Annotated in this window: 55 protein-coding genes (1 of these 55 cut by a window edge); 23 read left to right on the top strand and 32 right to left on the bottom strand. The window is 62.9% G+C overall.

All coding sequences use genetic code 11. The annotated features are described in order from the left end of the window. Together B5G12_RS09240 and B5G12_RS09235 are read left to right on the top strand one after the other, a co-directional pair. Positions 1 to 808, top strand: partial view of a DUF368 domain-containing protein gene (locus B5G12_RS09240; RefSeq protein WP_087324703.1) — the 3' portion only. Its footprint begins 44 nt before the window's first position; only the last 808 of its 852 coding nucleotides appear in the window; its start codon lies off the left edge, out of view; its stop codon occupies positions 806 to 808. Between the two features lie 342 nt (positions 809 to 1,150). Then, the gene (locus B5G12_RS09235) at positions 1,151 to 3,106 is read left to right on the top strand and encodes a CE1 family esterase (RefSeq protein ID WP_242955995.1); all 1,956 of its coding nucleotides are present in this window, start codon (positions 1,151 to 1,153) and stop codon (positions 3,104 to 3,106) included. 100 nt (positions 3,107 to 3,206) lie between these two features. On the opposite strand, the gene B5G12_RS09230 is transcribed toward B5G12_RS09235, so the two are convergent. Both B5G12_RS09230 and mnmM read right to left on the bottom strand, forming a co-directional pair. After that, positions 3,207 to 4,817 (bottom strand): peptide chain release factor 3, encoded by a 1,611-nt coding sequence (locus tag B5G12_RS09230; protein ID WP_087233649.1) that lies wholly within the window; start codon positions 4,815 to 4,817, stop codon positions 3,207 to 3,209. Between the two features lie 166 nt (positions 4,818 to 4,983). Further along, entirely contained in the window at positions 4,984 to 5,850 is an 867-nt protein-coding gene (gene mnmM / locus B5G12_RS15095; RefSeq protein ID WP_087324702.1) for a tRNA 5-(aminomethyl)-2-thiouridylate-methyltransferase MnmM, read from the bottom strand. A gap of 177 nt (positions 5,851 to 6,027) precedes the next feature. Here mnmM and B5G12_RS09220 point away from each other — a divergent pair, with 177 nt between their 5' ends. Together B5G12_RS09220 and B5G12_RS09215 are read left to right on the top strand one after the other, a co-directional pair. Continuing rightward, positions 6,028 to 7,374 carry a S1C family serine protease gene (locus B5G12_RS09220; RefSeq protein ID WP_087324701.1) on the top strand — a complete coding sequence of 449 codons (1,347 nt, stop codon included), beginning with the start codon at positions 6,028 to 6,030 and terminating at the stop codon, positions 7,372 to 7,374. 335 nt (positions 7,375 to 7,709) lie between these two features. After that, on the top strand, positions 7,710 to 8,384 hold the full coding sequence (locus tag B5G12_RS09215) for a hypothetical protein (protein WP_087324700.1): 675 nt from the start codon (positions 7,710 to 7,712) through the stop codon (positions 8,382 to 8,384). A 296-nt stretch (positions 8,385 to 8,680) separates the two neighbouring features. On the opposite strand, the gene B5G12_RS09210 is transcribed toward B5G12_RS09215, so the two are convergent. The 7 genes from B5G12_RS09210 to gpr form a co-directional block, all read right to left on the bottom strand. Further along, positions 8,681 to 9,022, bottom strand: a complete 342-nt coding sequence (locus tag B5G12_RS09210; protein ID WP_087232594.1) for a helix-turn-helix transcriptional regulator — start codon at positions 9,020 to 9,022, stop codon at positions 8,681 to 8,683. Positions 9,023 to 9,152: 130 nt separating this feature from the next. After that, positions 9,153 to 10,469, bottom strand: coding sequence for a murein hydrolase activator EnvC family protein (locus B5G12_RS09205; RefSeq protein ID WP_242955993.1), 1,317 nt, complete (start codon positions 10,467 to 10,469; stop codon positions 9,153 to 9,155). A 136-nt stretch (positions 10,470 to 10,605) separates the two neighbouring features. Next, the gene (locus tag B5G12_RS14960; RefSeq protein WP_242955992.1) at positions 10,606 to 10,956 is read right to left on the bottom strand and encodes a hypothetical protein; all 351 of its coding nucleotides are present in this window, start codon (positions 10,954 to 10,956) and stop codon (positions 10,606 to 10,608) included. A gap of 105 nt (positions 10,957 to 11,061) precedes the next feature. Next, on the bottom strand, positions 11,062 to 12,114 hold the full coding sequence (locus B5G12_RS09195) for an A/G-specific adenine glycosylase (RefSeq protein ID WP_087324699.1): 1,053 nt from the start codon (positions 12,112 to 12,114) through the stop codon (positions 11,062 to 11,064). Between the two features lie 90 nt (positions 12,115 to 12,204). Beyond that, on the bottom strand, positions 12,205 to 13,593 hold the full coding sequence (gene asnS / locus B5G12_RS09190) for an asparagine--tRNA ligase (RefSeq protein WP_087324698.1): 1,389 nt from the start codon (positions 13,591 to 13,593) through the stop codon (positions 12,205 to 12,207). 347 nt (positions 13,594 to 13,940) lie between these two features. Beyond that, positions 13,941 to 15,062, bottom strand: coding sequence for a stage II sporulation protein P (locus B5G12_RS09185; RefSeq protein WP_087324697.1), 1,122 nt, complete (start codon positions 15,060 to 15,062; stop codon positions 13,941 to 13,943). 57 nt (positions 15,063 to 15,119) lie between these two features. Then, a complete protein-coding gene (gene gpr, locus B5G12_RS09180; protein ID WP_087324696.1) occupies positions 15,120 to 15,914 on the bottom strand; it encodes a GPR endopeptidase in 795 nt (264 codons plus the stop codon). 156 nt (positions 15,915 to 16,070) lie between these two features. On the opposite strand from gpr, the gene rpsT reads away from it, so the two are divergent. Further along, on the top strand, positions 16,071 to 16,331 hold the full coding sequence (gene rpsT, locus B5G12_RS09175; RefSeq protein WP_087232478.1) for a 30S ribosomal protein S20: 261 nt from the start codon (positions 16,071 to 16,073) through the stop codon (positions 16,329 to 16,331). 5 nt (positions 16,332 to 16,336) lie between these two features. On the opposite strand, the gene B5G12_RS09170 is transcribed toward rpsT, so the two are convergent. From B5G12_RS09170 to B5G12_RS09155, 4 genes are all read right to left on the bottom strand, one after another. Beyond that, positions 16,337 to 16,642 carry a hypothetical protein gene (locus tag B5G12_RS09170; protein ID WP_087324695.1) on the bottom strand — a complete coding sequence of 102 codons (306 nt, stop codon included), beginning with the start codon at positions 16,640 to 16,642 and terminating at the stop codon, positions 16,337 to 16,339. A 65-nt stretch (positions 16,643 to 16,707) separates the two neighbouring features. Continuing rightward, a complete protein-coding gene (gene spoVAE / locus B5G12_RS09165) occupies positions 16,708 to 17,064 on the bottom strand; it encodes a stage V sporulation protein AE (RefSeq protein WP_087324694.1) in 357 nt (118 codons plus the stop codon). Between the two features lie 3 nt (positions 17,065 to 17,067). Continuing rightward, positions 17,068 to 18,084 carry a beta-ketoacyl-[acyl-carrier-protein] synthase family protein gene (locus tag B5G12_RS09160; RefSeq protein ID WP_087324693.1) on the bottom strand — a complete coding sequence of 339 codons (1,017 nt, stop codon included), beginning with the start codon at positions 18,082 to 18,084 and terminating at the stop codon, positions 17,068 to 17,070. Between the two features lie 96 nt (positions 18,085 to 18,180). Next, positions 18,181 to 18,636: a SpoVA/SpoVAEb family sporulation membrane protein gene (locus tag B5G12_RS09155; RefSeq protein WP_087324692.1), complete on the bottom strand. Its 456-nt coding sequence runs from the start codon at positions 18,634 to 18,636 to the stop codon at positions 18,181 to 18,183. Positions 18,637 to 18,747: 111 nt separating this feature from the next. On the opposite strand from B5G12_RS09155, the gene B5G12_RS09150 reads away from it, so the two are divergent. The 8 genes from B5G12_RS09150 to B5G12_RS09115 all read left to right on the top strand — a co-directional run bounded on the left by B5G12_RS09150 (position 18,748) and on the right by B5G12_RS09115 (position 25,380). Beyond that, positions 18,748 to 19,680: a M15 family metallopeptidase gene (locus B5G12_RS09150; RefSeq protein WP_242955991.1), complete on the top strand. Its 933-nt coding sequence runs from the start codon at positions 18,748 to 18,750 to the stop codon at positions 19,678 to 19,680. Positions 19,681 to 19,946: 266 nt separating this feature from the next. After that, a complete protein-coding gene (locus B5G12_RS09145; RefSeq protein WP_087324691.1) occupies positions 19,947 to 20,519 on the top strand; it encodes a DUF4358 domain-containing protein in 573 nt (190 codons plus the stop codon). 74 nt (positions 20,520 to 20,593) lie between these two features. Then, positions 20,594 to 22,012 (top strand): MBOAT family O-acyltransferase, encoded by a 1,419-nt coding sequence (locus B5G12_RS09140; protein WP_087232497.1) that lies wholly within the window; start codon positions 20,594 to 20,596, stop codon positions 22,010 to 22,012. 12 nt (positions 22,013 to 22,024) lie between these two features. After that, complete coding sequence (locus tag B5G12_RS09135) at positions 22,025 to 23,209, top strand: DHHW family protein (protein ID WP_087324690.1); 1,185 nt, start codon at positions 22,025 to 22,027, stop codon at positions 23,207 to 23,209. 193 nt (positions 23,210 to 23,402) lie between these two features. Next, a complete protein-coding gene (locus B5G12_RS09130) occupies positions 23,403 to 23,795 on the top strand; it encodes a hypothetical protein (protein WP_087324689.1) in 393 nt (130 codons plus the stop codon). Between the two features lie 106 nt (positions 23,796 to 23,901). Then, the gene (locus B5G12_RS09125) at positions 23,902 to 24,288 is read left to right on the top strand and encodes a hypothetical protein (RefSeq protein WP_144064126.1); all 387 of its coding nucleotides are present in this window, start codon (positions 23,902 to 23,904) and stop codon (positions 24,286 to 24,288) included. Between the two features lie 157 nt (positions 24,289 to 24,445). Beyond that, complete coding sequence (locus B5G12_RS09120) at positions 24,446 to 24,772, top strand: hypothetical protein (RefSeq protein ID WP_087324687.1); 327 nt, start codon at positions 24,446 to 24,448, stop codon at positions 24,770 to 24,772. 176 nt (positions 24,773 to 24,948) lie between these two features. Continuing rightward, positions 24,949 to 25,380: a hypothetical protein gene (locus tag B5G12_RS09115; protein ID WP_087324686.1), complete on the top strand. Its 432-nt coding sequence runs from the start codon at positions 24,949 to 24,951 to the stop codon at positions 25,378 to 25,380. A 93-nt stretch (positions 25,381 to 25,473) separates the two neighbouring features. On the opposite strand, the gene dnaJ is transcribed toward B5G12_RS09115, so the two are convergent. From dnaJ to trxA, 6 genes are all read right to left on the bottom strand, one after another. After that, positions 25,474 to 26,643, bottom strand: coding sequence for a molecular chaperone DnaJ (dnaJ, locus tag B5G12_RS09110; RefSeq protein WP_087324685.1), 1,170 nt, complete (start codon positions 26,641 to 26,643; stop codon positions 25,474 to 25,476). Positions 26,644 to 26,816: 173 nt separating this feature from the next. Next, a complete protein-coding gene (gene dnaK / locus B5G12_RS09105) occupies positions 26,817 to 28,649 on the bottom strand; it encodes a molecular chaperone DnaK (RefSeq protein WP_087324684.1) in 1,833 nt (610 codons plus the stop codon). 98 nt (positions 28,650 to 28,747) lie between these two features. After that, the gene (locus B5G12_RS09100) at positions 28,748 to 29,398 is read right to left on the bottom strand and encodes a nucleotide exchange factor GrpE (RefSeq protein WP_087324683.1); all 651 of its coding nucleotides are present in this window, start codon (positions 29,396 to 29,398) and stop codon (positions 28,748 to 28,750) included. 12 nt (positions 29,399 to 29,410) lie between these two features. Next, positions 29,411 to 30,466 carry a heat-inducible transcriptional repressor HrcA gene (gene hrcA / locus B5G12_RS09095; protein WP_242955990.1) on the bottom strand — a complete coding sequence of 352 codons (1,056 nt, stop codon included), beginning with the start codon at positions 30,464 to 30,466 and terminating at the stop codon, positions 29,411 to 29,413. Between the two features lie 211 nt (positions 30,467 to 30,677). Continuing rightward, positions 30,678 to 31,220 carry a stage V sporulation T C-terminal domain-containing protein gene (locus B5G12_RS09090; protein ID WP_087232522.1) on the bottom strand — a complete coding sequence of 181 codons (543 nt, stop codon included), beginning with the start codon at positions 31,218 to 31,220 and terminating at the stop codon, positions 30,678 to 30,680. 148 nt (positions 31,221 to 31,368) lie between these two features. Beyond that, positions 31,369 to 31,680, bottom strand: coding sequence for a thioredoxin (gene trxA, locus B5G12_RS09085; protein WP_087232525.1), 312 nt, complete (start codon positions 31,678 to 31,680; stop codon positions 31,369 to 31,371). A 428-nt stretch (positions 31,681 to 32,108) separates the two neighbouring features. Between trxA and B5G12_RS09080 the strand changes: the two genes are divergently transcribed. From B5G12_RS09080 to B5G12_RS09055, 6 genes are all read left to right on the top strand, one after another. Next, positions 32,109 to 32,843 carry a UTRA domain-containing protein gene (locus B5G12_RS09080; RefSeq protein WP_087324682.1) on the top strand — a complete coding sequence of 245 codons (735 nt, stop codon included), beginning with the start codon at positions 32,109 to 32,111 and terminating at the stop codon, positions 32,841 to 32,843. A gap of 157 nt (positions 32,844 to 33,000) precedes the next feature. Further along, positions 33,001 to 33,522 (top strand): nitroreductase family protein, encoded by a 522-nt coding sequence (locus B5G12_RS09075; protein WP_087324681.1) that lies wholly within the window; start codon positions 33,001 to 33,003, stop codon positions 33,520 to 33,522. Further along, positions 33,522 to 34,202 carry a pentapeptide repeat-containing protein gene (locus B5G12_RS09070; protein ID WP_158099707.1) on the top strand — a complete coding sequence of 227 codons (681 nt, stop codon included), beginning with the start codon at positions 33,522 to 33,524 and terminating at the stop codon, positions 34,200 to 34,202. Before B5G12_RS09075 ends, B5G12_RS09070 begins: the two co-directional genes overlap by 1 nt. A gap of 28 nt (positions 34,203 to 34,230) precedes the next feature. Next, on the top strand, positions 34,231 to 34,722 hold the full coding sequence (locus tag B5G12_RS09065) for a GNAT family N-acetyltransferase (protein WP_087324679.1): 492 nt from the start codon (positions 34,231 to 34,233) through the stop codon (positions 34,720 to 34,722). A 111-nt stretch (positions 34,723 to 34,833) separates the two neighbouring features. After that, entirely contained in the window at positions 34,834 to 35,139 is a 306-nt protein-coding gene (locus B5G12_RS09060; protein ID WP_087232537.1) for a YerC/YecD family TrpR-related protein, read from the top strand. 19 nt (positions 35,140 to 35,158) lie between these two features. Then, complete coding sequence (locus B5G12_RS09055) at positions 35,159 to 35,734, top strand: DJ-1 family glyoxalase III (RefSeq protein ID WP_087324678.1); 576 nt, start codon at positions 35,159 to 35,161, stop codon at positions 35,732 to 35,734. Between the two features lie 292 nt (positions 35,735 to 36,026). Here B5G12_RS09055 and B5G12_RS09050 read toward each other — a convergent pair whose 3' ends face one another. The 6 genes from B5G12_RS09050 to B5G12_RS09025 all read right to left on the bottom strand — a co-directional run bounded on the left by B5G12_RS09050 (position 36,027) and on the right by B5G12_RS09025 (position 41,658). Further along, complete coding sequence (locus tag B5G12_RS09050; RefSeq protein ID WP_087324677.1) at positions 36,027 to 36,971, bottom strand: transketolase family protein; 945 nt, start codon at positions 36,969 to 36,971, stop codon at positions 36,027 to 36,029. A 3-nt stretch (positions 36,972 to 36,974) separates the two neighbouring features. Then, positions 36,975 to 37,829, bottom strand: coding sequence for a transketolase (locus B5G12_RS09045; RefSeq protein ID WP_087232546.1), 855 nt, complete (start codon positions 37,827 to 37,829; stop codon positions 36,975 to 36,977). A gap of 248 nt (positions 37,830 to 38,077) precedes the next feature. Then, positions 38,078 to 39,178: a dipeptide epimerase gene (locus B5G12_RS09040; RefSeq protein WP_087324676.1), complete on the bottom strand. Its 1,101-nt coding sequence runs from the start codon at positions 39,176 to 39,178 to the stop codon at positions 38,078 to 38,080. 76 nt (positions 39,179 to 39,254) lie between these two features. Next, positions 39,255 to 39,758 carry an N-acetyltransferase gene (locus tag B5G12_RS09035; RefSeq protein ID WP_087232552.1) on the bottom strand — a complete coding sequence of 168 codons (504 nt, stop codon included), beginning with the start codon at positions 39,756 to 39,758 and terminating at the stop codon, positions 39,255 to 39,257. A 227-nt stretch (positions 39,759 to 39,985) separates the two neighbouring features. Further along, a complete protein-coding gene (locus B5G12_RS09030) occupies positions 39,986 to 40,906 on the bottom strand; it encodes a SufB/SufD family protein (protein WP_087232555.1) in 921 nt (306 codons plus the stop codon). After that, entirely contained in the window at positions 40,906 to 41,658 is a 753-nt protein-coding gene (locus B5G12_RS09025; protein WP_087232558.1) for an ABC transporter ATP-binding protein, read from the bottom strand. The genes B5G12_RS09030 and B5G12_RS09025 overlap by 1 nt, the downstream gene beginning before the upstream one ends. A gap of 611 nt (positions 41,659 to 42,269) precedes the next feature. Here B5G12_RS09025 and B5G12_RS09020 point away from each other — a divergent pair. Together B5G12_RS09020 and B5G12_RS09015 are read left to right on the top strand one after the other, a co-directional pair. After that, positions 42,270 to 42,908, top strand: a complete 639-nt coding sequence (locus B5G12_RS09020) for a rhomboid family intramembrane serine protease (RefSeq protein WP_087232561.1) — start codon at positions 42,270 to 42,272, stop codon at positions 42,906 to 42,908. A gap of 13 nt (positions 42,909 to 42,921) precedes the next feature. Continuing rightward, positions 42,922 to 43,878, top strand: a complete 957-nt coding sequence (locus B5G12_RS09015) for a DNA polymerase III subunit delta' (protein WP_087324675.1) — start codon at positions 42,922 to 42,924, stop codon at positions 43,876 to 43,878. Positions 43,879 to 44,108: 230 nt separating this feature from the next. Here B5G12_RS09015 and B5G12_RS09010 read toward each other — a convergent pair whose 3' ends face one another. Then, positions 44,109 to 44,645, bottom strand: a complete 537-nt coding sequence (locus tag B5G12_RS09010) for a gamma carbonic anhydrase family protein (RefSeq protein WP_087324674.1) — start codon at positions 44,643 to 44,645, stop codon at positions 44,109 to 44,111. 113 nt (positions 44,646 to 44,758) lie between these two features. Between B5G12_RS09010 and B5G12_RS09005 the strand changes: the two genes are divergently transcribed. Then, positions 44,759 to 46,054: a D-alanyl-D-alanine carboxypeptidase family protein gene (locus tag B5G12_RS09005; protein WP_087232570.1), complete on the top strand. Its 1,296-nt coding sequence runs from the start codon at positions 44,759 to 44,761 to the stop codon at positions 46,052 to 46,054. A 114-nt stretch (positions 46,055 to 46,168) separates the two neighbouring features. On the opposite strand, the gene B5G12_RS09000 is transcribed toward B5G12_RS09005, so the two are convergent. From B5G12_RS09000 to B5G12_RS08975, 6 genes are all read right to left on the bottom strand, one after another. Then, positions 46,169 to 46,933, bottom strand: coding sequence for a biotin--[acetyl-CoA-carboxylase] ligase (locus tag B5G12_RS09000; protein ID WP_087324673.1), 765 nt, complete (start codon positions 46,931 to 46,933; stop codon positions 46,169 to 46,171). Continuing rightward, positions 46,930 to 47,418 (bottom strand): metallophosphoesterase family protein, encoded by a 489-nt coding sequence (locus tag B5G12_RS08995; RefSeq protein ID WP_087232576.1) that lies wholly within the window; start codon positions 47,416 to 47,418, stop codon positions 46,930 to 46,932. The genes B5G12_RS09000 and B5G12_RS08995 overlap by 4 nt, the downstream gene beginning before the upstream one ends. Positions 47,419 to 47,433: 15 nt before the next feature. Then, positions 47,434 to 48,291, bottom strand: a complete 858-nt coding sequence (gene rsmI / locus B5G12_RS08990) for a 16S rRNA (cytidine(1402)-2'-O)-methyltransferase (protein ID WP_087324672.1) — start codon at positions 48,289 to 48,291, stop codon at positions 47,434 to 47,436. Positions 48,292 to 48,304: 13 nt separating this feature from the next. After that, a complete protein-coding gene (locus tag B5G12_RS08985; RefSeq protein WP_087324671.1) occupies positions 48,305 to 49,000 on the bottom strand; it encodes a tRNA1(Val) (adenine(37)-N6)-methyltransferase in 696 nt (231 codons plus the stop codon). Positions 49,001 to 49,150: 150 nt separating this feature from the next. Further along, positions 49,151 to 49,321 (bottom strand): 4Fe-4S ferredoxin, encoded by a 171-nt coding sequence (gene fdxA, locus B5G12_RS08980; RefSeq protein WP_087232585.1) that lies wholly within the window; start codon positions 49,319 to 49,321, stop codon positions 49,151 to 49,153. Positions 49,322 to 49,631: 310 nt separating this feature from the next. Then, a complete protein-coding gene (locus tag B5G12_RS08975; RefSeq protein ID WP_087232588.1) occupies positions 49,632 to 50,543 on the bottom strand; it encodes a PSP1 domain-containing protein in 912 nt (303 codons plus the stop codon). 593 nt (positions 50,544 to 51,136) lie between these two features. Between B5G12_RS08975 and B5G12_RS08970 the strand changes: the two genes are divergently transcribed. Further along, entirely contained in the window at positions 51,137 to 55,105 is a 3,969-nt protein-coding gene (locus B5G12_RS08970; protein WP_087324670.1) for an efflux RND transporter permease subunit, read from the top strand. Positions 55,106 to 55,309: the final 204 nt, after the last annotated feature.

Below are 55,309 nucleotides of genomic sequence, written 5' to 3'. Positions count from 1 at the left end.
TGTCGGCTGGGCCCTGCATGTGCTGCAGGGCGCGCTGATCGGGCTGGGCGCGGTGCTGCCCGGGATCTCGGGCGGCGTGTTATGCGTGGTGTTTGGCATCTATAAACCGGTGATGGAGCTGCTGTCCAATCCCCTGCGGAACTGGCGCACCCACCTGCCCCGGCTGCTGCCGGTCATTTTGGGGGCGGCCATCGGCTTTTTGGGTGTGGCCAACCTGCTGGCCTTTTTCCTCGAGGCTTACCCGGACCAGTCGGTCTGCCTGTTTGTGGGCCTGATCGGCGGGATGCTGCCCTCTCTGTTCCGGGAAGCGGGCGAACAGGGCCGCACCAAGGGCTCCTATGTGGCCATGGCGGCGGCTTTTGCCCTGGTGCTGGGGCTGCTGACCGGGCTGGACGCCCTCTCGGTGACCATTGCACCCAGCTTTGGCTGGTATCTGTTCTGCGGCTTCTGCGTGGCCCTCAGCATCATCGCTCCGGGCATGAGCTTTTCCACCCTGCTGATGCCCCTGGGCCTCTACACCCCCTTTGTGGAGGGCCTGGGCCATCTGGATCTGTCGGTGCTGCTTCCCGGCGGCCTGGGCGGCCTTGTGACCATCATCTGCCTGGCCAAGGCGGTGGACACCCTGTTCACCCGGTTCTATTCCTGCGCCTTCCATGCCATCATCGGCATCGTGATCGCGGCCACTTTGGTCATCATCCCCTTTGGCAGCTTTGCCACAGCTCTGGTGCCCAATCTCGTCTGCATGGCCGCCGGCGTGGTCATCGCTCTGGCGCTGGACCAGTTCAACAGCCGCTTTGAAAAAGAATAAGCCAAGGCTTTTAAGATGCGCCAAAAGGCCCCCGCTTTCCTGCCGGAAAAGCGGGGGCCTTGTTGTTTGTCTTCTTGGTCCGGGAACTGGATGACCCGTTCCAACTGCATTTTATCGGTCTGCCAGAAATGATAAAAGAACGGGCGGAATGTTGCACAAAAATTGGAATTCTAGTATATTTGTTTGGACGAAAATGTGGTTATTCTGTTTACAAATTTTGAAAAATGTGGTAATAAAATAGCATATTCGTTTTAAATTTTGGGAAAGCAGACAAGATGAGGCGATTTCTGCCCCACTGCTTGTCCCGGAAAACTGTCAGATCGAAGGAGGTCAGAAACAAGGATGAGACGTACATGGAAAAAAGCTGTCTCTATCGCTCTGGCAGCGGGGCTGATGGCCAGTACAGTGGTTTCAGCCTATGCTGTCACAGCAGAAGAGAATGCCCAAGCTACCCTCAGCGCATCCGACTGGTATGCGCCCATTGCCCGTTGGGCGGCATCCGCAGGATTGATCGGCGGCCAAACGAGCGAATATGACGCTGCCGACCCTTATGTGAATGTCAACGTAGGTTTGTTCCACAATGTGCCCATTACAGTGGACGAGAATACATCGGGTATAGCCACCTATTACCTGCCCGACGGTATGGACCCTTGGGCTCCGGCTGTGATTGTTATGACCCCGGACCACACCACAGCAAAAGCGTTCTCCCATTCAGTTACTGGTCTGCAATGGCGTGCGGTAGCGGACCGTAATAAGATCGGCCTGGTGTTTATCGAGCCGGAAAATGGCGGTACCTGGAACCTGACCCTCAGCCCTGATGGCCGGGATGACGCCGCATTGTTGAACCAGCTGTATCAGACCATGCGCAGCAAGAGCCTGACCCTGCCCGCGGCTTTCTCGATGGATAAATCCCACACCGCTCTGGTGGGTTATGAGGAGGGCGGCGCAGCTGCTCTGTTGTTCGGCGGCCGCTGGGCCAGCGATTTTAGCTCGATCTGTGCAGTGGATGCGACCGGCGTGCCCGCGGCATCCTTGGAAACTCTGGGAGAGGCGTATGTCCTGCCTTTCCCGGGCGACTCCACAGAAGGCGTGACCGAGGAGGCCATTGCGGCCAAGACGGTGGATACCCCGGTCTGGTTTATCCACTCGGATACCGGGGAGAGCAACCAGGCTGTTTTGGATTATTACCTGCGCGCCAATCAGGCGGTCCCTGCCGAGGGCAACGAGGTGGCGGAAGCGGTTTATACCACCGGCCGGGAAGGCTCTGCTTCTGAGGTGTGGATCAGCGAACAGCGGCAGTCCCCTTCTGCCATCTGGGATCAGTTCTCTGGTCAGTACAAACGGTTTATGGCCATGCAGCTGCCCGGACGGGTGGCCAAGGCTCAGGATTACAGCCAGCCTGGCTTCTCGATCCATCAGGAGAATATCAATGGTGAAGTCCGCCGTTGGATGACGTATGTACCTTCCAGCTATACAGGAGAAACTGCAGTGCCTCTGGTGCTGGTGATGCACGGTTATACTGCTTCCATGTATGCCATTGCGGAGGAATCCCGCTGGTATGATGTGGCAGAGGAAAATGGGTTTATTGTGGTCTTTGCACAAGGACTGGTTCGTCCAGCAGACGCCATGGGGAATATCCCGACAGCTATGTGGCTGGCTGGACAGTTCAGTGCCCTGGCGGGTGAAGATACTGACCCTGATGCTGACCTCGACTTCATTGATACCCTGCTGGATCGGATGGAGAATGATTACAACATCGACGCCAGCCGGATCTATGCGACCGGACACTCCAATGGCAGTCTGATGACCTGGGCTTTGGGTTCCCGCTTTGCCAGTCGCTTTGCGGCGATCGCACCGGTAGGCTATATGAGCGCCCCTATGGAAGCGATGGACTCCAATGTGCTGTTGCCCACCTGGTCTTTCCTGGGAGAATATGACAGCGCCGGCGACCCCGAACTGGTAGCGGGCGGCGCTACGGTTACTTCTCTCCAGGCATGGAACCAACAAAACCGGACCAACGAGGCAGCAGTGGCAGACAGCACCGCCTATGATGGCGCTTTTGTCACTAAGACATTTGCCAATGATGCCGGTGTGCCTCTGGTTAAATTCACAGAGGTCAAGGATACGCCTCACGTTTATCTCCAAGAGGAGAGCGTTTCGATTTGGAATGAGTTCTTCTCCAAATACAGCCGCAGTGCAGATGGCACTTTGTACTATCAGCCAGATGATTCCAGTGCTCCTGTGGCTGTGACTCCCGGCCAATATACCGCGTCCGGCAGCTGGTACAAGGCGCAGTAACGAAAACCTCTCAAATACCTCCCGCACATACCCAAAGCAAGGCCCCCGCTTTCCTGCCGGAAAAGCGGGGGCCTTGTTGTTTGCGTTTGGCAAAGGGGGATCAGAACTCCAGGTTGCCGAATTCGCTCAATTTCAGATCGGGGTTGTGGTCGGTGGCCCAGCGCACGGCCCACTCGGAGGTGAACAGCAGCAGCCGGTTGCCCCGCATATCCTCCACCGCTTTGGTGTCGCTGGTCAGGTCCAGCCCGCGCAGGGTGTAGCTGTCGGGGTCGTTCTGGATCCAGCGGATCTGCTCGAAGGGCAGGTGCTGCATCCGGATCTCCACGTTGTACTCGGTGTTCAGGCGGTACTCCAGCACTTCCAGCTGCAGCACGCCCACGACGCCCACCACCACTTCTTCCATGCCGCCGCCCACTTCGCGGAAGATCTGGATGGCGCCCTCCTGGGCGATCTGCTCCATCCCCTTCACGAACTGCTTGCGTTTCATGGTGTCCTTCTGCTCGATGCGGGCGAAGTGCTCGGGGGCAAAGGTGGGGATGCCCGCGAACTGCACCTTCTTTTTGCCGGTGCACAAGGTGTCGCCGATGGAGAAGATGCCCGGGTCGAACAGGCCGATGATGTCCCCGGCGTAGGCCTCGTCCACGATGGCCCGGTCCTGGGCCATCAGCTGGGTGCCGGTGGCCAGCTTGATGTTCTTGCCCTCCTGGACGTGGAAGGCCTCCATCCCCCGCTCGAACTTGCCCGAGCAGATCCGCATAAAGGCGATGCGGTCCCGGTGGGCCTTGTTCATGTTGGCCTGGATCTTGAAGATGAAGCCCGAGAACTCCTCCCGGCAGGGGTCCACCGGCTGGCCGGTCAGGCTGTCCAGACGGGCCAGCGGGGTGGGAGTCAGGCGGAGGAACTCCTGCAGGAAGGGTTCGACGCCGAAGTTGGTGAGGGCCGAGCCAAAGAACACCGGGCTCAGCTCCCCTTTCAGCACCCGTTCCAGGTCGAATTCCTCGGCGGCGCCGTCCAGCAGCTCGATCTCGTCCACCAGCTGCCGGTGCAGGTAGGGGGTCAGACGCTCGTCCAGGCCGGGGTCGCCCAGCTCCAGGGCGATCTCGTCCACCTTGCGCACGCCGTTGGCGCGGCCGTCTCCTTCAAAGGCCAGGACCCTGCGGCTCATCCGGTCGAACACGCCCTTGAAGTCCTTGCCGCAGCCGATGGGCCAGTTCATGGGATAGGTCTTGATGCCCAGGATCTCCTCGATGTTCTCCATCAGCTCAAAGGGGTCCCGGGCCTCCCGGTCCATCTTGTTGATGAAAGTGAAGATCGGGATATGCCGCAGGGTGCACACCTTGAACAGCTTGATGGTCTGGGCCTCCACGCCCTTGGCGGCGTCGATCACCATGACGGCCGAGTCGGCGGCCATCAGGGTGCGGTAGGTGTCCTCCGAAAAGTCCTGGTGGCCGGGGGTGTCCAGGATGTTGACGCACTTGCCTGCATAGTCGAACTGCAGCACCGAGGAGGTCACCGAGATGCCGCGCTGCTTTTCAATGTCCATCCAGTCCGAGACGGCATGGCGGGCGCTCTGCTTGCCCTTGACCGAGCCGGCCTGGTTGATGGCTCCCCCGTACAGCAGCAGTTTTTCGGTGAGGGTGGTTTTGCCCGCGTCGGGGTGGCTGATGATGGCGAACGTGCGGCGGCGTTCGATTTCTTCACGATTTGTCATAGTACCTCTGTCTTTCTATCGGGAAAGGAATGATGCATACGATGGCTTCCGTTCTGCTTTACATGGGTCTGGTCTCCTGACGGTTCCTTCTGATCTATCCATGACACACATATTCTATATTACGCCAAAACGGCCCGGCGCGCAAGAGGAAAAGCGCAGTTTTGGGCTATTTTTTCAGCACAAAGCAGGGCAGGGGCGCACTGGCGGCCCAGTTGGCAAAGCTGCAGGTCAATACCGTGTACCGCTCCAGGGGCAGCGTGTGCAGCCAGGAGAGGACCGCCTGCTTTTCGGTGTCCCCGATCACCGCGCCGCTGTACAGCACCGCGGAGAGGACGCCGCCGGGGCGCAGCGCCTGGAGGGCCGCCTCCAGCGCGGGGATGCTGGTGCCGGCGCTGCTGTGGACGGCGTGGTCGGCGCCGGGCAGCCACCCGAAATTGAACATCACCACGTCGGCGGAACCGGGCTGGAGGTAGTGCAGAAGGTTTGCGTGGCTGTCCAGCACCAGCCGGCAGCGCCGGGCCGGGATCCCCTCCCGTTCCAGGCGGGCGGCGGTGGCCTTCAGGGCCGCGGGCTGGATATCGAAGGCAAGCACCTGCCCTTCCTCTCCGGCCAGGCGGCACAAAAAGGCGGTATCCCCGCCGTTGCCGCAGGTGGCGTCCACCAGCAGCCGGGGGCTTTGCAGGCGGGCGGCCAGGAACTCCTGGGCCAGCCGGACGGCGGTCAGGTCGGGTTTGCGCCGGCGCACCAGCCGTCCCGCCTCGGGCCGAAAGCCGAACTTGGCCCAGAAGGCCTCCTCCCCCGCCTCCTGCGGCAGCGGCGCGGCAAAACAGCTGGCGGTGTCTGCGGCGTAGCCGCCCAGGCGGTGCAGCACCTGCCGCAGCAGGTAGGAGCCATAGCCCCGGCGGCGCCAGGCCGGATCGATCCACAGGAGCGAAAGGCAGGTGCAGTCCCCTTCCTGCCGGAAGGCGCAGCGGCCCGTCAGGGTCTTTTCCTTGTAGAGGGCAAAGCCCTCCTCTGTCTGAACAAGCTTCATAAAAACGTTCCTTTTTGCCTCTTTGATTCTGCACCGGCGCCAAACGACCGGATTTCACATTTTCTTCACGGCGGCATGAAGCGGTTTTCACAATTTCAGGTTAAACTATAATCAGCCGAAGGGGAAAGGTCAAGACCCCACCCCCTTCCGTCCCCCATGAAAGGAAATGATACGAGTATGGATAATGAGAATAAATGGGAATACGATTATTCCTCCCTCTACAACTCTTCCGGCAGTGGCAATGGCGGCAGCGGCTATGCAAACGTAGGCAGCAGCGGGAGCAACACCGCCAACCAATATGAAGCCGGAGGCGGCGCACAGCCGCCCCGTTCCCCTGAGATGCATCCGGTACAGGACCCCGGCGAGATGCCCAAGAAGCGCCGCCGCCGCGTCCGGGCCGGTTCGATCCTGCGCAGCGTGCTGGCCCTGGTGCTGGCAGCGGCCGTCGGGTTTGCCGGCGGTTATGTGGGCAGTATGGTGGGTGACCACAACAAACTGGTCATCCAGGCATCCGACCGCACCGAGCAGCTTACCAACGCTCTGGCGTCTTCCACCTCCACCGGCGGCGACGATCTGACCACCGCACAGGTAGCGGCCCTGGTCACCCCCAGCGTGGTGCCCATCACCACCGAGGCGGTGGTCTACTCCAACTGGTCCTGGTTTGGCCAGCGCCAGATCGAGTCGGGCGCCGGCAGCGGCGTCATCATCAGCGATGACGGCTACATTCTCACCTGTGCCCACGTTGTGGACGGGGCCTCCAACATCATCGTCACGGTGGGCGACACCGATTACACCGCCACCGTGGTCGGTTCCGACACCGCCAGCGACGTGGCCGTGCTCAAGATCGACGCCACCGGCCTGACCCCCGCCGTTGTGGGCGACAGCAACGCCCTGGCCGTGGGCGAAGAAGTGGTGGCCGTGGGCAACCCCCTGGGCAACCTCAGCGGCACTGTCACCAACGGTATCGTCAGCGCCCTGAACCGGGATGTCTCGATCGAGAACAACAACGGTTCCATCCTCAATTTGTCCCTGATCCAGACCAGCGCCAGCATCAGCCCGGGCAACTCGGGCGGCGGCCTGTTCAATATGGCCGGTGAGCTGATCGGCATCGTCAACGCCAAGTCGGACGCCTCGGGCGCCGAGGGCCTCGGCTTTGCCATCCCCATCAATGACGCCATCGATGTGGCGCAGGATCTGCTGGAGAACGGCTATGTCAGCGGACGGCCCTATCTGGGCATCACCTATGTGGCCGTCACCGACGAGGCCACGGCCCAACAGCTGGGCGTATCCACCTATGGCATCTACATCGTAGAGGTCAGCGCCGGGTCCGGAGCTGCTGCTGCCGGACTGGAGCCGGGTGACCGAATCGTCAGCATCGACGGCGCGGAGATCGCCTCCCGCGATGACGTGAGCGCGGTCATCGACCAGCACGCCGCAGGAGACACCATCTCCATCACCATTGCCAGAGACGGCCAGATGATGACCGTCGAGGCCACCCTGGGCGAACAGGTGCCCAACAACTAATTTTGCGAACCTACCAAAACAGGTTTACAGGTCCAATTTCCGGAATACAGAACTCCCTTCTGATTTTCCTCCTTACAAAAGGCTCCTCCGTCCCTAGACCCGGCGGGGGAGTTTTTTGCGCCCGAAAGCGCCCTTGTGAAAGCGGGGCGCTTTTTCTTTTGCTTCCAAAGTTAGAATATACAAACTAAAGAAAATAAAGAAAAATGGGCAAAAATGAAAATTGGGTCTTGACACCGGGGGGGGTATGTTATGATAGGCACACAAAGGAAAGGACCTTCCTTTGAACCTGTTTTGGGTCTCTATCTTTTATACACCATAAGGAGGAAAAATTCATTATGAAACTCAAGAAGATTGCTTCTCTGGCGCTGGCCGGCATCATGGCCGTCAGCATGCTGACCGCTTGTGGCGATGGCGCAGGCTCCGATGGTACCACCAATGATAGCTCTTCCGAAGTTGTTACCAGTGGCACTTCCAGCACCTTCTATAATGAACTGACTAAGGCTGCCCGCAATGCCATCAAGAGTGCAGCTGATGACGCTGATCTGGATGCAGCTCTGGCACAGGCTGTTAAGGATTATGTATCTGAGTCTGAGATGCAGCAGATTGCAAATCAGATTATTAGTGGCAACAAATACGTTGCTGTGAATGAATATGTAAGTGTGGGTGGTGCCAATACTGTGGCTGTGAAAGTTGCAGATAAGGTTGATGCAGATCTGGAGATTGTAAATACTCTTGGCAGCGCTTCTGGCAATTTGAATGACAAGAATATGACTGCTATTGATGTATATCGCTCTTACTTCGGTGTGAGCGATCAGCTGATTCTGGACGATGCAGCCAGTGACCTTTCTAGCTATATTGCAGCGCTTCCTACCGTGTCGACTGATGGCAAATATGAGTACAGCTATGTTGTTTCTACTAGCATTGCAAGCAAGACCTTTGAAGTTGCGGGTACTTCTGTGACTGTGAAGTATCTGGCTGTTCAGGTTGATCGTACCGCTACCAAGGTCTAAAATATTAATTTACTTATAACACCCCCGGGGCACCATACCGGGAGATGATATAAGGGGCGCGCAGGTGCCAGAGACCACCTGCGCGCTCGGGTAAAACACCCATCCGATGTGGCGGCAAAGAGGAATAGAACCATATTCCTTCTGTTGTTGATCGCACCAAAACAAAAGAACTTTTGCGTCACGAAAGATAGGGTCCCTCTGCGGGGGTCGGCCATACGGCCGGCCCCCGCATTGTTGTTTGCAGGCTCGAAACCCAAAAAGCCCCGGCCTTCCCGGGGGAAAGCAGGGGCCGGTCCTTAGATCACATTTTGGAGGAGTTCTTCCAGGGGCACGCCGTAGAGCTTGGCCAGCAGCACCAGGTTGGACATGCTGGGGTCCGAGTCGCCGGTCTCCCATTTGCTGACGGCCTGACGGGACACCCCCAGGCTCTCGGCCACAAATTCCTGGGTCATGCGGCAGCGGGTGCGGTGGTCTTTCAGGGTCTCGGCCAGGGTCTTGCGGACGGCGGCGGTCTCCTTTTTGACCTCCTGGGCTTTGGTGTGGGTCTTGATGTAGATCCACAGCGCCCGGATGCACAGGACCAGCAGGATGAGCGGCAGCACCACGGCGACAGCCAGGATGAGGAAGGATAAAAACATTCCGACAATTTCGATCGCAGCAAGTTTCATGACGATCAGCTCCTTTCATTTGGTGGTTCCAGCATAGCAGAAAAGGCCGGTTGCATCCACCAACTATTCCGCAACAGGGGGTTGCAAAGGAGTTGCAGGGTCAGAATTCCCGCCAGAACAGCCCTCCGCTGGTCTGGAACAGGGGCCAGGGGCTGATGCTCTTGCTGCCGATCTTGAAATCCATGGTCAGCTCCTCCCCTGCCTGGCCGATGGCGTCTCCCCGCGCCACCGACTGGCCCTTTTCCACATGGAGGTCCGCCAGGCCGTAGAGATAGCTGCGCAGCCCGCAGCCGTGGTCGATGACGATGGTGTTGCCGGTCAAAGCCAGGTTCTGGGCCACCACCACGACGCCGTCGGCGGGAGCCCGTACCGGGTCCCCGGGGATGGTGTACAGGAGGGTGGAGTTGGACTGGGTGGTCCGCGCGCCGTCCATCACCCGGGTCTGGCCGTAGTCCAGCAGGACGGTATACAGCTCGACCGGGCACAGGAAGGCCCCATGCCACAGCTTGTCCCGGGCCTGAGCCTCGTACTGGGCCCAGATGACGTTGCGGAACTCCTCATTGGCGGCGGCAGACGCGGGCGGGTCGGGCTGGGCCTCCGCCTCCCCGAAATCCCTGGCGCTGACCCCGAGGGCGATGGTCAATGTCTCGCCGTTCACCGTGACGGCAATGTCGTGGCTGCCCGCCGAGGCGTTGTAAGCTGCGGGTATGTAGCAGCGCCATCCCGCCGGGCTGCGGACGCACTGGACCGACCCCAGGTCGGTCTCCACCGTGGGGGTGCCGCTGCCCACCATCCCGCTGATCTCCAGAGCGGCTACCCCGCCCTGCTCGATGCGCTGGGCCGACAGTTCCAGCTCCGCCGACGCCTGGATGGTGAACCGGAAGGAATACTGGTAATACCCCGCCGCCCTGGCCGGCCGTTCCAGCCCGCTGTTGCGCAGGATGGCCCCGTCGGCAGGCTGGCCGAAATCCACATCGGTCATCCCGACCGGCAGCCGCCAGACCGTCAGCTGGGCCTTGTATTCCCCGTTGGCCGGATAGAGGAAGCCCGCATACTCCTCCACCGTGCCGTCAAAATAGGCGGCGTCCCCCAGGCCGTCGGCGGTGATGCGCAGGGTGGCATGGGTGGCCCATTCGGGCAGGGTGACTTCGGGATGGGCCTCGTACAGCACGCCCAGCTTCTGCACCGACAGGGTGGAAGGAGCGTAGAAGGCCTTGTCCAGCATCCCGCCGATCAGGGGCACCCGCCAGCAGCTGCCGTTTACCGCAAGGGCAGCCGAGCCGAATTGGGCGCCGGGGTCCGGGCGGCTGCCGTCGGTGGTGAAAGAGTAGCTGGCTGCCATCACCGCACCCAACAGCACAGCCACCCCCAGCGCCACACCCACCAGCCACAACAGGATGTGTTTGATGATCCGCATGGTGTGATTCCTCCTTGTCTGCAAAAAACAAAGGCGCACCGGCGGCAGGCACAAAGGCCCCCGCGGTGCGCCCTGGATCCATTTTTACCGGGCCGTGCCCCGGGACAAACCCCGGACTCCGGCCGCCGGCGCAGGGTTACTCCTCTGCCGCATCCTCGCCGGCAGCCTCGGCGTCGCCGGCATCCCCTTCGTCTTCGGTGTCGGCGGGGACAGCCTCGTCCTCCCCAAAGAGCAGACGCTCGTATTCGTCCAGCTCTTTTTCACGGCGGCGCAGGTAAACAGCCACAGCGGCCAGGGCACCGGCCACGGCGGCCAGAGCGGCGATCACGGCGATCAGACAGGATTTCTTCATAGGTCGAGCACTCTCCTTTTCACGCGCAAGGCGCTTTTTCATCTCGTTGTACCGGCAGGCAAGGTGCAGCGCGATCTTCAGCATCCCGATCATAGCTGAGAAGATATGGACAGAAGTTTGAAAGACGAGAGACATGGCCAACACCCTCCTACCCGCGGGGGCGCGGCACCGCTGCCCCCGGAATATCTCTATTATACCCGCTGGCGGACAAAATTACAACCGGAATCCACAAAATTTCCCTCACCCGAGCAGGAATTTTCGGTACGCTTTGAAGGCGCCGGGCAGGGCGTAGCCGGTTTGCAGCTGTTCGGGACCGGCCCAGACGCAGCCTTCGGGGGGCTGCTGCGGCGGCGCAGAGAGCTGCCAGCCGGTCATCTGCCACTCCACATGGCTGAAAATGTGCCGCGAGGCGGGCAGGGGCTGCGCGCTGTCCGGGTCGGTCTGCACGCCCATAGCGGCCAGGGCCGCGGCTGCGCCGGGGGCGTCCAGGCGCTCCCCTTCAAAGGCCGGAGGCTGCCACAGCCCGGCCAGCAGGCCGCCGGCGGGGCGCTTTTGGAGCAGCCATTCTCCTGTATCCTGCCGGCGCACCAGCGCCACCGTCACCGGGACCACCCGGCGGGGTTTGGGCTGGGGCTTGCAGGGCAGGCTCCGGGCGGTGCCGGCCCGACGGCCCTGACACAGGCCGGCCAGAGGGCAGCTGCCGCACAGGGGCGCGCCGCCGGGCAGGCAGACCAGGGCGCCCAGCTCCATCAGGGCCTGGTTGTAGTCCCCGGGGGCGTCGGGAGGCTGGTGGTCCATCACGCGCCGGGTGAAGGTCTTTTTGACGGCGGGGTCGGTGATGGGAGAAGGATCGTTGTACAGCCGGGCGAACACCCGCAGCACGTTGCCGTCCACGGCGGGGACCGCCAGCCCGAAGCCGATGGAGGCGATGGCCCCGGCGGTGTAGGGCCCTACCCCCGGCAGGGCCAGCAGCTTGTCGTAGTCGGCCGGCAGCTGCCCGCCGTACTCCCGGCAGACCACCTGGGCGGCCTGCTGCATGCTGTGCACCCGGCGGTAATAGCCCAGGCCCTCCCACAGCTTGTCCAGCCGGTCGGGCGGGCAGGCGGCCAGGGCGGGGATGTCGGGCAGCTCCCGGATGAACCGCTCGTAATAGGGCAGGGCTGCCGCCACCCGGGTCTGCTGGAGCATGATCTCACTGACCCAGACATGGTAAGGGGTGGGGTCCTCCCGGAAAGGCAGGGTGCGCCGGTTCTGTCCGAACCACTGCAAAAGGGCGGGGGCGATGTGTTCCACGATACGACCTCACAACAAAACGTCCAGGCCGGCGGCCTGGACAGGGATGGATCTGCCGGCAGGCAGACGTTCGATCAGGGGCGCCGGGGCTCAGAAGCCGTAGGCAGTGCGGGGGAAGGGCAGCACGTCGCGGATGTTCTGGATGCCGGTGAGGTACATCAGCATCCGCTCGAAGCCCAGGCCGAAGCCCGCGTGCTCCACGGTGCCGAAGCGGCGCAGGTCCAGATACCAGTCGTAGCCGGTTTTGTCCAGGCCCAGCTCGTCCATCCGGGCGGCCAGCTTGCCGTAGTCCTCCTCGCGCTGGCTGCCGCCGATCAGCTCGCCGATGCCGGGCACCAGCATATCGGCTGCGGCCACCGTCCTGCCGTCGGGGTTCTGCTTCATGTAGAAGCTCTTGATCTCCTTGGGGTAGTCGGTGACAAAGACGGGCTTTTTGAACACCACCTCGGTGAGATAGCGCTCGTGCTCGGTCTGGATGTCCACGCCCCACTCCACGGGGTACTGGAACTTCTTGTTGTTCTTTTTCAGGATCTCCACCGCGTCGGTGTAGCTGACCCGGCCGAACTCGCTGCCGGCCACCAGCTCCAGCCGCTCGATCAGGCCCTTGTCGATGAACTTGTTGAAGAAGTCCATCTCGTCGGGGCAGTTGTCCAGCACATAGCGGATGACATACTTGGTCATGGCCTCGGCCACGTCCATATAGCCGGACAGGTCGCAGAAGGCCATCTCGGGCTCGATCATCCAGAACTCGGCGGCGTGCCGGGTGGTGAAGCTCTTTTCGGCCCGGAAGGTGGGTCCGAAGGTGTACACCTTGCCAAAGGCCATGGCCATGGCCTCGGCCTCCAGCTGGCCCGACACGGTCAGGTTGACCGGGCGGCCGAAGAAGTCCTTGGCGTAGTCGGTGCGGCCGTCCTCGGTCTTGGGCAGGTCGTCCAGGTCCAGGGTGGTCACACGGAACATCTCGCCCGCGCCCTCGCAGTCGGAGGCGGTGAGGATGGGCGAATGGGCGTACACAAAGCCGTTCTCCTGGAAGAAGCGGTGGATGGCGTAGGCCGCCACGCTGCGCACCCGGAACGCCGCGTTGAAGGTGTTGGTGCGGGGGCGCAGGGTGGGCATGGTGCGCAGGTACTCCATGCTCATCTTCTTCTTTTGCAGTGGATAGTCCTCCGAGGGGCACTGGCCCAGGATCTCGATGGTGTCGGCGTTCAGCTCAAAGGGCTGCTTGGCCTGGGGGGTCAGCACCAGGCGGCCGGTCACCCGCATACTGGTGTACAGGCCGGCGTGGGTCACTTCCTCGTAGTTGGACAGCCGGGCGGCCTCAAAGACCACCTGCAGGGTCTTGAAGCAGCCCCCGTCCGACAGGGCGATGAAGCCGATGTTCTTGCTGTCGCGGATGTTCTTGGCCCAGCCGCACACCGTCAGGACGGTGCCGTCGGCCGGGGTGGCGCGGTAAAGGGATGCGATCTCGGTGCGTTCCATTGCGGTCATACCTCCAAACGAAAATAAAAAGACAGCTTTCTCCCCAGAACTCCAGGGCGAACAAGCTGTCTTGTAATGTCCGCGGTGCCACCTGAATTCACCGGCCGGCGGCCGGTCTCATATGCTCACGCCCGCAAAGGCGAAGCACTCCCCTTCTAACGCTGGGGTGGGCGGCGCGCCTACTGCCCGCCGGGGCGGGGTTCAGGTTGCAGCTCCCGGGTGTTCTTTCTCCCTCCCTGCGGGCAGGCTCGCAGCGCCGCCTGCTCTCTGGGCCGTCGTGGGGCGGGGTACTTTTCCCGATCGTCGCTTTTCGGATAGTGGCACTATATCATATCTGCGTCCGTTTGTCAACCGGTCCCGGTCAGGGCGGCAGCCAGGGCGTTGGCGGCCAGCTGCCCGGCGTACAAAGCCTCGTTCAGGTTGTTGCCGTGGGTGCCGACTTCCAGCAGCAGGCTGCCGGTGGTCAGGTCCTGGTTGTAGAACCGGTAGCTGAACAGCACCGGCCGGGTCAGCCCGGGGTACATCCCCTCCATGGCGCTCTCCCAGGCGGCGGCAAACCGCAGGTTCTGCCTCCAGTTGGGCAAAGACACGGTGGAGCCGTTGTCGCACCCGCAGATCAGCATCACCTGGGCGGCTTTTTGCCCCTGGATCTCGGCCACCGGGGCCATCCGGGCCCTCTCGGCGTTCTCGATGGCGTCCCGGTGGACGTCCACCACCACCTTGATGCTGGGATATTGGGCCAGGTACTGCTGCACTACCGCCCGGCTGTTGGCGTAGCTGCCGTTGTAGCTGGGATAGTCGTTGAGGGTCTCGTCGTGGAGGGTGTGGATCCCCGCGGCGTTGAGGGTGTCGGCCATCACCCGGCCCACCGCGCACATATTGGAGGCCCGGTCGGTGGTGCGGGCCCCGCCGGCGGGGTCGGCCCACAGCCCCTGGCTCATCCGGTAGCACTCGGTGGCGTGGGTGTGCATGATCAGCACCTGGGGTTCGGGGCTGTTCAGCTGGATCTGGAAGGGCAGCGGGTTCTGGATCTCGGCGGCCACCTCGGCGGAGGGGACGCTGGTGTTGTTCTTGATGGTGCCGGCGGCGCAGGCGATGTATTTTTCCCCGCTGCCCTGGCCATAGGCCGTCTCCACCACTCCCTGGGCGTCGGCGGGCATGGCGCTGTCGGGCTGCAGCTCCACCAGGTAGGACTGGATGCCGGCGGCGCCGTCCGCCTGGCTGGAAGCGGCGGGGGCCGGGCCGCTTTCCGCCGCCGCGCTGGAGGCGGGGGCCTGCCGGTCTCCGGCCAGGGCCAGAGCGGTGCGCAGGGCGGGCACCGGCCCCACCAGGGCGCCGGCCAGCACCAGGGCCAGCCCTCTGCCCCAGAGGGCCAGGGCCAGCATCACTGCGGCGGCCCCCACGGCCGCCCGGCCTGTCCCGGAACCCTTTGGCCCGCCGGCGGCGGAACGTTCTTGCGCGGGGCCCATGGCCTCACCTCCCTGCCTTGCATGATATAGACAGGTATATGCGCCAGGGAAGCCGGTTTATGCCTGGCTGGCCAGCCAGCACAGCTGGTTGACGGTGAGGCGGGGCTGCAGGGCCCGGTTGATGGCCGCCCCCAGCAAAGCCGCCCCATGGGCGATGACGCTGTCCAGGGCTCGGGGCGCTACCACCAGATCCCTGCCCTCGGCGGCCTCCATCAGGGTGGGGACCCCGGCCGCCACCACCGGCACCCCCAGGCCGGCGGCGTCCAGATGGCGGCTGGAACCGGGGTCGGCGGGGGCCAGCCCGGTATCCGAAAACTGGATGGTGCGGCCCAGACGCTGGGGCTCGGAGGAGCACAGGCTGTCCACGCACAGCAGGGCGGTGGGGCGCACCGCCCCCACCAGGGCCCGCGCCAGCTCCTGCAGGCTCAGCCCGGCAGACTGGGATACCCCCGGGGCCACCGCCGCCACCGGCCGGATCCCCCGCAGCGGCAGCGGATGGCTGGCCCCCATGGTCACCAGCACATGCTGCACCGTCCGGGGCCCCAGCGCGTCGGCGGTCACCCGGCGGTTGCCCACCCCCAGCACCAGCACCGGGCCTTCGGGGGGCAGCAGGGCCCGCAGTTCCTCCGCCGCCAGCTCGATGACCGCGGTGTCCCGCTCGTCCAGCAGGCTGAGGCTGGGGGTCTCCAGGGTGACATACCGGCCCCGGGGCCGGGCCAGCCCGTCCCGGGAGATCTCCACCCGGGTCAGGCGCATCCCGTTCTGGCGCAAAGTGGCCAGGCGTATCCCGGTCCGGTCCCCGGCCTCCTGTCCGGGGCCGAAAAGTTCGTCTGCCATGTCTGTATAGCGCATTCCGATGCCTCCTTTGGCCGGTTTTGGCCGGCTGCTTTGGCCAAAGTGTGGGCAAAAGAAATTTTTTCAAACAAAATTTGAAAAAAAGCTTGCGCAAATACGGCGAATATGCTATTATAGAGTGCGCTGTTATAGGTAGCCAAGGAGGTGGAACGAATGCCTAACATCAAATCCCAGAAGGACCGCGTTGTCCAGTCTGCTGCAGAGCGGGCTCACAATAAGGCCATTAAGACCAACCTGAAAACAGTCGTCAAGAAGGCAAACGCTGCCATCGATGCCAAAGCCGCTGACAAGGACGCTACTGTCCTGGCTGCTGTTTCCGCGATCGACAAGGCCCGCGCCAAGGGTGTGCTGAAGAAAAACACCGCGTCCCGCAAGATCAGCCGCATGGCCAAGCGCGCCAACAAGGCCGTCTAAGCCGTTCACGACTGGTTCGATACGTTTGACGAACAAAGCTCTCCGCGCCATTCACCCGGCAGGAGGGCTTTTGTTTTTACGGGACCCGGGACCGGCTCCAGCAGGCCGTCGGGACCAAGGGGAGATTGGGGCAGCCAGACCCAGCCCAGCGCCAGCGCCAGACAGGCCGCCCAGGCCGCCGCAAGGGCTCCCGGCCCAAAGGCAGGCCCCTGGCCCGCCCATGCGGCGGCCAGCCCCTGACAGGCCCAGAACAGGCCGGGCAGCGCGCCCAGCATCCCGGCGGCCCCCAGGCATACAGCTCGTATCGTCATGTAAAACGCCCCCTTTTGGCCCAGCATACCATGTCCTGGGCGCAAAGAGGGGCGAAAAGGGGCGGTCAGTTCTGGTCGTGGCTTTTGCCCACAAAGGAGCACACCACCCCGCACAGCAGGCTGGCGGTGATGCCGGCGGCTCCCGCCTGCAGCCCGCCGGTCAGGCAGCCCAGCAGCCCCTGCCGGGCCACCGCCTGCTGCACCCCCTGGGCCAGCAGGTGGCCGAACCCCAGCAAAGGCACGCTGGCGCCGCTGCCTGCAAAGTCCACCAGCGGGCCGTACAGGCCCAAAGCGGACAGGGCTACCCCGGCCACCACATAGCCGGTGAGGATGCGGGCGGGGGTCAGGCTGGTCAGGTCCAGCAGCAGCTGTCCCACGACACAGATGGCCCCGCCCACCACAAAAGCCCAGACGTATGCCATCGCTTATCCCTCCTTTTGGGCCGGCGCGGCCAGCTCCACCAGGTGGGCGATGGCCGGGATGGTCTCTTTCTGCAAAAAGGTGGTCTGGCTCATCAGGGCCCCGGTGGCGATGAAGGCCACCCGGCCCATCTCGCCCCGCTCCAGCAGGGGCAGGATATGCCCGCACAGCACGCTGGCGCAGCAGCCCGGCCCCGAGGCCCCGCTGCGCACCTGGGGGTCGCTGCCATAGAGCAGGCAGCCGCAGTCCTGGTGGCGCAGCCCCGTCACGCCCTCGGCCTCCAGCAGCTGGGCCAGCAGGGCGCTGCCTACCCGGCCCAGGTCTCCGGTGTAGACGCAGTCCAGGGCGGCGGGCGCCGTGCCGGTGTCCCGCAGATAGCGCAGCAGGGTGGCGGCGGCAGCGGGAGCCATGGCGGCCCCCATGTTGCTGATGTCCCGGACCTGGTAGTCCTGCACCCGCCCCAGGGTGACCGCCCGCACCTGCACCCCCGTTCCCCGGGGCCGCAGCAGGCAGCAGCCGGCCGCTGTGGCGGTCCACTGGGCGGTGGGGGCCCGCACGGCGCCGTAACTCAGCGGGGTGCGGAACTGCCGCTCGGCGGCGCAGAAATGCCCCGAGGCCATGGCCAGCACCCCCTCGGCGAGGTCCCCGGCACAGAGGGCGGCTCCCAGGCCCAAAGCCTCCGCCATGGTGCTGCAGGCCCCGAACAGCCCCGCAAAGGGGATGTCCAGTTCCCGCATGGCATAGCTGGAGGCGGTGCACTGGGCCTGCAGGTCCCCGGCCAGGACCAGGCTGACCGAGTCCTCGGCGGTGTGCCCTTTTTGCAGGCAGAGCCGGGCCGCCCGCAGCTGCAAGGCCCGCTCGGCGGCCTCCCAGTTTTTCTGGCCAAAGAGGTTGTCCTGGCTCAGCTGGTCAAAACAGTCCGCCAGAGGTCCGCGGCTCTCCTTTTTGCCCCCCACCGCCGCGTGTGCCGCAATGACCGGCGGCCTTGCAAACCGCAGGGTGTCGCCTTGCCGCAGCGCCAACCGCATCCACTCCTTTCCATGTTCTGCGCCGGGCCCGAAAAACGGCCTGCCGTTCGCCCGGCTTTTGCAATATTTTCCATCCGGCAGGCGTATTCTCTATACAAGACCCATCGCCGTCTGCCCCAGCCACAGCCCCGCGCCGTATACCGCCGAGGCCAATGTGCCGTAGACGATGACCGGCCCCGCGATGGTGAACATTTTGGTGCCGGTGCCGGTGACGTGTCCCTCGGGGGAAAACTCGATGGCCGCGCTGACCACCGCGTTGGCAAAACCGGTGATGGGCACAAGGCTGCCCGCACCCGCCCGGGATGCCAGCTTTTGGTACCACCCCAGGGTGGTGCACAGGGCCGACAGGGCGATCAGGGTGCAGCTGGTCAGGGTGGCGGCGGTGGCGGGGTCCGCCCCGGCCGCCAGGTACTGCCGGCGCACCAGCTCCCCCAGGGCGCAGATGGCGCCTCCCGTGCAGAAAGCCCACAGGCAGTCCCGCCCCAGAGGGGAGGGCGGTCCCGTCTGCCGGACCCTGCGGGCGTATTCTTCCGCTGACAAATGCATATCGTTTCGCCTCGCTCCTGGTGTTCTGTTCATTAAGGTGCCCAGGCGGAGCGTATCTATACACGTTCATCCGTCCAATCTTTACAGAAAGAAGGGATCTTTATCCAACCCATGTCCAATGATCCGCGCCGCCCCCAGGGCGGCCATCGCCCCGGCGGCCGTCCGCCCATGAACGCCGCCCAGATGCGCCGTCGCCGCCGCCAGCGCCGCGCCCGGCGTATCTTCCACCTGCTGACCCGCCTGGCCGTGCTGGGCCTGGTGGCGGGGGGCGTCGTGTTTGTGGGCAGCCGTTTCCAGATCCAGGCGGCCCGCGCCCAGCAGGCCCGGGAAGAACAGGCCGCCGCCAGCGCCGCCGCGGCCTCCAGCGCTGCGGCAGCTTCCAGCGCACAGGCGGCTTCCAGCGCCGCCCGGGCCCAGGCTGCCGCCGAGGCCGCCGCCATCCTGGCCGACCCCCGGATGGTGCTGGTCAACCACGACACCCCCATGCCCGAGGATTACACCTTCGATACCAAGGAGTGCGGCTCGTCCCTGTCCATCAACGACACCCTCCAGACTGAGGCGGCCGACGCGTTCCTGGCCATGCAGGCGGCAGCCGCCGCTGACGGGGTCACCATCTGGATGCAGAGCGGCTACCGCAGCGTGGAATACCAGACCACCCTCTACGACAACAAGACCCAGCAGTATCTCAACCAGGGCTATGACGAGGCCACCGCCCGCCAGATGGCGGCCAATGTGGTCAATCCGCCCCGCTATTCCGAGCACAACTGCGGCCTGGCCGCCGACCTGAACTGCCCCGAATACACCACCCTTGACGAGGGCTTTGAGAATACCGAGGCCTTTGCCTGGCTGTGCGAGCACGCGGTGGACTACGGCTTTATCCTGCGGTATCCCAAGGGGGAGCAGGCCGAGGCGGTCACCGAGATCACCTATGAGCCCTGGCACTGGCGGTATGTGGGCCCCGAGAACGCGGCCCGCATCCAGGCCAGCGGCCTGATCTTTGAGGAGTACATCGCCCAGCTGCAGGCGGCGGCAGCGGCTGCGTGAGGGCTGTGAAAGTTTTGGCTCCGATTGCTTTTTGCGGCCCGATATGATAAGATAAGCATGGCTTGCAAAAAGCCTGCAAAGCGATCCCGCGCCGTGGGAAGCGCCCCAAAAAATCCGCTATGCTGCGCGCTTGTTGCCCCCGACTGTCCCCTTTTCTTGTATCCCAGAAAAGGCGCGCAGGCCGGGTCTGCCGGCGGCGTGCGGCGTGCGGCGGCGCCCCCTGGTGCAGAATGGATAGACTGATGAGAAAGAAAAGGAATCTTGCCATGATGAAACGTAAATTTCTGCTTTCCGTGACCGCCCTTGCCCTGTGTGCCGCCCTTCTGGCGGGCTGCGGCGGGTCTTCTTCCAGCACTGCTTCCAGCGCCCAGAGCACGGCGCCCGCCTCCTCGGCTGATGCCGGCTCCGGCGCCCGTACCGCCGAAAACGGCACGGTGGACCTGGATGCCATCGTCAGCCAGCTGCTGGAGACAAACCCCATCTCCAACCAGTTCGAGATCGCGGCCATGAACATCGAGTACGACTTCGGCCTGGCCGCGGAGGATGTGACCGCCTACAAGGGGGTGCGCAGCAACGACAACGGCGACGCGGGCCTGGTGCTGGTGATCCAGCCCGCCGCGGGCAAGTCGGAAGCCATCTGCGAGCAGCTGCAGACCTACAAGCAGGACCAGGTGGCCTTTTACGGCAACTATGCCGAGTTCGGCCAGGCCCAGTCCAATGTGGAAAACGCCGTCATCTCGGGCCGGGACGACCTGGTGGTGATGGTCATTGCGTCCAACGAGTCCACCGGCGATATCTCCGGCGCTGTCGACAGCGTCATGGACCAGTACGCCCAGTAAGCGTCTGCCCCAGAGCCGATGCCCCATGGCATGGGCTCTTCTTTGATTCTGGCCTGTGAGAAGGAGACACCACCTTGATATTCAGTTCGATCATCTTCCTGTTCCATTTCCTGCCCTTCACCCTGGCGGCCTATTATATCGCCCCGGCCAGGGCCAAGAACACCGTCCTGTTTATCTGCAGCCTGGTGTTCTATTGCTGGGGCGAAGTGCGGTTCTTCCCGGTGATGCTGAGCCTGATCCTCATCAACTACCTGTGCGGCCTGGCCATCGCCCATTTCGAGGGCCGGCGGGGCTGGCAGCGGGTGTTCCTGGTGGCGGCTCTGGTGGGCAGCCTGGGGATGCTGTTCTATTTCAAATACGCCAATTTTGTGCTGGAGAGCGTCAATGCCCTGCTGGGCACTCATTTTGCCCCCATCGAGGGGATCAGCGTGCTGCCGCTGGGCATCAGCTTCTACACCTTCCAGACGCTGTCCTACACCATCGACGTCTACCGCCACGATGTCGGCTCGGAAAAGAACATCATCGATTTCGGCGCCTATGTGGTCATGTTCCCCCAGCTGATCGCCGGCCCCATCGTCAAATACCGGGACGTGGCGGCCCAGCTGCACGTGTACAAGCACCGCTATTCCCTGTCCCAGATCGAGGAGGGTATGACCATCTTCACCTTCGGCCTGGCCAAAAAGGTATTGCTGGCCGATGCGGTGGGCGCCTTGTGGACCGATATCATCGGGGTGGCCGACGACGCCTCGGTCACCTTTGTGGGGCTGGCCAACGCCTCCACCCCGCTGGTGTGGCTGGGCATCCTGGCGTACAGCTTCCAGCTGTATTTCGACTTTTCGGGCTATTCCATGATGGCCATTGGCATGGGCAAGATGATGGGCTTCGAGTTCCCCCAGAACTTCAACTATCCCTATATCTCGGCCTCCATCACCGAATTCTGGCGCCGCTGGCATATGACCCTGTCCAGCTGGTTCCGTGAGTATGTGTATATCCCCCTGGGCGGCAACCGCAAGGGGCTCAGGCGGCAGATCTTCAACCTGTTCATCGTGGAGCTGCTCACCGGCATCTGGCATGGCGCCAACTGGAACTTCATCTGCTGGGGCCTGTATTATTTCGTGCTTCTGGCGGCGGAAAAACTGTTCCTGCTCAAGCACCTGCAAAAGGGCCGGGTGTGGCCCCATATCTACACCCTGTTCTTTGTGGTGGTGGGCTGGGCCATGTTCGTGGGCAACGACCCCGGCGTGCAGTTCGGGCTGCTGTTCCGCAAGCTGTTCGTGCCCAGCGGCGGCGTGTCGCCGCTGTATTTCCTGCGCAATTACGGCGTTCTGCTGGTGGTGTCCTTCATCTGCTGCACCCCCCTGATCGAAAAGCTGTGGGACAAGCTGAAAAAGCGCAGCTGGACCCGGGTGCTGACGGTGGGGCTTTTGCTGGTGGTCTCCACCGCCTATGTGGTGGGCAGCACCAACAGCCCCTTCCTCTACTTCAACTTTTAAGGAGGCGCCCCTATGGAAAAACACGCAAAGCCCGGCGGGCTGCGGGCACTGGGCCGCTACCCGGTGCTGATCCTGTTCACTGCCTTTTTTGCGGGGGTGTTCCTGCTGGACGGCATCACCCCGGACCGCCGGATCAGCGAGCTGGAAAACACCACCCTGACCCAGCGCCCCGCCGTCACCGCGCAGATCCTGACCGCCCGCGGCCTGAACGACTTTTTCAACAGCTACTCCCAGTACACCAAAGACCAGATCCCCGGCCGCGACGCCTGGATCGGGCTGCAGAGCTTTGTGGAGACCACCCTGCTCCAAAAGACCCAGAGCGGCGGGGTGCTGCTGGGGGCCGGCGGACAGATGTTCGACCGTACCTACGGCCTTGTCTCCAGCGAGGAGCGCACCCTGCCCCGGAATATCGCGGCGGTGGCTGCCCTGGCGGGCCGCTATCCCGGCAAGGTGTACGCCATGGTAGCCCCCTCGGCGGCGGCTGTCTATCCCGAGCGGGTTCCCGCAGGGGCGCCGCTGCTGTCGGAGGAGAGCTACGTCGCCCAGATCCGGGCGGCGGTCGAGCAGGCCGGCGGGACCTTTATCCCCCTGCAGGAGGCCCTCGAGGCCCACAAGGACGAGTATATCTACTACCGCACCGACCACCACTGGACCACCCTGGGGGCCTATTACGCCTACGACCAGCTGTGCCAGACGCTGGGGCTTGTCCCCTTTGACCGGTCGGCCCACACCGCCGTGGAGGTGGAAAACTTCTACGGCACCTTCTATTCCCGGGCCCGCACCTGGAACGCCCGGCCCGATGTGCTGACCTACTACCAGCTGGACGCCCCCCTGACCATCTACCAGGTGACCGGGCCAGGGATGCCCGGCGAAGGGCAGACCACCGGCCTGTATGACCTCGCCAAGCTGGACGCCTACGACAAGTACGCGGCTTTCCTGCACGGCAACAACGGCCTGAGCCGGGTGGAAGGGGAAGGCCAGGGCCGCATCCTGGTGATCAAGGACAGTTATGCCAATTCCCTGGTGCCCTTCCTCACCGCCAACTATGCGGATATCGATGTCATCGACCTGCGCAACTACAATTACGGTCTGGATGCCCTGATCCAGGAAAACCAGTATGACCAGATCCTGGTGCTGTACAGCTTTGACAGTTTCAAGAGCGACCCCTACCTCTACCGGGCGGGGATCGAGGGATAAAAGGCTTCCGGTTTTCACAAAGATAAGGGCTGCAACTTATAGAAAAAGCCTAAATTTTAACCTTTTTGAATGGAAACTCTTGAGCATTCTCTCACAATGTGGTAAAATGAGCGTGAACCCCGGATACGTGAGGGAATCTGTTTTGCGGCCGGTTTTCCTGTCGCGGCCCTTGTAAGCAAAGGAGATTTTACCTATGAAACAGAAGATCCGTTATCCTGAGCATTTCGCCCCCATCGCAGAGGACGAAATGGTCTATCTCAACGGCGGCAGCCTGTTTGAGGACGTGGGCAACGCGGTGGACGATGCAGTGGATGCCACCAACAAGACCCTGGGCACGCTGGGCACTGTGGCCAGCGTGGTGGGTGTCGTGGTCCTGGGTTCCAGCTACATCTGGGGCCTCCAGCAGGCCAACCGCTGGCTGGACAACAACGCGGACGGCAACATCTTCACCATCCTGGGCCGGGCTGTTGACGATCTGGGCGCTGATATGTCCAAGTCGGTGTCCTACTTCGCGCGCGATCTGGTAGCCGCCGGCATGGTGGTGGCCCTGTGGCCCATCAGCATCCCCGTCCTGCTGATCATCTGATCCCTGTTTGCAAACGGACGCATTTCTGCTGGGACCTTCTCCAGTTGGAAGCTGGAATGTGCCGTTACAATAAAAATTAACCTTTGCAAAGAAAAGGAGTGTTATTATGGAAATGAACGTTCGTATGCCCGCTAACTACAATGTTATGAGCGAGGAAGAGATGACCTACACCACCGGTGGTGCGATTGATCTTGGCGTTTTTTATCTGGCCGGTGATGTGGCCAGCTGGATCCTGACCGGCGTGATGGTTGTCAACTGGCTGGATATGCTGGGCGGCGCCCGCAGCTGGTATGCTGTCAACAAGACCGGCAACATCGGCACCGATATTGAAAATGCCATCCAGACTTGGGTCGATTACACTGGCAGCTCGGCTTGGAATGCTGTCCGCAGCATTGCTGCTACCATTACTGCTATTGGCGGCACCATCTTGGTTGGCGGCGTGGGTATCCCCTATGGCCTGATTGGCACCGCAGCAGCCATGCTCACTGCTTGAGTAGGGAGCGTCTACCAAAGGACTAGTTAGAGCGGTAGCCCCTAGCCCCATGGGGCAGGGGCTACCGCTCATTTGTTTGTGAGGTGTAATAAGCGATTGTAAGAAAGCAGTCGTTTATAATAATTATTTTGCGGAATGTAATGAAAGGAGTATTACTATGGAAATGACTATTCGTATGCCGGCCAATTACAATGTCATGTCTGGAGAAGAGATGACCTACACCACCGGTGGCGCTACTGCTGTAGAGGCATTTTGCGCTTGGTTTGTTCCCTTCTATGGTTGGTTTAAGGGAATTACTGCTGTCCGCGATTATCGCAAGCAGAATCCCGACACATGGCTGAATACTGGCTTGGATGCTCTGTCTGCTCATATGGAGACCAGCACTGTCAATATGCTGTATGATGTGGCTTGTGCTATCAGTGTTGTTGGTTCTTGCCTGAGTGTTATTTGGCTGATTCCCAATGCTTTGATTGTGTTCTCCTGATGGAGAGTCTTTTGTCTGATTGTACAGATTAGAACTGGGCGGCGACCTGACTTTTGCGGCGGGTCGCCGCCCTTTATTATTTTGACTCCGATAAGAGTTATGGATGGACTTGACTTTGTGTTAAAAATGTGATATTTTTATGAAAAGCAATTCAATGGTGTAAGGAGGAAAATATCATGAAAAAAATTGCGTCAATGCTTTGCGCATTTGTGCTGGTGCTTTCTTTGGCTGCATGCGGCGGCGGAGTTGGTCGGCCCACAATGAGTTTGGAAGAATACAAAGCTGTTTGTGTCCAGGTGGATTATGATACTTTGGCTCGCAACACGGATTCTTTCCGGAATACTTATATCAGCGTTTCCGGTAAGGTTTTTCAGGTCGTAGATAATGGAAGCTATTATGTTTATATGTTGGATATGAGCACTGGCTTTGAGTTTTCGCAGCATGTCTTTGTTACGATGCCTAAGGGCAATGGGCCTACCATCCTGGAAAATGACCATGTGACGATTTATGGTCAGGGTGCAGGAACGCAGACGTATACAACTGTCTTGGGAGCTCAAAGAACCATCCCCAAAGTTCAGGGGGCATACGTTACGCTTTCTGTGGCCTAAAAGTTTAAAACCATTGGAATTGCCTGCTAAATCTACATAAAAACCGGAGGCGGCGTGCCGTTTTGACACGCTGCCTCCGGGTTTTTATGTGCGTTATTTGTTGCTGTTCAAAATGTCCTTCAGCTTGCGGAAAAAGCCCTTGCGCTTTTCGTAGTTGTCGTCCTTCATCAGGTCCTCGAACTTCTTCAGGGCGTCCCGCTGGGCTTTGTTCAGCTTTTTGGGGATCTCCACGTCGCACTTGACGTACATATCCCCCCGGCCCCGGCCGTTCAGGTACTGGATGCCCTTGCTGCGCAGCCGGAAGGTGGTGCCGCTCTGGGTGCCCTCGGGCAGGGTGTATTCCACCTTGCCGTCAATGGTGGGTACGGTGATCTTATCCCCCAGCACCGCCTGGCTGAAGGTGATGGGCACGGTGACCCACACGTCGTAGCCGTCCCGCTGGAACAGGTCGCTGGGCTTGACGGTGACCATGACGATCACATCGCCGGCGGGGCCGCCGTTCGAGCCGGCGTCGCCCATCCCGCGCAAAGCAAAGCTCTGATCATCGTCGATGCCCATGGGGATGCTGACTTCCAGCGTCTTTTTGGTGGATACCTTGCCGCTGCCATGGCACACCTTGCAGGGGGTGCGGATCAGCTTGCCCTTGCCGCCGCAGCGCTGGCAGGGCTGCTGGCTCTGCATCACGCCGAAGGGGGTGCGCTGCTGCTGGATGGTGTAGCCGCGGCCGCCGCAGTCGGGACAGGTCTCGGGGTTGGTGCCGGGGGCCGCGCCGGTGCCGCCACACTCGGTGCAGGCCTGCTGCCGGGTGATGGTGATGTTCTTCTTGCAGCCGTGCACCGCCTCGTCAAAGGTCAGGGTGATCCGTACCCGGATGTCCTGGCCCTTGCGGGGGGCGTTGGGGTTGGAGCGGGACCCGCCCGCAAAGCCGCCGAAGCTGCCCCCGAAGATATCCCCGAAGATGTCTCCGAAGTCCATCCCGCCAAAGCCGCCGAAACCGCCTGCCCCGCCGCCCTGGCTGGCCGCATAGTTGGGGTCTACCCCGGCAAAGCCGAACTGGTCGTAGCGCTTGCGCTTCTCGGGATCGGAGAGGACCTCGTGGGCCTCGTTGATCTCCTTGAATTTTTCCTCGGCGCTCTTGTCGCCGGGGTTGTAGTCCGGGTGGTATTTCAAAGCCAGCTTACGGTAGGCCTTTTTGATCTCCTCATCCGTGGCTGTTTTGGACACACCCAGGACTTCGTAATAATCACGTTTTTCCTGTGCCATTTCCACTCACCTCTCGCCTGCCAGCCGCGCTGGCCTGTAAAACCGGCAAATGCCGCCCCGGAAAACCGGAGCGGCTTTGCCTTTTGCGGGCAGCTGCCGGCAGGCGCCGGCGCTCCCCTTTCAGCCTGTGCCCCCGCCGGTTTGGCCGGAGAGCCAGTGCATGATCCGCTTGATTAGACTTCCTTGAAGTCGGCGTCCACGACGCCGTCATCGTTGGGCTTGCTGCTGCCGCCATTGCTGCCGGTATCGGGGCCGGAGGCTGCGCCTGCGGCCTGCTGTGCGGCGGCTGCGGCCTGGTACATCCGCTCGAACACCTGGCTCAGAGCGTCCTGCTTGGACTTGATGTCGTCGATGCTGCCGGACTGGAGGGCGTTCTTCAGGTCGCTCAGCTTGCTCTCAGCCTCGCTCTTGACATCGGCGGGCAGCTTGTCGCCGTTCTCCTTCAGCATCTTCTCGGTCTGGAAGACCATCTGGTCGGCGCCGTTGCGGATGTCGATCTCCTCGCGCTTCTTCTTGTCCTCGGCGGCATACTGCTCGGCCTCCTTGACGGCCTTGTCGATATCCTCCTTGGACATATTGGTGGAAGCGGTGATGGTGATCTGCTGTTCCTTGCCGGTGCCCAGGTCCTTGGCGCTGACCTTCACGATGCCGTTGGCGTCGATATCAAAGGTGACCTCGATCTGGGGCACGCCGCGGGGAGCCGGTGCGATGCCGTCCAGGTGGAACACGCCCAGGCTCTTGTTGTCGCGGGCAAACTCACGCTCGCCCTGCAGCACGTTGATCTCAACGGAGGGCTGGTTGTCGGCTGCGGTGGAGAACACCTGGCTCTTGTGGGTGGGGATGGTGGTGTTGCGGTCGATGATCTTGGTGCACACGCCGCCCAGGGTCTCGATGCCCAGGCTCAGCGGGGTGACGTCCAGCAGCAGCAGGCCCTTGACGTCGCCCTGCAGCACGCCGCCCTGGATGGCAGCGCCGATGGCCACGCACTCGTCGGGGTTGATGCCCTTGAAGGGCTCGCAGTTCAGCTCCTTCTTGACCGCGTCGTAGACGGCGGGGATACGGGTGGAGCCGCCCACCATCAGGACCTTCTTCAGGTCAGAGGCGTGCAGGCCGGCGTCGGCCAGAGCCTTGCGCACGGGGGTCATGGTGCGGTCCACCAGGTCGGCGGTCAGCTCGTTGAACTTGGCCCGGGTCAGGGTCATGTCCAGGTGCTTGGGGCCGGTGGCGTCCGCAGTGATGAAGGGCAGGTTGATCTGGGTGGTCATGGCGCTGGACAGCTCGATCTTGGCCTTCTCGGCGGCCTCCTTCAGGCGCTGTGCGGCCATCTTGTCCTTGCGCAGGTCGATGCCGTTCTCCTTCTGGAAGGCGTCTGCCATCCAGTCGATGATGCGCTGGTCGAAGTCGTCGCCGCCCAGGTGGGTGTCGCCGTTGGTGGCCAGGACCTCGGTGACGCCGTCGCCCATCTCAATGATGGACACATCGAAGGTGCCGCCGCCCAGGTCGTAGACCATGATCTTCTGGTCGTCTTCCTTATCGATGCCGTAGGCCAGGGATGCGGCGGTGGGCTCGTTGATGATACGGCGGACGTTCAGGCCCGCGATGGTGCCGGCGTCCTTGGTGGCCTGGCGCTGGCTGTCGTTGAAGTAGGCGGGCACGGTGATGACGGCCTCGGTGACGGTCTCGCCCAGGTAAGCCTCGGCGTCAGCCTTCAGCTTCTGCAGGATCATGGCGCTGATCTGCTGGGGCGTGTACTCCTTGCCGCCCAGGGTGACTTTTTCGTTGGTGCCCATCTTGCGCTTGATGGACGAAACGGTGTTTTCGGGGTTGGTGATGGCCTGGCGCTTTGCCACCTGGCCCACCAGGCGGTCGCCGGTCTTGGTGAAGCCCACCACCGAGGGGGTGGTGCGGGCGCCTTCGGCGTTGGGGATGACGACGGGCTCGCCGCCTTCCATCACGGCGACGCAGCTGTTGGTCGTACCAAGGTCGATACCAATGATCTTGCTCATAATAAAGGCTCCTCTCTCAAAGCTCATGCTTGTTTGTCTTGCTGATTTCTATGCGTAAAACGCGATCGTATCACGGAAAGATCTTTTGACGGGGCGGACTACTCGGCCACCACGACGGTGGCATGGCGGACGATCTTGTCCCCCAGCTTGTAGCCCTTCTGGTAGACGGTGACCACCGTGCCGCTCTCCTGCCCTTCCTGGGCGGGGACCTGCTGCACGGCGTTCATCAGGTTGGGATCGAAGGGCTTGCCCAGCACCTCGATCTCCTCCACCCGCAGGGTGTGGAAGGCTTTGGCGGCCTTCTCCAGGGTCATGGTGACGCCCTTCTTGTAGTTCTCGTCGGCACAGGGGGCGTTGGCGGCCATTTCCAGGGTATCCAGGATGGGGATGATCTGGTTCACCGCATAGGAGATGCCGTCGTTGAACTTCTGGTCGGCCTCCCGGGTGGTGCGCTTGCGGTAGTTGTCGTATTCGGCGGCGATCCGCAGCAGCTGTTCCTTGGCCTGGGCGGCGGATTTTTCGGCGGCGGCCAGCTGGGCTTTCACGCCCTCCAGCTCCCGGCTCTTTTTGTTGAACCATCCGTCCTTTTTCTTGGCGTCCTCTTTGGGCTCCTCCTTGGGGGCGCCGGCCGGATCGGCCGTCCCGGTCTCGGGAGAAGCGGCCTGCTGGGTTGCTTCCTCCTTTACGCCGGTGTCAGGCGCCTGTTCGGGGGCCCCGGCCTCGGGGGCCTTTTTGGTTTCTTCGCTCATCTGCGCTCCTCCTTATATATGACGGGTCCGCCGGGGCACGGCGGCCTGTGGTGCTTCTTTGCGTTTGCCTGCCATCCCCTCGCCCAGCTCGTCGGCGAAGGCTTCCAGCAGGGGGATCACTTTGCTGAAGGGCATCCGGGTGGGACCCACCAGGGCCACCGAACCGAACAGCCCGCCCCCGGCCAGATACCGGCAGCTGACCACCGAAAGACCGGGGATCCGGGGGTCCATATCCTCTCCCAGCAGGACGCTGGTGCCTTCGGCGGGAGCTGTGATCAGCCGGGCCGCTGCGGCCTCGTCGTTGAGCAGCGTGAGGATCTGCTGCACCCCGCCCTGCAGCTGGGGCCAGTCCAGCAGGAAGGGCTCGCCGCCCAGGTAGACCCTGGGCGTGGCGGATTCCTCCAGGATGGCGGCCGCTGCGCTGACCACCGGCACCAGGGTGGGGCTGATCTGGCTGCACAGCTCGGCCAGCCTCCGCTGGGTCAGGTCCACCGCCGCCACAAAGGTCAGGCTGTGGTTGAGCAGGGACGCCAGCTGCGCGGCGTTCTCCCGGGTCAGGCCCTCCCGCACCCGGGCCACCCGGGTGCGCACATAGCCGGCGGTGGTCACCGCCAGGACGGCGGCGGCGCTGCGGCCTACCTGCACCACCTCAAAGTGGGCGATGCACAGGTCGTCGGCACAGGGCGTGCTGACCGCCGCGGTGTAGCCGCTCATCTGGGCCAGCGCCTTGACGGAGCCCTGCGCCAGACGGTCCGGTTCGTGGTCCAGACTGGCGAACACGCTGTCCACCCGGGCCCGGGTCACACGGTCCAGAGGCTGGCTGTCATCCAGAAGGTGGTCGATATAATAGCGGTAACCCTTGGCGCTGGGCACCCGGCCCGCGCTGGTGTGGGGCTGCTCCAACAGGCCGAGCCGTGTCAGGGCGGCCATTTCATTGCGCAGCGTTGCGCTGGATACCGCCATATCAAAGTAGTTGGCAAGGACGCTGCTGCCCACTGGCTCCCCCTCTACGCTGTAGAGGGATACGATTGCCCGCAGCACCCGCTGCTTGCGCTCATCCATTGCCATGCTGTCCCGCCTCCCTGTCCTGTGTCCGTTTGTTTGTGGATGTCTTAGCACTCTTTATCTCTGAGTGCTAAGTTTATTATATGCAAAACAGGCGCGCTGTCAAGGGGATGGCAAAAAAGTTTTCAATTCTGTCATAATCTCCGCCTTTTGACCCAAGGCGCAAAAAACGGGCCGCAGGCCCAAAGGCCCGCAGCCCGGCACGCTGTCGGGTTCACTCCTCCATCTGTTTGGCCAGAAAAGCCGCCGCCACCGACACCGCCTTCTGGTGGGCGGCGTCGGGCTTTTCACTGCGGTCTTCGGTCAGCAGGCCGACGGCGCCGGTGACGTCCCCCGCCGCCACAATGGGCCAGGCGCACAGGATGGCCCGATCCGAACCCTCACAGGGCAGGACGGCCTGTTCCGGGCTGCCCTCGTTCAGATAGGGCTTGCGGCTCTCCATCAGCTTTTCCAGGGGCTGGCTGACGCTGCGGTCCGCGATCTCCCGCCGGCCGGTGCCGCTGACCGCGATGATGTGGTCCCGGTCCGAGACAAAGGCGGTCATGGCAAAGCATTTGTTCAGCACATCGGTGTATTGGCTGGCGGTGCTGTGCAGCTCCCCGATGGGAGAGTACTTTTTAAAGATGACTTCCCCATCGCCGGTGGTGAAGATCTCCAGGGGGTCTCCCCGGCGGATGCGCTGGGTGCGGCGGATCTCCTTGGGGATCACCACCCGTCCCAGCTCGTCGATGCGGCGGACAATGCCGGTTGCTTTCATGTTGTTTTCCTCACTTTCCTTTTTATAGGGCCTGTGATGGATAGTATCTGTAAGAAAAGGGGATTTATACCCGGCAGAACCGAAAAGCGCCCTGCTTTCGCAGGGCGCTTTAAATGGTGCAAAGGTCTTTTGGTATCTTTTATACGTCTTATACGTCCAGCAGAGCCAGGACGCCCGCTTTGGGCCGGCTGCCCACCGACTGGTTGACCAGCTTGCCGTTCTTGAACACCAGCAAAGCGGGGATGCTCATGACGCCGAACTGGGCTGCCAGCTCGGGCTGCTCATCCACGTTCACCTTGCCGACTTTGACGTCGGGGCGTTCCTCGGCCACCTGGTCCACGACGGGGGAAAGCATGCGGCAGGGGCCGCACCAGCTTGCCCAGAAGTCCAGCAGGACGGTCTTGTCACTCTGAAGCACTTCGGTGTTAAAATTCTCTTTGTTGATGGTAACAACAGACATTTCCTTCTACCTCCCAGTATCTCAGCGCGTATGGCGCGGCGTCTTGTTTACGGTTACAGTATAACCGGAAAGGGCCCGCTCGTTCCGTAACTGTGTCACCGATGGCGGGAGCCGCGCAAAACGGGCGTCCTGGCGTCAAAACAGGAGGAAAAAGTATCCTTGTTCATACAAGCATACTACTTTAAACAATAGCACACCTGTGCACACAAGTCAATACTAAAAATAAAGTTTTCGGGATTTTTTCTCACTTTTTGTCAGGCCGCACAAATTTGCGGGTTGATTTTTGCAAGTTTTTGCTGTAAACTTGTAACAGTAAAAACAGCGGACGTTTCCCGCCTCATCCGCTTTTTGAACAACCCCGCCGGTCCCAGTTTGAAACCATACCGCACCGCCGGGGGCCCAGGCAGGCGGCAGAGAGGAAGGCCTTTATGCCCCGTTCCAAATTCGGTGATATCTATCGTGACCTTAAAAACAAGATCGAGCAGGGGGACTATCCCTACCAGTCCCTTGTGCCCTCCGAGAACACCCTGGTGTCGGTGTACGGCTGCTCCCGCAACACGGTGCGCCGGGCCCTGGCCGGGCTGATCGAGGGGGGCTATGTCCAGGCCATCCAGGGCAAGGGGGTGCGTGTACTCTACCGCCCTGCAGCCCGGGCCCCCTTCACCTTGGGCCGCATGGAGAGCTTCCATGAGACGGCGGCGCGCTGCCGGACCCATTACCAGACGCGGGTGGTGCACTTCTCCATGACCCAGACCGACAGCGCCCTGGCTGCGGCCAGCGGCTTCCCGCCTGGAGTGGACGTCTACCATGTGGAACGGGTCCGGGTGGTGGAGGGCCGGGCTTTGATCCTGGATGTGAGCTACTTTCTCCGGTCGGTGGTCAAGACCCTGACCCCGGAGGCGGCCGAACAGTCCATCTATGCCTATCTGGAAAAGGAGCTGGGCATTCAGATCATGACCAGCAAGCGGACCATCACGGTGGAGCGGGCCACCCCTGCCGACCGGCTGTACCTGGACATGGGCGGCTTTGACTGCCTGGCCGTGCTGACCAACCAGGCGTTCAATGCCGACGGCATCCTGTTTGAATACACCGTCTCCCATTATCATCCGGAATATTTCCGCTTTCAGGACACGGCCAGCCGCCGCGGCAAGAAAGCCGAGTGACCCATTTGCCATGGCATCATGGCTCAAAAGCAAAGGAGCCGCTGCACCTCGAGCAGCCCGGCTCCTTTTTGATTTGCGTTCTGCCCGTTTGTGCGGTATACTGGACGTGCCGGGGCGGTTTTGCCCCGCATTCCAAGACCAAAGGAGGGCCTGTACCATGACCAATGAAACCCTTGAAACTTTGAAGAACCGCCGCAGCTGCCGCGCCTACCTGCCCAAGCAGATCACGGAGGAGGAACTGGACGCCGTGCTGGAGGCGGGCACCTATGCCCCCACCGCCAAAGGGCTGCAGAGCCCCAGGATCGTTGTCATCCAGGATGAGGCCACCCGCGCCAAATTGTCTGCCATGAACGCCGCCGTCATGGGCTCCACCGGCGACCCCATGTATGGGGCGCCCACCTATCTGCTGGTGATCGCCGACGCCCACCGCCCCACCGCCCAGCAGGACGGCAGCCTGGTGATGGGCAATCTGATGAACGCCGCCGCCAGCCTTGGGCTGGGCAGCTGCTGGATCAACCGGGCCCGGGAGATGTTCGACACCCAGGAGGGCAAGGACCTGCTGGCAGCATGGGGCATCCAGGGCGACTGGGAAGGGGTAGGCTTCTGCATCCTGGGCTACCCCGCCGCCCAGCCCAAGCCGGCGGCCCCCCGCAAGGCGGACTACATCGTCCGGGTGTGATGGGCCGGAAAGACAGACTGCCCGCAGCCCCTGCCCTGCCCGCCGGCGGCCAGGGTCTGGTCCTGCTGGAAGGTCCCGAGGGGGCGGCCCGCCTGTATGCCCTGGCAGGGGCGGAGGATGAGGGCGCCGGGCTTTGGGTGCGGGGCGCGGACCTGTCGGGGGAGGAGCTGGACGGCCTGACGCTGTCCCGCTGCCTGCTGGAGGACTGCCGCCTGACCGGGGCGGGCCTGCGCAAGGCCGCCTTGACCGACTGCATCCTGCGCTGCTGCGACCTGTCGGGGGCGCAGGGGTATGACGGCAGCTGGCAGCGCTGCGCCTGGCAGGGGGTCAAGGCCCTGGGGGCCAACCTGTCGGGCAGCCGCCTGAAGGACTGGTCCTGCACCGACAGCCGCCTGGAGGCCCTGCGCCTGGACGACGGCGTCCTGGAGCACGCCAGCCTCCTGCGCACCAGCCTGGCGGGGGCCAATCTGGCCGAGCTGCGCTGGAAACAGCTGGTTTTGGAGGACGTGGACCTGTCGGGGGCCTGCGTCACCGGGGCCAGCCTGCGGGGGCTGGACCTGCGCAGCTGCCGCTTGGACGGCCTGACCGCCGGGGAATCCCTGCGGGAGCTGCGGGGCGCCATCGTGGACCCCATCCAGGCCGCAGTCCTCGCCCGGCTGCTGGGACTGGACATCCGCTGAAAACCCACCAAACGCTGAAAGGAACGTTATGAAGCCTGATTACAAGCTGGTCGCCAAGGCCAAATATATCCACCTCACCGCCGACCTTGCCGCCGCTCTGTGGCAGGAATGCTACAAGAAATTCTATCCCCCCAAACAGCTGGATGCCCTGGTGCAGCGGCTGCAAAGCGCCGACGCCATCGAGGAGGACATCGACGGCCAGGCCAACTATTTCGTGGTGCAGCTGGGCGGCAAGCCCGTGGGCTATTTTGCCTGGAAGATGGAGAACACCGCCCTGCATCTGCTGCACCTGTACCTGCTGCCCGAGTACCGGGGCAAGGCCCTGGGCCGGGATATCCTGGCCTCCTGCGAGCGTCTGGCCCGCAGCGACGGCAAGGGCCGGGTATGGCTGCATGTGCACACCAAAGCCCTCCCCGTCATCGCCTTTTTCAAGGAGCGGGGCTACCGTCCCGGCGCGCCCGAGACGGTGGACGAGGGCGGCATCCGGATGGATCTGACCCCGATGGAAAAATTCCTCTGATTTTGCATTTTTTCAGCAATTCAGCATTGCATTTTTGGCCGGTTTGGTTTACACTTACACTAAAGCAATGAAGCGCCCCCCGGGCGCCATCTGACCAGTGAGGACATTATCATGGCAAAAGATCATCCGACCGGCAAATCGGGCCTGTACCAGGCCATCCTCAAGCTCGAGACGCCAGAGCAGTGCTACCGCTTTTTCCAGGACGTATGCAGCTATTCCGAGCTGAGCGCCATGGAGCAGCGCTACGACATCGCCGAGATGCTTGCAGACAAACGCATTTATACCGACATCAAGGAAAAGACCGGCGCGTCCAGCGCCATCATCAGCCGGGTCAACCGGGTACTGTGTGCGCAGGGCAGCGTCCTGCGGCAGTTCGTGGAAGAAGAACGTCCGGCCGCCCCTGATGCCGGGGAGTAAAGACAGGAGGAGAACCCCAATGAGCAAAGCAGTTGTATTTTTCGCCCAGGGCACCGAGGAGTGCGAGGCGCTTCTGGTGGTGGACCTGCTGCGGCGGGCCAAGGTGGAGGTCGTGGTGGCCTCGGCCTCGGGCAGCCTGCAGGTGACCGGCAGCCACGGCGTCACCCTGACCGCCGACGCCCTGGCCGAGGATGTGGATTACAGCGGGGTGGACCTGGTGGTGCTGCCCGGCGGCATCCCCGGCACGCCCAACCTGGCGGCCAACCAGACCGTCTGCGACACCGTCAAGGCCTTTGCGGCCCAGGGCAAGAAGGTGGCGGCCATCTGCGCCGCCCCCAGCATCCTGGCCGACCTGGGCCTGCTGGAGGGCAAGAAGGCCACCGCTCATGCCGCGTTCCAGGACAAGCTGGCAGGCGCCGCCGTGCTGAACCAGGAAGTGGTGGTGGATGGCTCCATCACCACCAGCTATGGCCTGGGCGGCGCCATCCCCTTTGGACTGGAGCTGGTGCGCCAGCTGGCAGGCCCCGATGAGGCCGCCCGCATCCAGAAGGCCATCGCCTACAAGCACAGCCTGCTGTACGCTTCCCACAAGTGAACTGTTGTTCCAACACGCAAAAGAGCCGCTGCCCGAAAGCAGCGGCTCTTTCAAACTGTCAAAAAAGTCCTGTCCAGCCGACATGTGCGGATGGACAGGACACATACAGGGAAATTCAGCACTGAGAGTGTGCGAGCCGCTTTGCGGCGAGTGCGCGGTTCAGCGCTGAATTTTGTCCAAAAGGGGGATATTAGGGGGAAAGGATTTCTGACCTGCGCAGCAGGCAGAAATAGGTTCCCCCTAAAGCGTGTCGTTTTCGACACGCTAAAGCAGCGGCTCTTTTTTGCTGTTATCAGCAGCCCAGCATTTCGTGGGCGGTCTTTTCGATGGTGGCGGCGTCCAGGCCAAAGGCGTGGATCAGGTCCCATGCGGGGCCGGAGCAGGCGAACTTGTCCTGGATGCCCACACGGCGCACGGGGGTGGGCAGCTTTTCGCTCAGCAGCGAGCAGACCGCTTCGCCCAGGCCGCCGATGACGCTGTGCTCCTCGCAGGTGATGACCCTGCGGCAGTCACGGGCGGCCTCCAGGATGATCTCCTCATCCAGAGGCTTGATGGTGTGGATGTTGATCACGCGGGCGCCGATGCCCTGCTCGGCCAGGTGGCCGGCGGCGATGCGCGCCTCGTTGACCTCCAGGCCGGTGGCGATGATGGCGATGTCGTTGCCGTCGGTGACCTTTTCACCCTTGCCGATCTCAAAGTGGTAGGTGGCCGCGTCGTGGAAGACGGGCACCGCCAGACGGCCGAACCGCAGATACACCGGGCCCCGCATGGCGTAGGCCGCCCGCACGGCTGCACAGGCTTCCACGTCGTCCGAGGGGCAGATGACGGTCATCCCGGGCAGAGAGCGCATCAGGGCAAAGTCCTCGCAGCACTGGTGGGAAGCGCCGTCCTCGCCCACCGAGATGCCGCCGTGGGAGGCGCCGATCTTGACGTTCAGCCGGGGGTAAGCGATGGAGTTGAGGATCTGCTCATAGGCCCGCGCCGCGGCAAACATGGCAAAGCTGGACACAAAGGGGGTCAGCCCCATGGTGGACAGGCCGGCGGCCACGCCGATCATGTTGGCCTCGGCGATGCCGCACTCAAAAAAGCGCTCGGGGGCCACTTTCTGGAACATGGCGGTGCAGGTGGAAACCGACAGGTCGGCGTCCAGCACCACCAGGTCGGGGTGCTGGGCGGACAGCTCCTGCAGGGTGCGGCCATAGCTGTCGCGGGTCGCGATATTCTTTACTTCTGCCATAGGTCAGCACTCCTCCTTTTCCAGCCGGGCCATGGCGGCGTTCAGCTCGTCCATGGCGGTGCGGTAGTCGTCATCGCCGGGGCCTTTGCCGTGCCAGTTGGCGTTGTTTTCCATATAGCTGACGCCCTTGCCCTTGGTGGTGTTCAGGATGATGAAGGTGGGGCGGCCCTTTTCGGCGTGGAAAGCTTCCACCGCCGCTTCGATCTGGTCCAGGTCGTGGCCGTCCACGGACAGTACCTTGAAGCCGAAGGACTCCAGCTTTTTGTCCTGGGGGGCGCTGTTCATGACTTTTTCAATGGGGCCGTCGATCTGCAGATGGTTCAGGTCCAAAAAGACGCACAGGTTGTCCAGCTTGTAGTGGGAAGCAAACATGAAGGCCTCCCAGCACTCGCCTTCCTCGATCTCGCCGTCGCCCATGATGGCGTAGACCCGCACCTGGTCCAGTCCCTTGACCTTGGCGCCCAGGGCCATGCCGCAGGCAGAGGAAATGCCCTGGCCCAGGCTGCCGGTGGACATATCCACGCCGGGGACGGTGTTCATGTTGGGATGGCCCTGCAGGCGGCTGCCGATCTTGCGCAGGGTCAGCAGCTCCTCGGCGGGGAAAAAGCCCCGCTCAGCCAGGGCTGCGTAGAGGGCTGGGGCCGCATGGCCCTTGGAAAGGACCAGCCGGTCCCGCTCAGGCCAGGCGGGGTTTGCGGGGTCCACCCGCATCTCCCGGAAGTACAAAAAGGACAGCACCTCCGCGATGGACAGGCTGCCGCCGGGATGGCCGCTTTTGGCGCTGTGGGTGCTTTCGATCACACCCATGCGGATGCGGCAGGCGTGTTTTTGCAGGGCAAGTTTTTCTGCGTTTGTCATAGATCGTCCTTCCATTTGCACTGGTTCGTCTCCCCGAAGGGCCCGCCCTCGCGGCGGGCAAAAAAACCGGAATGCCGGAGACACGCTGTATTCCAATCTAATATTATCTATTCTGCCCTAAAAGGTCAAGATGATTTTGTCAAAATGTACAGCGGCGGGGAAATTCGTGCTGAAGCCGTTGTTTTTTTGTGGAAAATGCACGGCGTTCGGAGCGCCAAAAAGCCCCGGCAGGCCGCCGGGGCGCGGGATCACGGTTCCAGATAGGTCAGATAGCCGGGCTGGATGCCCTGGATGCCCATGCCGGGGGCGTCCGAAACGGTGATCCGCTTTTCGTCAAAGCGGGCGCCGCCCACCACCGGGTCCGTGCTGCACAGCACCGGGCCGTCCAGATCCACCCGGGTGATGATGCTGCGGGCGCAGGCCAGCTCCACGGCGGCGTTGACGGCGATCTTGGCCTCCAGCATACAGCCGATCATGCATTCCACCCCACAGATCTCGGCGGCCGCAGCGATGCGCAGGGCGTTGGTCAGGCCGCCGCATTTCATCAGCTTGATGTTGACGTAGTCCGCCGCCCGGGTCTGGAAGATGCGCAGCGCATCGGCGGGTGAAAAGACGCTCTCGTCCGCCATCACCGGCACCCAGCTGTGCTGTGTGACGTATTGCAGGCCCTCCAGGTCCCGGGCGGGCACGGGCTGCTCCACCAGCTCGAGGCCCAGGCCCCGGTCCTGCATCTCGTTCAGGATGCGGACCGCCTGCCGGGGGGTCCAGGCCTGGTTGGCGTCGATCCGGATGCAGACTTCGTCCCCTACCGCCTGGCGCACCGCCGCCAGACGGGCGGTGTCCAGGGCCGGGTCGGCCCCCACCTTGACCTTCAGGCAGTCGTAGCCCCGGGCCACGGCGTCCAGGGCGTCCTGGGCCATCTGCTGGGGCGGGTTGACGCTGATGGTGATGTCGGTGACCAGGGTGCGCCGGGACGAGCCCAGCAGCTTGTGCACCGGGATGCGGTGCAGCTGGCCGTACAGGTCCCACAGGGCCATGTCCACAGCGGCCTTGGCGCTGGTGTTGTGCACCCCGGCGCTCTGCACCAGGGCGGTGACGGACTCCAGGTCATCCACCTCGCGGCCCAGGATGGCCGGGGCGATCAGCTCCCGCACGGCCCCGATGATGCCGCCGGCGGTGTCCCCGGTGATGGGGCCGGTGGGGGGCGCTTCGCCATAGCCCACGGCGCCGGTGTCGGTGTGCAGCTCCACCACGATGTCCTCTACGCGGTCCACGGTGCGCAGCGCGGTCTTGAAGGGCACCCGCAGGGGTACGGACAATTTACCAAGACGTACCTGCGTGATCTTCATAGCAGGGCCTCCTTTGTTTCAAACACTTGCAAAGCAGGAAAAGGGACGGCGATCGCCGTCCCTTTGGGATGTAAGTTCAATCGTGGGCCAGCTGATGGACCCCCAGCTTCTGGTAAGCGATGCGGGGGCTGCCGTCGGCCACATGGATGATGCCGCAGCGGGTGAAGCCGTTGGACTCCAGCACGTGCTGCATGATCTTGTTGTCGGCGTGGGTGTCGGCCCGCAGGCTCTCACAGTGCTCCAGGCACCACTCAATGACCATCCGGGCCACGCCGGGGCGATGGCCGGCCGACGCCAGCCGGTGCAGGGTGCCATAAGGCCCGTTGGCCAGCCACTGGCCGTCCTCGATCTTTTTATAAGTAGGGTCTTCGCCCAGGATGAAAGCGAAGACGGCCTCCAGCTCGCCGTTGATGACACAGACGAACAGCCGGTTGGACAGGATGTCCTCCTCGATCAGCTGGCGTGAAGGATAGTTGTCCCCCCACTGGGTCGGGTTGCCGTTCTGGGCCATCAAAGCCCTGGCCCGGGCGTAGACCTCCATGATCTGATCCAGTTCAAACCGGTTTGCTCCACGAAACATGAATCCTCCACCTTCTCTGTCAAACTTGCAATGGGAGCGCACAGCGCCCGAGGATGGTTTGCTCTCCCTGTACCGGGGCCGCAGTGCCCCGGCTGGCATGAAATCAGTATACTACATTTTTACTGAAAATTCCATCTTTTTGTGTCGGGAGTTGGACAAAAAAGAAAAACATCCCCACCATCGCAGTTTATTTTGCCCCGGCCGGGGGCGTGAAGGGGAGGCAGGGCTCACTTCAAAAAGCCCTGGATGATCTGCTCCTCGGCTTCCTCCTCGGTCAGGCCGAGGGTCAGGAGCTTGGTGATCTGGTCGCCGGCGATCTTGCCGATGGCGGCCTCATGGATGAGGGCGGCGTCCAGGTCGTTGGCGTCCAGCTGGGGCACCGCCAGCACCCGGGCGTGATCCATGATGATGGCGTCGCACTCCGAGTGGCCCGAGCAAGGGGCGTTGCCGGTGATCAGGGCGTCGAACTTCTGGTAGGAGCGGTCCCTGGCCACCGAGCGGGACACCACGTCGGCGCTGGAACCGGCGCCGTTGAGGGTGACGTTGTAGCCGCTGAGGGCCACCTGGCGGCCGTGGGTCATCAGGCGCTCCCGCACCACCAGGCGCGCGCCTGCGGCCAGGTCGGCCACCGTCTTGCGGTTGGTGGAGTCCACGCCCTTGATCTGGACCATCTCCATCTCCATCGAGCTGCCCTCGTCCAGGTGCACTTCGGTGACGGGGTTGAGGATCCGCATCCCCATGCCGTCCCCCTGGCCGTAGTGCTTTTCCACATAGCGCACATGGGCGTTTTTGCCCACCTGGAAGCGGTGGATGCCGTCGTGCTCCGAATCCTGGTTGCCGCAGTTGTCGATGCCGCAGCCCGCCACGATCAGCACGTCGCAGTCGTCCCCGATGAAAAAGTCGTTGTAGACCGTCTCCTTCAGGCCGCTCTCGCTGAGCACCACCGGGATGTGGACGCTCTCATGCTTGGTGCCCGGCTTGATGTGGATGTCGATGCCGGTGCCGTCCGCCTTGGGGACGATGTCGATGTGGGCCGTGGAGTTGCGGGCCACGGCCTGGCCGTTGGAGCGGATGTTGTAGGCACCCTCGGGGATGCCGTGCAGGTCGGCCACTTCGGCCAGGATCTGCTTTTGGATGTTGTCTAGCATTATGCCTCTCTCCCTCCCTGTTCCAGTATGGTGCAGGCGTTGACGGCGGACGTGGTGCCCAGCAGCCCGGGCAGGATCTCGGCCCGGGGCCCGTGCTGGGTCACCTTGCCGGCAGCCAGCACGATGATCTCGTCGGCAATGTTGAGGATGCGCTCCTGGTGGGAAATGACGATGATGGAGCCGTCCGTGTTCTTCTGCTGCATCCGCTCGAACACCTGGATCAGGTTCTGGAAGCTCCACAGGTCGATGCCGGCCTCCGGCTCGTCAAAGACCGACAGCTTCTGGCCCCGGGCCAGCACGGTGGCGATCTCGATCCGCTTCAGCTCGCCGCCGGACAGGCTGGCGTTCACCTCACGGTTGACATAGTCTTTGGCGCACAGGCCCACCTCGGACAGGTAGGCGCAGGCATCGGTGATGCTCAGGGGACGATCCTTGCCTGCGGCGATCCGCAGCAGGTCCAGCACCTGGATGCCCTTGAACCGGACCGGCTGCTGGAAGGCATAGCTGATGCCGCGGTTGGCACGGTCGGTGATGCTCATTTGGGTGATGTCCTCCCCGTCCAGCAGGATGCGGCCGGCGGTGGGCTTCTCGATGCCGGCGATCAGCTTGGCCAGGGTGGATTTGCCGCCGCCGTTGGGGCCGGTGATGGCCACAAAGGCGCGGTCCGGGATGGAAAGGGAGATATCCCGGATGATCTCTTTCTGTCCCTGTTCCCCCGGGACATCAAAGGATATATGCTCGAGTTCCAGCATTGGATAACACCTCGTTGAAGCTGAGCCTCTTTAAACAAAGAGGTATTGTTTGGGTCGGTTTGCACGCAAGGCCGCAATGCCTCGCAAAGGCATTATACCCGAAAAGCAGTGGGGTGTCAATCCTATAATTTCGCTAGGAAATGAACGGGCCGTGTTAAAACCGGGAAAAGTTTTCCACACGGCGAAAAAGGACGCGGCCTGACCCCCTATGTTGAAAAGTGGGGAGAGGTGTATTCCGAAACGGAAAATCCCCCAAAACAGATGGGTTTTGCGGTTTAACAAAACAGTCGAAAGCCGGCGCAACACTTACGAAACTGCGGGGGGCATCGGGGAGTCAGAGCCGGCAAACGGGCCGCAAAAAGGCCGATGGCTTTACCTCATGTATAAACCACAGGAAAATAAAAGTGTTGAAAACTCCGTTGAAAGTGTGGAAAAGCGGCGGAAAATTCCTCCCGCATCCAGCGCAGCGGGTGGAAAACCCGGTGGAAAAGGTGAAAAACTCCCCTGCCGGTTGAACGGCCCGCCCAAACATGATACAATAAAGCCAGTCTTGGCCCTGCTGCGGAAAACGGCGCAGGGCCGCATATCCGATTGCATACAGGAGGCTTGACATGAACTGGCTGACAAAGCTCGAGCGGAAATACGGCCGCTGGTGTATCCCCAACCTCATCGCCATCCTAGTGGGCGGGCAGATCGTCGTCTATGCGGTGGAACTGTTTGTGAACCGCTATATCACCTATTTCCTCACCCTCACCCGGCCGGCCCTCTTTGCCGGCGAGGTCTGGCGTCTGGTGACCTTCCTGTTCGTACCCTTTTCCTCGGGCGGCATCCTGAGCTTTGCCCTGGGGGCCTACTTCACCTGGTTCATCGGGTCGGCGCTGGAGGCCGTGTGGGGGGACTTCCGCTTCAACCTCTATATCCTGGCGGGGATGCTGGGGGCGGTGCTGGCCTGCCTGGCCACCGGCTGGGCGGACACCTACTGTCTGTCCCTGTCCCTTCTGCTGGCCTTTGCGCTGCTCTACCCCGAGATGCAGGTGCTGCTGTTCTATATCATCCCCATCAAGGTCAAGTATTTTGGGATCTTTGCGGCGGCCATCTGGGTGCTCAGCTTTTTCGGCACCAGCTGGGCGGGCCGGCTGAATTACCTGTTGTCCATGGCGGGGTTCTTTTTGTTCTTCGGCCCTGTGCTCTGGTCCAACATCCGTGCGTGGTACCGGCGGGAGCAGTGGCGGCGCCGGAACCGCCGCTGAGGAGGGCCGCGCCATGATGCTGGACCGTCTGGAGGGCAACCAGGCCCTGAAAGAGGAGGTGGGCCGGATGCTGGCGGCCCGCCGCCTGAGCCACAGCCTGCTGCTGGTGGGCGAGGAGGGCCTGGGGGCCGGCTTTGCGGCGCGCTGCATCGCCGCGGATTACCTCTACCCGGCGGGAGGGCCCGCCGCTGAGGCCCTGCTGCGGGGGGAATGCTGCCGCGCCGTGGCCAAAGCCGGCGACCGCTCCAGCGGCCAGGTGGAAACGGGGATCGTGCGGGAGGCCATCTCGGTGGAAGGGATGGGCAGCGGCGGGCGGTATCTGGTGGGCCAGGTGACCGCCATGCGCAGCGAGATCTTCAACACCAGCCTGTCGGCGGAGGGGCGGGCCGTCCTGCTCTACCACGCCGAAAAGATGAACGGCGAGTCGGCCAACGCCCTGCTGAAAGTGATGGAGGAGCCCCCCGAGGGGGTGCTTTTTGTGCTGACCGCCCAGTCTCTGGCGGGGGTGCTGCCCACCATCCGCAGCCGGTGCGTCAGTTTTGCTTTGGCGCCGGTGCCGGCAGAGGACTGCGCCGCCTTCTGCGCCGGACAGGGGGTGCCCAAAAAGGAAGCCGCCCGGCTGTCCGACCTCTTTGAAGGGCGGATCGGGTCGGTGCTGGCCGCCGCACAGGACCCTGCCCGCCGCAGGCAGCTGGAGGAGGCGGAAGCCCTGGCCCGGGCGGCCGCCGCCGGGGACTACTACGCCGCCTCGGTCCTGCTGGCCCGCTACGAGCGGGACAAGGCGGGGGCCGTGGTCCTGCTGCGGGATCTGTGCGCCTATGCGGCGGCAGGGCTGCGGGGCGGTAAGGTTTCCCCTTTGCAGGGCCAGGCGGCCGCCGGGACCGCCCGGCTGGCTGGGCAGGCCATCTGGCAGCTGGAGCGGCAGGTCAATGTGAAAATCGTGCTGCAAGTGTTTGCGGCAAGCCTGTAAACGCACAAGACCCCCGCCCCGGCGCTTGCGGTACGCCGGAACGGGGGCCCTGTGTGGGGTATTACTTTGGGTGTGAGGAGGAATCATGTGCAAGTCGGCGGTTGCGGCTCCGCCGGCTTGTGATTGTAGTATACCCAGTCTTTGCGTGAAAATGGTTACAAACCTGTGAAGAAACTGTAAAAAGGCCCAAGGGGGGTGCAGGCGCTTTTTCAAAACGCCGAAAACCGGCATCATTCCTTGATTTTCGCGTTTTCTGAGAGGACGGCTGCGGCATGCTGCGCCCCAAGGTGCACATAGGATATAGCGTTGTATTGGCAGGCGGCGGCCTGCGCCTGGCTGACATCCTTCACCACGCGGGCGGGAGCGCCCACGGCCAGGGCGCCGTCGGGGATCACTTTGCCCTCCGGCACCAGGGCCCCCGCCCCGATGATGCACCCTTTGCCCACCTTGCAGCCGTTCAGCAGGGTGGCGTGCATCCCGATCAGGCTGCCGGCCCCCACCTCGGCCCCGTGGATGATGGCCCCGTGGCCCACCGTCACGTCCCGCTCCAGGATGAGATGGCTGCCGGGGTCGCAGTGCAGCACCGCGTTGTCCTGCACGTTGCAGTTTTCCCCCACCAGGATGCTGCCCTCGTCCCCGCGCAGCACGGCCCCGTACCAGACGGTGGAACCGGCTTCCAGGGTGACGTCCCCCGCCACCACCGCGGTCCCGGCCACAAAGGCTGCGCCCAGGTCCCGGGGCGTTTTTCCGCACACGGTCACAAACATAGTCGAAAAACCACCTTTCTCTTTGAGTCTGTTTGTGGTATCTTATAGTATAGCATAAATCGTCGAAAAGCGCAGGGCCTGCCCGAGGCGCTCTGCTTTGAAGGAGGTTTGTTATGAGCGATCTTTTCCGCCTGAAGCTGCGCCGCGCCGGGGCGGCGGTGTGCGCGGTGGTGCTGGTCTTGTGGCTGGCGCTGCCCGCCGCAGCCGCTTATCCCATGCCGGTGCAGACCACCTATCAGGATGAATCGGTCTATCTGTTCGACCTGGACACCGGCAAGACCATCCTGGAGCAGAATGCCAGCCAGCCCCGCTACATTGCCAGCCTGACCAAGATGATGACCGCCCTTTTGCTGCTGGAGAGCGGGGCGGATCTGGACGGGGAGGTCACTGTGCCCACCTCTCTGACCCAGGAGTTCACCGACATCCGCAACGCCAACGGCACCACCATGGGCCTGCGGATCGGGGAGACGGTCCGCCGCAGGGATCTTTTGTACGGGCTGGTGGTGGCCAGCGCCAACGATGCGGCCAGCGTCATCGCCAGCGACCTGGCGGGAGGCGACATCACCGCCTTTGTGGCCCGGATGAACGCCCGGGCCGCCGAGCTGGGCTGCACCGACACCAACTTCACCTGCCCTCACGGGCTGTATGACTACGGCAACGTGTCCACCGCCCGGGATCTGGCCAGGATCGCGGCGGCCTGCTACGCGCAGTCCGGGTATATGGAGGCAGCCCAGTCGGTCACCTATACCCTGCCCGCCACCAACCTCCACACCGAATCGCGGGAGATCCAGACCACCAACCTGATGCTCTACCCCGACCAGCCCTATTACAGGGACTACATCCGCGGCATGAAGACCGGCTTCACCACCCTGGCGGGCCGGTGTTTCGTCACCTTTGCCCAGCAGGAGGGCCACACCTACGGCCTGGTGGTGCTGGGGTCCGACCTGGACAACATCTACCGGGAGTGCGCCGAGCTGCTGGATTGGGTGTTCGCCACCTTCAACGACCGGCAGCTGGTGGATACCACCGCCGTGCTGGCCACCGTCCCCCTGACCCAGTGCCGCGCCTACCCCGAGGTGGAGCTGTATGCGGCCAACGTGGTGGACGGCTACGGCCATCCCGACGACGCGGTCACCTTCGAGTTCCAGCTGCCCGAGAGCATCCGGGCCACCGTGGAGGAGGGCCAGGTGGTGGGCACCGCCACCGTCCTGCTGGACGGCTATGAGGTGGGGAGCGTAGACCTGGTCACCCACCGGAAATACGTTTCCAACTTCCACACCGACCTGGTGTCCACCCTGAAGCTGCTGCCGGCGCTGGTGGTCCTTCTGCTGGTGCTGGCGGTGTTCACGGTGCTGGCCGGCGGCGGGCCGGGGCTGTTTGCCCGGCGCGGCAGGAGAAGGCGGCACTGAGCGGCGGCAAGCGCGAAAAACCAAACGAAAAGGCCCGGACGGGGATAAGACCGTCCGGGCCTTTCTGTTGTAGAACATACAGCGCGTAATATTACAGATCGTATTACAAAAAACTCACAGATGGCCATAGATGCCGTGGATGGATACCTCCCCGGTAAAGACCCGCTCCTCCCCGCTGTCGGTGCGGACGATGAGCCGGCCCTCGGAGTCGATGCCGGTGGCGGTGCCTGTGCCGGCATGCCCACCCTGGTTGAAGGAGACCTGCCGGCCCAGATTGACGCAGGCGGCGGTGTATTCCTCCCGGTAGGGGGCGAAGCCCTCGGGGCCGAAGGTGTACAGCTCCCGGTCAAAGCCGAAGTCGGTCAGGCCCTCGGCCAGCCAGGAAGGGTCGGTCTCCAGGTCCACCCTGGCCCCCTGCAGCAGCAGGGAGGTGCCGTAGGGCAGCTCCGCCTGGTCAAAATAGCTCTGGGGCTGGGCCAGATTGATGCCGATGCCGCACAGATACCCCCGGCCCTGGTCGTTGGTGCCGTAACTGACCGCCTCACAGAGGATGCCGACCACCTTTTTGCCTCCCAGCAGCAGGTCGTTGGGCCACTTGATGGCGCACTCCACCCCGTAGCGCAGGGCCAGCTGCTTGCGCACCGCCAGGCTGGCCAGCAGAGGCAGGGTCCCGGGCTGGACCATGGGCACCTTGAGCACGGCGGTGTAATAGAGGGCCTGCCCTGCCGCGTTGACCCAGCGGCGGCCCAGACGGCCCCGCCCGTCGGTCTGGCAGGTGGTGTACACCGCCCCCACCGGCCCGAATTCCTCGATATGCTCTTTGGCGTAAAGATTGGTGCTGCCGCACTGGGGCAGGCAGCGCACTTCGTTGAGGCTCACCGCTTGGGCACCTCCCTGTGCTCGGCCCGCATCACCTTGCCGTCGGCCAGGGTCAGGATGCCGTAGGTGTCCGGCCCCACATAACACCGCCCGCAGGAACCGGGGTTGAACAGCAGGACGGTGCCGTGCTGCTCGGCCAGAGGGATGTGGGTATGCCCGAACAGGGCCACTTCCGCCCCGCGGGCGGCTGCGGTCTCAGCTAGCGTGTCCAAATCGTATTTGACGCCGTACATATGCCCGTGGGTATAGAATACTACCACGCTGTCAAAGGCGGCCAGGCCGTCCAGCGGCTCCAGCGCGCCGTAATCGCAGTTCCCGGCGACCGAGTAGACCCGCAGCTTGGGGGAGACGATCAGGGCGCGTTCCAGGTCGTGCAGGCCGTCCCCCAGGTAGATGACGGCGTCGGCGTCGCTCTCTGCGGTGAGGATGCGCTGGACCGCCTCCGCGCTGCCGTGGCTGTCGCTCAGGATCAAAAGTTTCGTCATAAGGATGGCTCTCCTTTATTCTCCGCCGCCGTCCTGCTCTTGCAGGGTCAGCAGCAGCTTGTAGATCTCGCTTTTCCCGTAGGGTGTGCCCTGGGCCGCGGCTTTGGCGGCGGCGGTGGGAGGCAGCCCCTCCTGCCGCATCAGGGCCAGGGCATGGGCGGCGGCCTCGTCCAGGGTGGGGGCATCGGCAGGGTCTGCCTCAGGGGCGCCTGCCATTACCAGAACATATTCCCCCCGGGGGTCGGCCTGTGCATAGTGGGCGGCGGCCTCGGCCAGGGTGGTCTTCCAGATCTCCTCGTGCAGTTTGGTCAGCTCTCGGCAGAGGGTGACGCTGCGTTCCCCGCCAAAGACGGCGGCCAGCTCGTCCAGGGTGGACCGCAGCCGGTGGGGCGCTTCGTAAAAGAGGACGGTGCGCGTCTCCCCTTCCAGGGCGGCCAGCCGTTTGCGGCGCAGACGGCGTTCAGCGGGCAGGAACCCCTCAAAGACCCAGCGGGAAGTGTCCTGGCCCGACACAGCCAGAGCGGTGACGCAGGCCGAGGCCCCCGGCACCGGCGTGACGGGGATCCCCCGGGCCAGGGCGTCCCGGACGATGACCGCTCCGGGGTCCGAGATGCAGGGCATCCCCGCATCCGAGCACAGGGCGCAATTCTCCCCCGCTTCGATCCGGCGCAGGATGCCCTCGCCTCGGTTCAGAGCGTGCTCGTGGTAGCTGACCATCGGCTTTTTCAGCCCCAGATGGTTGAGCAGACGCATGGTGACCCGGGTGTCCTCGGCGGCGACAAAGTCTGCCGCCCCAAAAGCCGCTGCCGCCCGCGGGGTCATATCTTCCAGATTGCCGATGGGGGTGGCGACAATGTACAGCGTTCCGGCCATAGTACCTCCAGTGTCAGCCCTCGTGGGCTGGTCCATATTGTGCGGCCCCGGCGCTGACCAGGATGTCAGGCTCCAGCTTCAGGCCGGTGCGGCGGTTCTTCTGCCCTTCCACCAGGAACAGCCAGGGCGCGGCCCCGGGGCTGCTGCGCACAAAGGCCAGGCGCTTGGGTTCCAGCCGGTACTGGCGCAGCACGGCCAGCACCTCGGCCAGACGCTCGGGCCGGTGGCAGAGGGTCAGCTTGCCCCCGTCCCGCAGCAGCCGGAATGCGCAGGCGCACACGTCTGCCAGGGTGCAGCTGCCCTCGTGGCGGGCGGCCGCACGGGCGGGGTCGGGGCTGGCAGGGCCCGCCGCAAAATAGGGCGGGTTGCAGGCGGCCAGATGGTACTGGCCCGCCTCCCCGGGATCGGGCGTCCAGGTGCGCAGGTCGGCGCAGACCGGGCGGATGTGGCAGATGCCCTGGTCGGCGGCGGCCCGGGCCAGCAGGGCGCTGGCTTCGGGCTGGAGCTCCAGGGCCAGACAGGGGCCGCGGTGGCCTTTGTCGTGCCATTCCAGGGCCACTACGCCGCAGCCGGAGCACAGGTCCGCGGCACGCTGTCCCGGGGCGGGCCGGGCAAAGCGGGCCAGCAGCAGCGCGTCGGTGCCAAAGCGGTGGGCCGGGGTGCAGTAGATGCTGGTCCTATTATACAAAATTTCGGTTGAATATTCCATAGCTAAACCTGGGCCCCTATAAAAAAAGATGCGCCCGGCGGGGGCGCTGGGCTGCGAAAGGAAAGCGGCCCGGTGGGCCGTGCGGACAACAGGCAAAAACGGCGGACCCTTTCGGGCCCGCCGCTTTGGTCTGCTTTGTGGCGAAATCGCTTACTCAGCGGTGATAGCGCCGGTGGGGCAAGCGCCCTCGCAAGCGCCGCAGTCGATGCAAGCGGCAGCGTCAACGACGGCCACGTTGTCCTCGACCTTCACAGCGCCAACAGGGCAAGCGCCCTCGCAGGCGCCGCAGCCGATGCATGCGTCACTAACCTTATGTGCCATAGTAGAACTCTCCTTTCGACCCGTGCCTAACAAAACTGGAAAACGGGGAAACCACCCCCAGAGGTCTGCTCCTGCACGGCCGCAGCCAAGCCTCTCTTAGGAGACGCCGTCTGCGGCGTCTTTTCCTGTGCCGATTGTAGCAAAGACAAACCGAAAAGGCAAGACTAACCGTGCCCCGGCAACAACCAAACCTGCGATTTTGGCTGAATGCACAAAAGCATCCGCTAACTTTCGGGGAGTTTACGGCGTGTTTTTCGTGGAAAATCACGATACATGGTTATACTAAGCTAACCGTTTTTCCCCCGCAAAGTCAGCCGCGCACGTCGTCTTCCCCGGCTGCCGCCACCACGGGGGCGGGGTCCTGCAGGCCCGAGTAGTCGTCGCTGGGGTCGGGGCGGCGGGGCGCACGCTTGCCGCCCGAGATATACTGGCACTGGCTGGCCTTGTAGTATTTGGGGGCGATGGATTCGGTGGACAGCCGCACCCGCAGGTAGCCCGAGATGGGGTTGGTCTCCACCACCAGGCCGGTGCCGTCGGGGGTGCGCACCGTGCTGCCCACCATGGGCATGATGCTGTTGAGATACTCGTAGGCCGACTGCTCATACCCCAGGCAGCACATCAGGCGGCCGCAGCAGCCGCTGATCTTGGTGGGGTTGAGGGAGAGTCCCTGTTCTTTGGCCATCCGGATGGACACCGGCTGGAAGTCCCGCAGAAAGCGGCTGCAGCAGAAGGTCTGGCCGCACAGGCCCAGGCCCCCCATCATCTTGCTCTCGTCCCGGACGCCGATCTGCCGCAGCTCGATCCGCATATGGAAGGTGCTGGCCAGGTCCTTCACCAGTTCGCGGAAGTCCACCCGGCCGTCGGCGGTGAAATAGAAGGTGACTTTGGAGTGATCGGGGGCATACTCTACCTTGACCAGCTTCATTTCCAGGCCGTGGCGGTCGATGCACTCCCGGCAGATCCGCCATGCCTTTTTGTCCTCGTTCTGGCGCTGGTGCATCCGGCGGATGTCCACGCTGTCGGCCATCCGCAGCAGGGGGCGCAGAGGCCGGGGCAGCTGGTATTCGGGCGTGGGAGCAGCCTCCCGGACCGCCTGGCCGCAGACCGGGCCGCGGGGCGTGTCGGCCATGACATAATCCCCGGCGTGGACCTCCAGCCCGGCGGGGTCGAAATATTCTTCTTTGCCGTTCTCATCAAAACGGACGGCGATGGCTTGCTTCATAAAATATATACCTCACTGTTGTATCAAACGGTCAAACCGGCCCTGCCCGGATGCGCGGGCCTGCCGCAGGGCAGGGCTTTGGGCGGGGATGGCCGGGGTTTTGCCCCCGGCATGGCCCCGTTTTCCAGAAGGCGCCGCCTTTTGGGACGCCGGCGGCAGGGCTCCTTCTGCATGGGACGGCCCGGTGCGGCCGTCATCTTCACAGTATATCACATTTTTTTGCAGTTTTCCATCTGTAAATCCGGCCAAAAGGCCGGGACGGGGGAAAATTTGGGAAACGCCCTCAAAAAAATCACATTTTGGCTCTTGCAAGTACGCCCTGTTCGTGTATAATTGAAAAGAACTGCCCGCGTCCAAAATGACGAAAAAACGAAATCTAGACAGGACTGCAATAAACTGTGCGGGCGGCGCGTTTTGCGTATGTATGGGGATGCAGGACCCGGGGCGCGCCCGGACCTTTGGAGCGCGGCCCGATCCTGTGCAGATCCATCCCGAGAGCGGAGGCGTTGGCCGCGCCTGCCGGCATACAGCCAGTCTGTCCGGCGCCGCTGCGGTACCGCGGCGCCGGATCATCAGTCAAAAAGGGAAGACTCATGGAAAAATACAGTGTAAAAAAGCCATTCACCGTGCTGGTCTCGGTCCTGATCGTATTCCTGATGGGATTCGTATCAGTGACCAACCTGCGCACCGACCTGCTGCCCGAGATCAGCACCCCCTACCTGATGGTGGTGACGGTCTATCCCGGCGCCAGCCCTGAAAAGGTGGAGCAGGAAGTGTCCCAGGTGCTGGAGAGCGCCCTGGGCACCGTGGCGGGCGTGTCCAGCATCACTTCGACCTCCGCCGAAAACTACAGCATCGTGCAGCTGGGCTTTGCGGCGGATACCGATATGAACAGCGCCCTGGTCAAGGTGTCCAACACCCTGGACCAAAACGCCGACAGCCTGCCGGACATCTGTCTGACCCCCTCCATCCTGGAGCTGAGCATGGACATGAGCAGCCTGATGACGGTGGCCGTGGGCCGGGAAGGGTCGGATATCTTCGAGCTGACCAAGTTCATGCAGGAGAGCATCATCCCCGAGCTGGAGCGCCAGGAAGGCGTGTCCAGCATCTCGACCACCGGCCTGGTGAGCGAGTATGTCCAGGTGCAGCTGAACGAGAGCAAGATCGATGCACTCAACACCCTGCTTCTGGAGCAGGTGGATACCCAGCTGGCCCTGGCCAAGGAGCAGCTGGATGCGGCCGCCCAGCAGCTGGCGGACGGCAAGGCCCAGCTGCAGCAGGCCATCGATACCTTCGGCGATGTGTTCGCCTCGGGGGTGATGGACCGGGTGGCCGGCATGGTGTCGCAGGCCAGCGAGGAGATCCGCGCCAAGGTGCAGACCCTGATGGACGCCATCGACAACCTGATCGCCTTTGTCAACGAGCCTGAGATCCAGGCGGCCCTGGTCACCGTCCGGGACGGCCTGAACGATATCATCGACGAGATCAGCACCACCGGCCTGCGGGATATCGACGACCTCATCGACGTGGTGTCCAAGGTCCGTGACCTGACCGACCAGCTGACGATCGCCCTGCAGCAGCTGCAGCAGCGGCTGGACCAGCAGACCGGCAGCGACGGCTCCACCGCCGGGGATCTGCTGGATACCTTGCAGATCCAGGAGAGCCTGAACGTGGTCTATTCCACCATGCAGGACGTGCTGGACAGCCTGAACCGCCTGCCCGAGCTGCTGGACCAGTTCGAGACGGTGTACGCCGAGATGAGCCAGACCCAGCTGGAGGCCTATCTGCAGATCACCGAGGCCCAGCGCCAGGTGGACGAAGGCCAGAAGCTGTACGACCAGTATGCGCAGGAGTTCGAGCAGGCCAAGGCCAGCGCCTTCGCCAACGCCGACGTGAACAACCTGCTGACCATCGACCTGCTCAGCCAGCTGATCTACGCCCAGAACTTCTCGATGCCGGCCGGCTATGTGGACGACGCCGACGACAATTCCTGGCTGCTCAAGGTGGGCGAGGAGTACAGCAGTGTTGCGGACCTGGAAGGCGCTTTGCTGCTGCACATCGAGGGCGTGACCGACGTCTACCTGAGCGACGTGGCCGATGTGGCCGTGGTGGACAACGCCGGCGATTCCTTCACCCGGCTGAACGGCGAGCAGGCCGTGGTCCTGAACATTTACAAGAGCACTTCGGCCAGCGCCAACGCAGTGTCGGATGCCTGCCTGGCCGCGTTCGATGCCATGGAGCAGCGGTATGAGGGGCTGAATTTCAGCGTCCTGTCCAACCAGGGCAACTACATCACCGTCCTGATCTCCAGCATCCTGTCCAGTATGGCCCAGGGCGCCATCCTGGCCATCCTGATCCTGGCCCTGTTCCTCAAGGATGTCAAGCCGACTTTGGTGGTGGGCATCAGCATCCCCCTGTCGGTCCTGTTTGCGGTGGTGCTGATGTATTTCACCGGCCTGGACCTGAACATCATGAGCCTGGCGGGCCTGTCTCTGGGCATCGGTATGCTGGTGGATAACTCCATCGTCGTCATGGAGAACATCTACCGCCTGCGTGCCCGGGGCGTGGCGGCCCCCCGCGCCGCCGTGCAGGGTACACGGCAGGTGTTCGCCTCCATTGTTTCCTCTACCCTGACCTCGGTGTGCGTCTTTTTGCCGGTGGTGTTCACCAAGCAGATCACCCGCGAACTGATGCTGCCCATGTGCCTGACCATTGGCTACTGCCTGATGGCCTCCCTGCTGGTGGCCATCACGGTGGTGCCCGCTTCCGCCTCCACCATCCTGAAGGAGGCCCAGGTCAAAAAGTGGCCCTGGTTCGATAAGATCCAGGAGAAGTACGGCCACAGCCTGGAGTGGTGCCTGGATCACAAGGCGGCCCCCATGGGCGCCGTCGTGGTGCTGCTGGTCTTCTGCGTGTGGCGTGTGGCCTCGATGGGCATGGTGATGCTGCCCGATGTTTCCAGCACCGAGATCAGCATGAGCGTGACCACCCCCAGCGACATGACCCGGGAAGAGTCCTATGCGATGGCCGGCCAGATCCTGGAGACCGCCATGGGCCTGGACCAGGTGGTTGAGGTGGGCGTCACCACCGACACCACCATTTATGGCGTGGATGTGGGTATGCTGGGCAGTACCATCAGCAACCTGCTGTCCACCACGACCACCGGTTACGGCACCTATGCCTACAACATCAAGCTGGTGGAGGGCGCCGGCGCTTCGGACGCCGAGCGTGTGGGCGCGGCCCTGGAAGAGGCCATGACCCAGTACGACTGCACCAGCACCGTCACCATCGACGGTATTTCCGAGATCACCAGCCTGCTGGGCAGCGGCCTGTCGGTCACCATTTACGGCCAGGATTTCGATACCCTGGAGAGCCTGGCAGGCGACGTGGTGGAGATGGTCAACAGCACCGAGGGCTTTGCCAACGCATCCACCGGCCTGGGCGCAGGCGACCAGACCATCGAGCTGCATATCGACAAGGATAAGGCCCGCGCCGCCGGCCTGACGGTGGCCCAGGCTTACCAGCAGATCGCGGCCCGGCTGACCACATCCACCGATTCCACCACCATCAACATCAACGGCGAGAGCATGACGGTCCGGGTGGTGGATGACACCGATCCTCTGACCGTGGAAAACCTGATGGATATGACCTTCAACACCACCAACTATGCCGCAGACGGCAGCCAGGTGGCGGAGGTGCACACCCTGCGGGAGTTTGCCGAGATCACCTACGGCACCACCCCCGACTCCATCACGCGGCAGGACCAGACCCGCTGCATCACCGTGTCGGCCGAGACGCTGGAAGGCTACAACACCACCGTGCAGGCCCGCCAGCTGCAGCAGAAACTGGATGACTGGAGCGCTTCCGGCTCCCTGCCCGAGGGTTACAGCGTCTCCCTCAGCGGTGAGACCAGCACCGTCAACGATATCATGAGCCAGATGATCCAGTGGCTGGCCCTGGCTCTGCCCCTGGTCTACCTGGTGATGGTGGCCCAGTTCCAGAGCCTGCTGTCCCCCTTCATCGTGCTGTTCACCATCCCCCTGGCCTTCACCGGCGGCATGATCGGTCTGCTGGCCCTGGGCGAGCAGCTGAGCATGATGAGCCTGATGGGCTTCATCGTCCTGATGGGCACCGTGGTCAACAACGGTATCTTGTTCGTGGACTACACCAACCAGCTGCGTCTGGGCGGCATGGACCGCCGCGCCGCCCTGGTGGCCACCGGCAAGACCCGTATGCGTCCCATCCTGATGACTGCCCTGACCACCATCCTGGGCATGATGATGGTTCTGTTCAGCAACGATATGGCCAGCCAGCTGATGAGCAGCATGGCGATCGTCATCATCGGCGGCCTGACCTACGCCACCTTCATGACGCTGTATATCGTGCCCATGATGTACGATGTCTTCTTCAAGCGGATGCCCCATGTGGTGGATATCGGCAGCGAGGAAGACCTCGACGACGTCCCCGACGACGCAGCCGAGTACCTGGCCCAGCAGACGGCCCTGCCCGGCCCGGCCGATCCCCTGCCCGCCGACGGCCCCGCCCCCAAGGACGGCCAGTAAGATCGACCCATCACGAAACAAAAAGCGCACGCGAAAGCGTGCGCTTTTTTGCTGCCTCCGAATCCCCTGCGCCCGAAGTTAGAGTATGCGAACTAAAGAAAATAAAGAAAAAAAGGGAAAATTTGAAATTGGGTCTTGACACCGGGGGGGGTATGTTATGATAGGCACACAAAGGAAAGGACCTTCCTTTGAACCTGTTTTGGG

The sequence above is a fragment of the Faecalibacterium sp. An58 genome, from assembly GCF_002161515.1.
Classification (GTDB): domain Bacteria; phylum Bacillota; class Clostridia; order Oscillospirales; family Ruminococcaceae; genus Faecalibacterium; species Faecalibacterium avium.
The sequence above is the reverse complement of the archived record's forward strand: the minus strand, read 5'-3'. Positions and strand labels throughout refer to the sequence as shown.

Bases quoted from the DNA above. Each gene is read 5' to 3' on its own strand.
- B5G12_RS09005 (WP_087232570.1), top strand. From the start codon at position 44,759: ATGAGCGATCTTTTCCGCCTGAAGCTGCGCCGCGCCGGGGCGGCGGTG.
- B5G12_RS09120 (WP_087324687.1), top strand. From the start codon at position 24,446: ATGGAAATGACTATTCGTATGCCGGCCAATTACAATGTCATGTCTGGA.
- B5G12_RS08975 (WP_087232588.1), bottom strand. From the start codon at position 50,543: ATGAAGCAAGCCATCGCCGTCCGTTTTGATGAGAACGGCAAAGAAGAA.
- B5G12_RS09205 (WP_242955993.1), bottom strand. From the start codon at position 10,469: ATGCGGATCATCAAACACATCCTGTTGTGGCTGGTGGGTGTGGCGCTG.
- mnmM (WP_087324702.1), bottom strand. From the start codon at position 5,850: ATGAAGCTTGTTCAGACAGAGGAGGGCTTTGCCCTCTACAAGGAAAAG.
- B5G12_RS09150 (WP_242955991.1), top strand. From the start codon at position 18,748: ATGTCCAATGATCCGCGCCGCCCCCAGGGCGGCCATCGCCCCGGCGGC.
- B5G12_RS09015 (WP_087324675.1), top strand. From the start codon at position 42,922: ATGATGCTGGACCGTCTGGAGGGCAACCAGGCCCTGAAAGAGGAGGTG.
- rsmI (WP_087324672.1), bottom strand. From the start codon at position 48,291: ATGGCCGGAACGCTGTACATTGTCGCCACCCCCATCGGCAATCTGGAA.
- B5G12_RS09210 (WP_087232594.1), bottom strand. From the start codon at position 9,022: ATGTTTTTATCCTTCCTCATCCTGGCTGTCGCCGTGGTGCTGCCGCTC.
- B5G12_RS09055 (WP_087324678.1), top strand. From the start codon at position 35,159: ATGAGCAAAGCAGTTGTATTTTTCGCCCAGGGCACCGAGGAGTGCGAG.
- B5G12_RS09035 (WP_087232552.1), bottom strand. From the start codon at position 39,758: ATGTTTCGTGGAGCAAACCGGTTTGAACTGGATCAGATCATGGAGGTC.
- B5G12_RS09075 (WP_087324681.1), top strand. From the start codon at position 33,001: ATGACCAATGAAACCCTTGAAACTTTGAAGAACCGCCGCAGCTGCCGC.
- B5G12_RS09125 (WP_144064126.1), top strand. From the start codon at position 23,902: ATGGAAATGAACGTTCGTATGCCCGCTAACTACAATGTTATGAGCGAG.
- B5G12_RS09045 (WP_087232546.1), bottom strand. From the start codon at position 37,829: ATGACAAACGCAGAAAAACTTGCCCTGCAAAAACACGCCTGCCGCATC.
- gpr (WP_087324696.1), bottom strand. From the start codon at position 15,914: ATGCGCTATACAGACATGGCAGACGAACTTTTCGGCCCCGGACAGGAG.
- B5G12_RS09020 (WP_087232561.1), top strand. From the start codon at position 42,270: ATGAACTGGCTGACAAAGCTCGAGCGGAAATACGGCCGCTGGTGTATC.
- B5G12_RS09065 (WP_087324679.1), top strand. From the start codon at position 34,231: ATGAAGCCTGATTACAAGCTGGTCGCCAAGGCCAAATATATCCACCTC.
- B5G12_RS09235 (WP_242955995.1), top strand. From the start codon at position 1,151: ATGAGACGTACATGGAAAAAAGCTGTCTCTATCGCTCTGGCAGCGGGG.
- B5G12_RS09090 (WP_087232522.1), bottom strand. From the start codon at position 31,220: ATGAAAGCAACCGGCATTGTCCGCCGCATCGACGAGCTGGGACGGGTG.
- B5G12_RS09060 (WP_087232537.1), top strand. From the start codon at position 34,834: ATGGCAAAAGATCATCCGACCGGCAAATCGGGCCTGTACCAGGCCATC.
- B5G12_RS08985 (WP_087324671.1), bottom strand. From the start codon at position 49,000: ATGGAATATTCAACCGAAATTTTGTATAATAGGACCAGCATCTACTGC.
- trxA (WP_087232525.1), bottom strand. From the start codon at position 31,680: ATGTCTGTTGTTACCATCAACAAAGAGAATTTTAACACCGAAGTGCTT.
- B5G12_RS08995 (WP_087232576.1), bottom strand. From the start codon at position 47,418: ATGACGAAACTTTTGATCCTGAGCGACAGCCACGGCAGCGCGGAGGCG.
- B5G12_RS09025 (WP_087232558.1), bottom strand. From the start codon at position 41,658: ATGCTGGAACTCGAGCATATATCCTTTGATGTCCCGGGGGAACAGGGA.
- B5G12_RS09100 (WP_087324683.1), bottom strand. From the start codon at position 29,398: ATGAGCGAAGAAACCAAAAAGGCCCCCGAGGCCGGGGCCCCCGAACAG.
- B5G12_RS09115 (WP_087324686.1), top strand. From the start codon at position 24,949: ATGAAAAAAATTGCGTCAATGCTTTGCGCATTTGTGCTGGTGCTTTCT.
- fdxA (WP_087232585.1), bottom strand. From the start codon at position 49,321: ATGGCACATAAGGTTAGTGACGCATGCATCGGCTGCGGCGCCTGCGAG.
- B5G12_RS09040 (WP_087324676.1), bottom strand. From the start codon at position 39,178: ATGAAGATCACGCAGGTACGTCTTGGTAAATTGTCCGTACCCCTGCGG.
- B5G12_RS09230 (WP_087233649.1), bottom strand. From the start codon at position 4,817: ATGACAAATCGTGAAGAAATCGAACGCCGCCGCACGTTCGCCATCATC.
- asnS (WP_087324698.1), bottom strand. From the start codon at position 13,593: ATGGAACGCACCGAGATCGCATCCCTTTACCGCGCCACCCCGGCCGAC.
- B5G12_RS09170 (WP_087324695.1), bottom strand. From the start codon at position 16,642: ATGACGATACGAGCTGTATGCCTGGGGGCCGCCGGGATGCTGGGCGCG.
- B5G12_RS09010 (WP_087324674.1), bottom strand. From the start codon at position 44,645: ATGTTTGTGACCGTGTGCGGAAAAACGCCCCGGGACCTGGGCGCAGCC.
- B5G12_RS09185 (WP_087324697.1), bottom strand. From the start codon at position 15,062: ATGGGCCCCGCGCAAGAACGTTCCGCCGCCGGCGGGCCAAAGGGTTCC.
- B5G12_RS09030 (WP_087232555.1), bottom strand. From the start codon at position 40,906: ATGCTAGACAACATCCAAAAGCAGATCCTGGCCGAAGTGGCCGACCTG.
- B5G12_RS09050 (WP_087324677.1), bottom strand. From the start codon at position 36,971: ATGGCAGAAGTAAAGAATATCGCGACCCGCGACAGCTATGGCCGCACC.
- dnaJ (WP_087324685.1), bottom strand. From the start codon at position 26,643: ATGGCACAGGAAAAACGTGATTATTACGAAGTCCTGGGTGTGTCCAAA.
- B5G12_RS09130 (WP_087324689.1), top strand. From the start codon at position 23,403: ATGAAACAGAAGATCCGTTATCCTGAGCATTTCGCCCCCATCGCAGAG.
- B5G12_RS09145 (WP_087324691.1), top strand. From the start codon at position 19,947: ATGATGAAACGTAAATTTCTGCTTTCCGTGACCGCCCTTGCCCTGTGT.
- B5G12_RS09070 (WP_158099707.1), top strand. From the start codon at position 33,522: ATGGGCCGGAAAGACAGACTGCCCGCAGCCCCTGCCCTGCCCGCCGGC.
- spoVAE (WP_087324694.1), bottom strand. From the start codon at position 17,064: ATGGCATACGTCTGGGCTTTTGTGGTGGGCGGGGCCATCTGTGTCGTG.
- B5G12_RS09135 (WP_087324690.1), top strand. From the start codon at position 22,025: ATGGAAAAACACGCAAAGCCCGGCGGGCTGCGGGCACTGGGCCGCTAC.
- B5G12_RS09080 (WP_087324682.1), top strand. From the start codon at position 32,109: ATGCCCCGTTCCAAATTCGGTGATATCTATCGTGACCTTAAAAACAAG.
- B5G12_RS09155 (WP_087324692.1), bottom strand. From the start codon at position 18,636: ATGCATTTGTCAGCGGAAGAATACGCCCGCAGGGTCCGGCAGACGGGA.
- B5G12_RS08970 (WP_087324670.1), top strand. From the start codon at position 51,137: ATGGAAAAATACAGTGTAAAAAAGCCATTCACCGTGCTGGTCTCGGTC.
- B5G12_RS09220 (WP_087324701.1), top strand. From the start codon at position 6,028: ATGGATAATGAGAATAAATGGGAATACGATTATTCCTCCCTCTACAAC.
- dnaK (WP_087324684.1), bottom strand. From the start codon at position 28,649: ATGAGCAAGATCATTGGTATCGACCTTGGTACGACCAACAGCTGCGTC.
- hrcA (WP_242955990.1), bottom strand. From the start codon at position 30,466: ATGGCAATGGATGAGCGCAAGCAGCGGGTGCTGCGGGCAATCGTATCC.
- B5G12_RS14960 (WP_242955992.1), bottom strand. From the start codon at position 10,956: ATGTCTCTCGTCTTTCAAACTTCTGTCCATATCTTCTCAGCTATGATC.
- B5G12_RS09215 (WP_087324700.1), top strand. From the start codon at position 7,710: ATGAAACTCAAGAAGATTGCTTCTCTGGCGCTGGCCGGCATCATGGCC.
- rpsT (WP_087232478.1), top strand. From the start codon at position 16,071: ATGCCTAACATCAAATCCCAGAAGGACCGCGTTGTCCAGTCTGCTGCA.